Source organism: Pseudomonas sp. (assembly GCF_050739935.1).
Taxonomy (GTDB): Bacteria; Pseudomonadota; Gammaproteobacteria; order Pseudomonadales; family Pseudomonadaceae; genus Aquipseudomonas.
This window is the reverse complement of record NZ_JBOICF010000103.1, coordinates 1-57,671: the sequence shown is the minus strand read 5'-3', so window position 1 is coordinate 57,671 and position 57,671 is coordinate 1. Positions and strand designations below refer to the sequence as shown.

The 57,671-nt window shown below is 59.4% G+C and carries 47 protein-coding genes, 4 tRNA genes and 1 riboswitch (1 of these 52 running past the window's edge); of the genes, 33 read left to right on the top strand and 18 right to left on the bottom strand.

Going from position 1 to position 57,671, the window contains the following annotated elements:
- The 5 genes from astA to astE all read left to right on the top strand — a co-directional run.
- A protein-coding gene (astA, locus tag ACRER8_RS20795) for an arginine N-succinyltransferase (RefSeq protein WP_431748074.1) crosses the window boundary here: on the top strand, window positions 1–754 show its 3' portion. It extends 272 nt beyond the left edge of the window; 754 of the gene's 1,026 nt are visible here — the last part of the coding sequence; the start codon falls outside the window, past its left edge; it ends in the stop codon at window positions 752–754.
- Entirely contained in the window at window positions 751–2,220 is a 1,470-nt protein-coding gene (gene astD, locus ACRER8_RS20790; protein WP_431748073.1) for a succinylglutamate-semialdehyde dehydrogenase, read from the top strand. Before astA ends, astD begins: the two co-directional genes overlap by 4 nt.
- Window positions 2,221–2,347: 127 nt before the next feature.
- Window positions 2,348–3,694: an N-succinylarginine dihydrolase gene (gene astB / locus ACRER8_RS20785; protein WP_431748072.1), complete on the top strand. Its 1,347-nt coding sequence runs from the start codon at window positions 2,348–2,350 to the stop codon at window positions 3,692–3,694.
- A gap of 70 nt (window positions 3,695–3,764) precedes the next feature.
- The gene (locus ACRER8_RS20780; RefSeq protein ID WP_431748071.1) at window positions 3,765–4,049 is read left to right on the top strand and encodes a topoisomerase II; all 285 of its coding nucleotides are present in this window, start codon (window positions 3,765–3,767) and stop codon (window positions 4,047–4,049) included.
- 14 nt (window positions 4,050–4,063) lie between these two features.
- Entirely contained in the window at window positions 4,064–5,071 is a 1,008-nt protein-coding gene (astE, locus tag ACRER8_RS20775; RefSeq protein ID WP_431748070.1) for a succinylglutamate desuccinylase, read from the top strand.
- Between the two features lie 152 nt (window positions 5,072–5,223).
- Here astE and ACRER8_RS20770 read toward each other — a convergent pair whose 3' ends face one another.
- Window positions 5,224–5,718: a 6,7-dimethyl-8-ribityllumazine synthase gene (locus ACRER8_RS20770; protein WP_431748069.1), complete on the bottom strand. Its 495-nt coding sequence runs from the start codon at window positions 5,716–5,718 to the stop codon at window positions 5,224–5,226.
- 125 nt (window positions 5,719–5,843) lie between these two features.
- Window positions 5,844–5,988, bottom strand: a riboswitch (FMN riboswitch).
- Window positions 5,989–6,172: 184 nt separating this feature from the next.
- Here ACRER8_RS20770 and ltaE point away from each other — a divergent pair.
- From ltaE to ACRER8_RS20735, 7 genes are all read left to right on the top strand, one after another.
- Window positions 6,173–7,177, top strand: coding sequence for a low-specificity L-threonine aldolase (gene ltaE, locus ACRER8_RS20765; protein WP_431748068.1), 1,005 nt, complete (start codon window positions 6,173–6,175; stop codon window positions 7,175–7,177).
- A 143-nt stretch (window positions 7,178–7,320) separates the two neighbouring features.
- Window positions 7,321–9,945 carry an alanine--tRNA ligase gene (gene alaS / locus ACRER8_RS20760; protein WP_431748067.1) on the top strand — a complete coding sequence of 875 codons (2,625 nt, stop codon included), beginning with the start codon at window positions 7,321–7,323 and terminating at the stop codon, window positions 9,943–9,945.
- Between the two features lie 92 nt (window positions 9,946–10,037).
- Window positions 10,038–11,270, top strand: a complete 1,233-nt coding sequence (locus tag ACRER8_RS20755; RefSeq protein WP_431748066.1) for an aspartate kinase — start codon at window positions 10,038–10,040, stop codon at window positions 11,268–11,270.
- Window positions 11,271–11,451: 181 nt separating this feature from the next.
- Window positions 11,452–11,640: a carbon storage regulator CsrA gene (gene csrA / locus ACRER8_RS20750; RefSeq protein ID WP_020290522.1), complete on the top strand. Its 189-nt coding sequence runs from the start codon at window positions 11,452–11,454 to the stop codon at window positions 11,638–11,640.
- A gap of 62 nt (window positions 11,641–11,702) precedes the next feature.
- Window positions 11,703–11,793 (top strand) — tRNA-Ser (locus tag ACRER8_RS20745).
- Between the two features lie 107 nt (window positions 11,794–11,900).
- A tRNA-Arg gene (locus tag ACRER8_RS20740) sits at window positions 11,901–11,977 on the top strand.
- Between the two features lie 133 nt (window positions 11,978–12,110).
- Window positions 12,111–12,187: transfer RNA gene (locus ACRER8_RS20735), tRNA-Arg, on the top strand.
- A gap of 50 nt (window positions 12,188–12,237) precedes the next feature.
- Here ACRER8_RS20735 and ACRER8_RS20730 read toward each other — a convergent pair.
- The gene (locus ACRER8_RS20730) at window positions 12,238–12,741 is read right to left on the bottom strand and encodes a DUF4124 domain-containing protein (RefSeq protein ID WP_431748065.1); all 504 of its coding nucleotides are present in this window, start codon (window positions 12,739–12,741) and stop codon (window positions 12,238–12,240) included.
- 322 nt (window positions 12,742–13,063) lie between these two features.
- On the opposite strand from ACRER8_RS20730, the gene mgtE reads away from it, so the two are divergent.
- Complete coding sequence (gene mgtE, locus ACRER8_RS20725; RefSeq protein ID WP_431748064.1) at window positions 13,064–14,506, top strand: magnesium transporter; 1,443 nt, start codon at window positions 13,064–13,066, stop codon at window positions 14,504–14,506.
- Between the two features lie 145 nt (window positions 14,507–14,651).
- Here mgtE and ACRER8_RS20720 read toward each other — a convergent pair whose 3' ends face one another.
- The 3 genes from ACRER8_RS20720 to ACRER8_RS20710 all read right to left on the bottom strand — a co-directional run bounded on the left by ACRER8_RS20720 (window position 14,652) and on the right by ACRER8_RS20710 (window position 15,933).
- Complete coding sequence (locus ACRER8_RS20720; RefSeq protein ID WP_431748063.1) at window positions 14,652–14,978, bottom strand: Arc family DNA-binding protein; 327 nt, start codon at window positions 14,976–14,978, stop codon at window positions 14,652–14,654.
- A gap of 470 nt (window positions 14,979–15,448) precedes the next feature.
- Window positions 15,449–15,646 carry a PA3371 family protein gene (locus tag ACRER8_RS20715; protein ID WP_431748062.1) on the bottom strand — a complete coding sequence of 66 codons (198 nt, stop codon included), beginning with the start codon at window positions 15,644–15,646 and terminating at the stop codon, window positions 15,449–15,451.
- A 53-nt stretch (window positions 15,647–15,699) separates the two neighbouring features.
- Window positions 15,700–15,933 (bottom strand): hypothetical protein, encoded by a 234-nt coding sequence (locus tag ACRER8_RS20710; RefSeq protein WP_431748061.1) that lies wholly within the window; start codon window positions 15,931–15,933, stop codon window positions 15,700–15,702.
- Between the two features lie 310 nt (window positions 15,934–16,243).
- On the opposite strand from ACRER8_RS20710, the gene ACRER8_RS20705 reads away from it, so the two are divergent.
- The 3 genes from ACRER8_RS20705 (at window position 16,244) to ACRER8_RS20695 (ending at window position 18,286) form a co-directional block, all read left to right on the top strand.
- A tRNA-Arg gene (locus tag ACRER8_RS20705) sits at window positions 16,244–16,320 on the top strand.
- Window positions 16,321–16,477: 157 nt separating this feature from the next.
- Complete coding sequence (gene gcvA / locus ACRER8_RS20700; RefSeq protein WP_431748060.1) at window positions 16,478–17,383, top strand: transcriptional regulator GcvA; 906 nt, start codon at window positions 16,478–16,480, stop codon at window positions 17,381–17,383.
- Between the two features lie 75 nt (window positions 17,384–17,458).
- Window positions 17,459–18,286: an EamA family transporter gene (locus tag ACRER8_RS20695; RefSeq protein ID WP_431748059.1), complete on the top strand. Its 828-nt coding sequence runs from the start codon at window positions 17,459–17,461 to the stop codon at window positions 18,284–18,286.
- Between the two features lie 92 nt (window positions 18,287–18,378).
- On the opposite strand, the gene mqo is transcribed toward ACRER8_RS20695, so the two are convergent.
- The gene (mqo, locus tag ACRER8_RS20690) at window positions 18,379–20,016 is read right to left on the bottom strand and encodes a malate dehydrogenase (quinone) (protein WP_431748058.1); all 1,638 of its coding nucleotides are present in this window, start codon (window positions 20,014–20,016) and stop codon (window positions 18,379–18,381) included.
- A 609-nt stretch (window positions 20,017–20,625) separates the two neighbouring features.
- On the opposite strand from mqo, the gene ACRER8_RS20685 reads away from it, so the two are divergent.
- Both ACRER8_RS20685 and ACRER8_RS20680 read left to right on the top strand, forming a co-directional pair.
- Window positions 20,626–22,230, top strand: a complete 1,605-nt coding sequence (locus tag ACRER8_RS20685) for a response regulator (RefSeq protein WP_431748057.1) — start codon at window positions 20,626–20,628, stop codon at window positions 22,228–22,230.
- On the top strand, window positions 22,227–22,919 hold the full coding sequence (locus tag ACRER8_RS20680; RefSeq protein WP_431748056.1) for a sensor histidine kinase: 693 nt from the start codon (window positions 22,227–22,229) through the stop codon (window positions 22,917–22,919). Before ACRER8_RS20685 ends, ACRER8_RS20680 begins: the two co-directional genes overlap by 4 nt.
- Window positions 22,920–22,991: 72 nt before the next feature.
- Here ACRER8_RS20680 and ACRER8_RS20675 read toward each other — a convergent pair whose 3' ends face one another.
- The gene (locus tag ACRER8_RS20675; RefSeq protein ID WP_431748055.1) at window positions 22,992–23,714 is read right to left on the bottom strand and encodes a FadR/GntR family transcriptional regulator; all 723 of its coding nucleotides are present in this window, start codon (window positions 23,712–23,714) and stop codon (window positions 22,992–22,994) included.
- Window positions 23,715–23,993: 279 nt separating this feature from the next.
- A complete protein-coding gene (locus ACRER8_RS20670; protein ID WP_431748054.1) occupies window positions 23,994–25,736 on the bottom strand; it encodes an IlvD/Edd family dehydratase in 1,743 nt (580 codons plus the stop codon).
- Between the two features lie 232 nt (window positions 25,737–25,968).
- Here ACRER8_RS20670 and ACRER8_RS20665 point away from each other — a divergent pair, with 232 nt between their 5' ends.
- The 13 genes from ACRER8_RS20665 to ACRER8_RS20605 all read left to right on the top strand — a co-directional run bounded on the left by ACRER8_RS20665 (window position 25,969) and on the right by ACRER8_RS20605 (window position 36,908).
- Window positions 25,969–27,285, top strand: a complete 1,317-nt coding sequence (locus ACRER8_RS20665; RefSeq protein ID WP_431748053.1) for an MFS transporter — start codon at window positions 25,969–25,971, stop codon at window positions 27,283–27,285.
- 48 nt (window positions 27,286–27,333) lie between these two features.
- On the top strand, window positions 27,334–28,326 hold the full coding sequence (gene araD1, locus ACRER8_RS20660; protein WP_431748052.1) for an AraD1 family protein: 993 nt from the start codon (window positions 27,334–27,336) through the stop codon (window positions 28,324–28,326).
- Between the two features lie 161 nt (window positions 28,327–28,487).
- Window positions 28,488–30,068, top strand: coding sequence for an aldehyde dehydrogenase (NADP(+)) (locus ACRER8_RS20655; RefSeq protein ID WP_431748051.1), 1,581 nt, complete (start codon window positions 28,488–28,490; stop codon window positions 30,066–30,068).
- A gap of 192 nt (window positions 30,069–30,260) precedes the next feature.
- Window positions 30,261–31,586: an MFS transporter gene (locus ACRER8_RS20650; RefSeq protein ID WP_431748050.1), complete on the top strand. Its 1,326-nt coding sequence runs from the start codon at window positions 30,261–30,263 to the stop codon at window positions 31,584–31,586.
- Between the two features lie 155 nt (window positions 31,587–31,741).
- Entirely contained in the window at window positions 31,742–31,864 is a 123-nt protein-coding gene (locus ACRER8_RS20645; protein WP_431748049.1) for a hypothetical protein, read from the top strand.
- Between the two features lie 238 nt (window positions 31,865–32,102).
- Window positions 32,103–32,405, top strand: a complete 303-nt coding sequence (locus tag ACRER8_RS20640) for a DUF5629 family protein (RefSeq protein ID WP_431748048.1) — start codon at window positions 32,103–32,105, stop codon at window positions 32,403–32,405.
- A gap of 264 nt (window positions 32,406–32,669) precedes the next feature.
- Window positions 32,670–33,836: a lactonase family protein gene (locus ACRER8_RS20635; RefSeq protein WP_431748047.1), complete on the top strand. Its 1,167-nt coding sequence runs from the start codon at window positions 32,670–32,672 to the stop codon at window positions 33,834–33,836.
- A gap of 186 nt (window positions 33,837–34,022) precedes the next feature.
- Entirely contained in the window at window positions 34,023–34,205 is a 183-nt protein-coding gene (locus tag ACRER8_RS20630; protein ID WP_431748046.1) for a hypothetical protein, read from the top strand.
- Window positions 34,206–34,737: 532 nt separating this feature from the next.
- Window positions 34,738–34,929 (top strand): hypothetical protein, encoded by a 192-nt coding sequence (locus ACRER8_RS20625; RefSeq protein ID WP_431748045.1) that lies wholly within the window; start codon window positions 34,738–34,740, stop codon window positions 34,927–34,929.
- Window positions 34,926–35,156: a hypothetical protein gene (locus tag ACRER8_RS20620; protein ID WP_431748044.1), complete on the top strand. Its 231-nt coding sequence runs from the start codon at window positions 34,926–34,928 to the stop codon at window positions 35,154–35,156. The genes ACRER8_RS20625 and ACRER8_RS20620 overlap by 4 nt, the downstream gene beginning before the upstream one ends.
- A gap of 224 nt (window positions 35,157–35,380) precedes the next feature.
- Window positions 35,381–35,755, top strand: a complete 375-nt coding sequence (locus ACRER8_RS20615; RefSeq protein WP_431748043.1) for a hypothetical protein — start codon at window positions 35,381–35,383, stop codon at window positions 35,753–35,755.
- A 218-nt stretch (window positions 35,756–35,973) separates the two neighbouring features.
- A complete protein-coding gene (locus tag ACRER8_RS20610) occupies window positions 35,974–36,348 on the top strand; it encodes a hypothetical protein (RefSeq protein ID WP_431748042.1) in 375 nt (124 codons plus the stop codon).
- 185 nt (window positions 36,349–36,533) lie between these two features.
- Window positions 36,534–36,908: a hypothetical protein gene (locus ACRER8_RS20605; RefSeq protein ID WP_431748041.1), complete on the top strand. Its 375-nt coding sequence runs from the start codon at window positions 36,534–36,536 to the stop codon at window positions 36,906–36,908.
- A 39-nt stretch (window positions 36,909–36,947) separates the two neighbouring features.
- On the opposite strand, the gene ACRER8_RS20600 is transcribed toward ACRER8_RS20605, so the two are convergent.
- From ACRER8_RS20600 to ACRER8_RS20555, 10 genes are all read right to left on the bottom strand, one after another.
- Complete coding sequence (locus ACRER8_RS20600; RefSeq protein WP_431748040.1) at window positions 36,948–37,559, bottom strand: glutathione S-transferase; 612 nt, start codon at window positions 37,557–37,559, stop codon at window positions 36,948–36,950.
- Window positions 37,559–41,200, bottom strand: a complete 3,642-nt coding sequence (locus ACRER8_RS20595; protein WP_431748039.1) for an AAA family ATPase — start codon at window positions 41,198–41,200, stop codon at window positions 37,559–37,561. The genes ACRER8_RS20600 and ACRER8_RS20595 overlap by 1 nt, the downstream gene beginning before the upstream one ends.
- Window positions 41,197–42,438 (bottom strand): exonuclease SbcCD subunit D C-terminal domain-containing protein, encoded by a 1,242-nt coding sequence (locus ACRER8_RS20590; RefSeq protein ID WP_431748038.1) that lies wholly within the window; start codon window positions 42,436–42,438, stop codon window positions 41,197–41,199. Before ACRER8_RS20590 ends, ACRER8_RS20595 begins: the two co-directional genes overlap by 4 nt.
- A gap of 230 nt (window positions 42,439–42,668) precedes the next feature.
- Window positions 42,669–44,354, bottom strand: coding sequence for a BatD family protein (locus ACRER8_RS20585; protein ID WP_431748037.1), 1,686 nt, complete (start codon window positions 44,352–44,354; stop codon window positions 42,669–42,671).
- Complete coding sequence (locus ACRER8_RS20580; RefSeq protein WP_431748114.1) at window positions 44,351–46,069, bottom strand: VWA domain-containing protein; 1,719 nt, start codon at window positions 46,067–46,069, stop codon at window positions 44,351–44,353. Before ACRER8_RS20580 ends, ACRER8_RS20585 begins: the two co-directional genes overlap by 4 nt.
- Window positions 46,070–46,077: 8 nt before the next feature.
- Window positions 46,078–47,145: a vWA domain-containing protein gene (locus tag ACRER8_RS20575; RefSeq protein WP_431748036.1), complete on the bottom strand. Its 1,068-nt coding sequence runs from the start codon at window positions 47,143–47,145 to the stop codon at window positions 46,078–46,080.
- Window positions 47,138–47,632 (bottom strand): DUF4381 domain-containing protein, encoded by a 495-nt coding sequence (locus ACRER8_RS20570; protein WP_431748035.1) that lies wholly within the window; start codon window positions 47,630–47,632, stop codon window positions 47,138–47,140. The genes ACRER8_RS20575 and ACRER8_RS20570 overlap by 8 nt, the downstream gene beginning before the upstream one ends.
- The gene (locus tag ACRER8_RS20565) at window positions 47,629–48,573 is read right to left on the bottom strand and encodes a DUF58 domain-containing protein (protein ID WP_431748034.1); all 945 of its coding nucleotides are present in this window, start codon (window positions 48,571–48,573) and stop codon (window positions 47,629–47,631) included. The genes ACRER8_RS20570 and ACRER8_RS20565 overlap by 4 nt, the downstream gene beginning before the upstream one ends.
- 4 nt (window positions 48,574–48,577) lie before the next feature.
- Window positions 48,578–49,537, bottom strand: coding sequence for an AAA family ATPase (locus ACRER8_RS20560; protein ID WP_062390247.1), 960 nt, complete (start codon window positions 49,535–49,537; stop codon window positions 48,578–48,580).
- Between the two features lie 274 nt (window positions 49,538–49,811).
- Window positions 49,812–50,171 (bottom strand): hypothetical protein, encoded by a 360-nt coding sequence (locus ACRER8_RS20555; RefSeq protein WP_431748033.1) that lies wholly within the window; start codon window positions 50,169–50,171, stop codon window positions 49,812–49,814.
- A gap of 571 nt (window positions 50,172–50,742) precedes the next feature.
- Here ACRER8_RS20555 and ACRER8_RS20550 point away from each other — a divergent pair.
- On the top strand, window positions 50,743–55,599 hold the full coding sequence (locus ACRER8_RS20550; protein ID WP_431748032.1) for an NAD-glutamate dehydrogenase: 4,857 nt from the start codon (window positions 50,743–50,745) through the stop codon (window positions 55,597–55,599).
- Between the two features lie 255 nt (window positions 55,600–55,854).
- A partial coding sequence (locus ACRER8_RS20545; protein WP_431748031.1) for a DUF6531 domain-containing protein occupies window positions 55,855–57,671 on the top strand: 1,817 nt, incomplete at its 3' end.

Below are 57,671 nucleotides of genomic sequence, written 5' to 3'. Positions count from 1 at the left end.
GACGGTCAGCGCTTCTCAAGAGTTGAACATCTATCGCGAGATACCGACGCTGTTCCTGGCTAACGATCTGACCGGCAATTCGGAATTGTGCTCGCTGTTCCTGCACGCCGATTTCCGCAATGGGCTCAACGGTCGCCTGCTGTCTAAAGCCCGTATGCTGTTCATCGCCGAGTTTCCCGAGCTGTTCGGCAACAAGATTATTGCCGAAATGCGCGGCATGTCCGACGAACAGGGCCATTCGCCGTTCTGGGAAAGCCTTGGACGACACTTTTTCAAGATGGAATTCAGTCAGGCGGACTACCTGACCGGCGTTGGCAATCGCGCATTCATCGCCGAACTGATGCCGAAATTCCCGCTGTACAGCTGCTTCCTTTCAGAAGAAGCGCGCAACGTCATCGGTCGCGTGCACACCAGTACCGAGCCCGCGCTGACCATGCTCAAGGCCGAAGGCTTCAGCTATCAGGGCTACGTCGACATCTTCGATGCGGGGCCTGCCATCGAGTGCGAGACCGGCAAGATCCGCGCGGTGCGTGACAGTCAGGCACTGGTGCTGGCGATCGGCACGCCGGGCGATGATGCGACGCCTTTTCTTATCCACAATCGCAAGCGCGAAGACTGCCGCGTGACTGCCGCGCCTGCACGCTTTGCCGCTGGCACGCTGGTCGTCGATCCGAAAACCGCCAAGCGTCTGCGCCTGAATGCGGGCGATCAGGTTCGCGCGGTGCCTCTGTCTCCGGCTCGGGAGGGCATTTGATGAACACCTTATATATCGCAGGTGCATGGCAGGCCGGGCAGGGCGAAGCCTTTGAATCGCTGAACCCGGTTACGCAACAGGTGATCTGGAAAGGCCAGGGCGCTACCGCCGAACAGGTCGATGCAGCGGTCGGAGCAGCGCGTCAGGCTTTCCCGGCGTGGGCGACCCGCACGCTGGAACAGCGCATCACGGTTCTGGAAGCCTTCGCGGCCACGTTGAAAAGCCGGGCTGATGAAATCGCTCATTGCATCGGCGAGGAGACTGGCAAACCGCTGTGGGAATCGGCAACAGAAGTGACCAGCATGGTCAACAAGGTAACGATCTCGATTCAGAGCTATCGCGAGCGCACCGGCGAGAAGAGCGGCCCGCTGGGCGACGCCACCGCTGTGCTGCGCCACAAGCCCCATGGCGTGGTGGCGGTATTCGGCCCTTACAACTTTCCAGGGCATCTGCCTAATGGGCACATCGTCCCGGCGTTGCTGGCGGGCAATGCTGTGCTGTTCAAGCCCAGCGAACTGACGCCGAAGGTCGCAGAGCTGACGGTGCAGTGCTGGATCGATGCCGGTCTTCCCGCAGGTGTGCTGAATCTGCTGCAGGGCGCGCGGGAAACCGGTATTGCACTGGCGGCCAACGCGGGGATCGACGGTCTGTTCTTCACCGGTTCCAGCCGCACGGGCAATTCGCTGCATCAGCAGTTCGCCGGGCGTCCCGACAAGATTCTTGCGTTGGAAATGGGCGGCAATAATCCTTTGGTGGTGGATCAGGTCGCTGATGTCGATGCGGCGGTGTATACGGTGATTCAATCGGCCTTCATTTCGGCGGGCCAGCGCTGTACCTGTGCGCGTCGTCTGCTGGTGCCGCAAGGCGCATGGGGCGACGCCTTCATGGCACGGCTGGTTGAGGTGACGGCGACCATTCAGGTGGGTGCGTTCGATCAACAGCCAGCGCCGTTCATGGGCTCGGTGATTTCTCTTCACGCGGCTCAGGCACTGGTCGATGCCCAGGAACACTTGCTGGCCAACGGCGCTGTGTCACTGTTGGAAATGACGCAGCCTGACGCGCAGTCAGCATTGCTGACGCCAGGGATCCTGGATGTCAGCGATGTGACTGATCGCCCGGATGAGGAACTGTTCGGCCCGTTGCTGCAGGTCATTCGCTACGTTGATTTCGACGCTGCCATCCAGGAGGCCAATGCCACGCGGTACGGCTTGGCTGCTGGACTGCTTTCGGATTCCCTTGAGCGTTATCAGCAATTCTGGCTGCAAAGCCGTGCGGGTATCGTCAACTGGAACAAGCAACTGACCGGCGCTGCCAGTACCGCGCCGTTCGGCGGAGTCGGGGCGTCGGGTAACCATCGGGCGAGCGCCTATTATGCGGCGGACTACTGCGCGTATCCGGTGGCATCGCTGGAGAGCGGGACGCTGGTGCTGCCATCGAGCCTGACGCCTGGCATCACCCTGAGCTGAGTGGGCTGTATGAATGCGCAAACCGGAATTGGGACCCAACCTACAGGTTCCAGCCTCTACGCCGCAGTTGCGGTTCTGCGCACACCAACATTGATGTTTATAAAAATAGATCCACGGAGCGTCACCGATGAAATCCTGTGAAGTCAACTTTGACGGTCTAGTGGGGCCGACCCATAACTACGGTGGGCTGTCCTACGGCAACGTCGCATCGCAGAGCAACTGCCAGCAATCTTCCAATCCTCGGGAAGCGGCGCTGCAGGGTTTGGCGAAGATGAAGGCGTTGACCGAGCTGGGCTTCACCCAGGGTGTGCTTGCGCCACAGGAGCGCCCGGACGTTGCCGGTCTGCGCAAGTTGGGTTTTGGCGGCACCGACGCGCAGGTCATCGAGCGTGCGGCTAAACAATCCATGCCGCTGCTGGTGGCCAGTTGCTCGGCGTCGAGCATGTGGGTAGCGAACGCTGCCACAGTCAGCCCCAGCGCCGACACTGCCGACGGACGCGTACATTTCACTGCCGCCAACCTCAACTGCAAATACCACCGCAGCATCGAACACCCGACCACCAGCCGTGTGCTGGGCGCGATGTTCGCCGACCAGCAGCATTTCGCTCATCACGCCGCTTTGCCCGCCGTCGCCCAGTTCGGCGACGAGGGGGCGGCCAACCACACGCGTTTCTGCCGCAGCTATGGCGAGGCAGGGGTGGAGTTCTTCGTATTCGGTCGTGCCGCGTTCGATACCCGCTTCCCCGCGCCGCAGAAATACCCGGCGCGGCAGACCCTCGAAGCCTCGCAGGCCGTGGCGCGTCTGCACGGGCTGAGCGATGAAGGCGTCGTTTACGCGCAACAGAATCCGGCGGTGATCGATCAGGGTGTGTTCCACAACGACGTGATCGCAGTCGGCAATGGCGAGGTGCTCTTCTATCACGAAGACGCTTTCCTCAATACCGAACACATGCTCAGCGAACTGCACGACAAGCTCGGTCGTCGTGGCGGCCGTTTTCAGGCCATCTGCGTTCCGCGCACTGAAGTGGCGGTCGATGACGCCGTGCGTTCATACCTGTTCAATAGCCAGCTGCTGTCCCGTGCTGATGGCTCGATGTTGCTGATCGTGCCGGAAGAATGCCGCAGCAACGAGCGTGTTTGGAATTATCTGCAGCGCCTGATTGCCGATGAGAGCCCGATTCGCGAGGTCAAGGTCTTCGATCTCAAACAGAGCATGCAGAACGGTGGCGGCCCGGCGTGTCTGCGTTTGCGGGTGGCGCTGAATGAAACGGAACTGGCGGCGGTCAACCCAGGGGTTATCATGACAGCGCCGTTGTACGACACACTGATTCAGTGGGTGGACAAGCACTATCGCGATCGCCTGAGCGAAAATGACCTGGCCGACCCGCAGCTGTTGACCGAATGCCGTACGGCACTGGATGAGCTGACGCAGCACCTGAAGCTGGGCGCGGTCTATCCTTTCCAAATCATTTGATATCCCAGTGACATCGCCAGACGCTGATCGGCGTCTGGCGATGTCTGCTTTTATACAGAGAGAATTTGACATGACCGACGCGCTGCGTTTGATCCTTGAAGACACCGATGGCACTCAGCTGGAAACTTCCTGCACTCGTTTTGCCGTGATCTGGCAGGGCAAAGAAGTGTGGATTCAGCAAGACGGCCGCGGTCAATTGCTGATCGGTGTGGACGTCGAAGAAGACGATGCCGAGTACGCCAATCTGCTGCTGCGTCCGCTGGCGACCAACTTGGTCAGCCTGCAACTGGAAATGGAGCCGGCAGACGTCGGTGATGACGATGATCATGTCCATGGCCCGGACTGCAACCACTAAGCAGGAATCAGCCCATGCTCGCCCTCGGCAAACTGCTTGAACTGACCCTGGCGGGTCGCGAACCCGCCGAAAAGACTCAACTGACCGTCGAAGGCGTGCGTTTGCGCTGGCTGGCCGAGGGTGCGCTGGAAGTCCGACCGCCCGAGGCTCAGGACAACGGAACCGATCTGCTCCTGTCGGCGGGCATTCATGGCAATGAAACCGCGCCGATCGAGTTGCTCGACGAGCTGATTCACGCCATCGCCCGAAGTGAACTCAAGCCTCGCGCGCGTATTCTGTTTCTTTTCGGCAACCCTGCGGCCATGCGCCGCGGCGAGCGTTATGTCGAGCAGGACGTCAATCGGCTGTTCAATGGCCGTCATGAACAGAGCAGTGGGAATGAGGCGCTGCGCGCCTGCGAGCTTGAACGTCTGGCTGCGGCCTTCTTCAGCGTGGCCGACCGCTATCGGCTGCACTACGATCTGCACACCGCCATTCGTGGCTCGAAGATCGAACAGTTCGCGCTGTATCCGTGGAAAGAGGGTCGTCAGCATTCACTCCGCGAGTTGGTCCGCCTGCATGGCGCGGGGATGGAGGCAGTGCTGCTGCAGAACAAGCCCTCCATCGTGTTCAGCGCCTACACCTATGACAAGCTCGGGGCGGAGTCTTTCACCCTGGAACTGGGCAAGGCGCGCCCGTTTGGGCAGAACCAGCAGGTCAACCTTTCTCTGTTGAAGGCCTCGTTGGAGCAGTTGATCAGTGGGACCGAGGCGCCGGTGGGCGATCAGATTGACGGACTGAAGCTGTTCAGCGTTGCGCGGGAGGTCATCAAGCGCAGCGATGCGTTCCGCCTGCATTTGCCGGACGACATCGAGAACTTCACCGAGCTGGACAAAGGCTTTCTGTTGGCCGAAGACCAGTCCGATTCGCGCTGGGTCGTGGAGGAGGAGGGCGCGCGCATCATCTTCCCTAACCCGAAGGTCAAGAACGGCCTGCGCGCGGGGATTCTGATCGTGCCGACTACCGATGAGCAGTTGGGCTGACGGATTCTGAAACGGGTGTGATCGCCCTGTGGGAGCGAATTCATTCGCGATAGGCCCGTACATCCGACACATATCCGGCGGATGTACTAGCGCATCGCGAATGAATTCCCTCCCACAGTTGTTCTGTGCCCAGTTGTGGGAGTGGCGTTGAATCAACCCGCCGCTTTCTGCGACTCACCCAGCCGACGCACTGCACGCAGTTTGGCCAAGGTATCGGCGCAGGTCTTGGCCGCTTCCTGGCCCTTGTGCACGAAATGATCGAAGAAGAATTTCTGGTGCTCTTCACCGGCGTGGAAGTGATGCGGAGTCAGGACCACCGAGAACACCGGCACTTCGGTTTCCAGCTGAACCTGCATCAGCGCGCTGATCACCGACTGCGCGACGAACTCGTGACGATAGATCCCGCCATCCACTACCAGACCTGCAGCGACGACGCCGCCGTAGCGACAGGTGTTGGCCAGCAGTTTGGCGTGCAGCGGAATTTCAAACGCGCCGCCCACTTCGAAGAAGTCGATATCGCTCTCGGCATAACCGTGGTTCGCCATTTCGGCAACGAAGCCTTTGCGCGCCTGATCGACGATATCTTTGTGCCAGCAAGCTTGAATGAAAGCGATGCGCTCGTGAGCGTGAATAGCGGTAGGTTGCATGTGTTCTGACTCCTGTTTAATTAAAAAACAGGGCGTTTGGATCGAAGGGGATGCCGGGTACGGTCGATAGCAGAGTCGGCGACAAGCGCACGTGGCAATGCTTCGAGACGACCCTTTGGTGCCAATCCCGTTCTCTCTTCATCCGGACTATGACCGTCGGCCCTGGGATCTCACCAGGTCTGCTGACCTCGCTAAGCGAGCGCTCGCGGGCTAGACGCATTGCGCGCCATTACCGCCGGTGGGGAATCGCACCCCGCCCTGAGAACGTTGCCAACTGCATAATTCGTCGGCGTGCAGTTTGTAACACAGATTTTCAGAATGTGCATGGAGCCTTTTTGATGGTTTTCATCAGCTTTTCTTATAAGCGCATCTTGGAATTCCGGTCCGAAGCCTTGATTATCGTTGCTTGCGGCCTCAAAACTGAAGTCCGAACCACCTTTCAGGGAGTTCCATCGTGACGGTTATCGATCTGCGTAGCGACACAGTGACCCAACCCACCGCGGGTATGCGCGACGCCATGGCCCGCGCGCCTCTGGGCGACGACGTGTATGGCGAAGACCCGACGGTCAACAAGTTGGAGTCCTGGCTGGCGGAGCGCCTGGGGTTTGCCGCTGGGTTGTTCGTGCCGAGCGGCACCATGAGCAACCTGTTGGGCCTGATGGCGCATTGCGAGCGTGGGGATGAGTACATCGTGGGCCAGCAGGCCCACACCTACAAATATGAAGGCGGCGGCGCGGCAGTGCTGGGTTCGATCCAGCCGCAACCTCTGGATAACCAGGCCGATGGTTCGCTGGACCTGAATCAGGTCGTGGCTGCGATCAAGGCCGACGATTTCCATTTCGCCCGCACCCGTTTGCTGGCGCTGGAGAACACCATGCAGGGCAAAGTCCTGTCCCTGGACTATCTGGCGGCGGCGCGCAAACTGACTCGTGAAAAGGGGCTAGGTCTGCATCTGGACGGCGCGCGTCTCTACAACGCTGCCGTCAAGTTGGGCGTGGACGCCCGCGAGATTGCGCAGCATTTCGATTCGGTGTCGGTCTGCCTGTCCAAAGGCCTGGGCGCGCCCATCGGCTCGGTATTGTGCGGATCGAGCGAGTTCATTGCCAAGGCGCGGCGTTTGCGCAAGATGGTCGGCGGCGGCATGCGCCAGGCCGGATCGATTGCCGCGGCGGGATTGTATGCGCTGGAGCATCAGGTCGAACGTCTGGCCGACGATCACGCCAATGCCGCGTTTCTGGGCAAAGCGTTGCTTGAACTGGGCTTTGATGTCGAGCCGGTGCACACCAACATGGTCTACGTGCAGATTGGTGAGCGAGCCGAGCAGCTCAAGGCGTTCTGCGCCGAGCGAGGGATTGTTCTCAGTGCTTCGCCGCGTTTGCGCATGGTTACCCACCTGGACACGTCGGCCACGCAGATGGAGCAGGTGGTCGCGGCGTTTGCCGAATTCGGCATCCGCTAACCGACCGATAATCCAATTGGCTGCTTCTATCGTACAAAGTCACTGTACCGTGGAAGCAACGCCTATATAATGCGGCCCTTTGCCGTCGCTACGTCGAATGACGTTATGCATTTGCCTCAGGCCGCAGTTCCGTGGAAGAACCTATGAAAAGCGCAGAAATCCGTGAAGCCTTCCTTCGCTTCTTCGAAGAGCAGGGCCACACCCGAGTAGCCTCCAGCTCCCTGATTCCGGGCAACGACCCGACCCTGCTGTTCACCAACGCAGGCATGAACCAGTTCAAGGACTGCTTCCTGGGTCAGGAAAAGCGGGCCTATACCCGTGCCGTCAGCAGCCAGAAGTGCGTGCGCGCCGGTGGCAAGCACAACGACCTGGAAAACGTCGGCTATACCGCTCGTCACCACACCTTCTTCGAAATGCTGGGTAACTTCAGCTTCGGCGACTACTTCAAGCGCGATGCGATCACCTATGCCTGGACTTTCCTGACTTCCGAGAAGTGGCTGAACCTGCCCAAGGAAAAACTCTGGGTCACGGTCTACGCCTCGGACGACGAAGCCTATGACATCTGGACCAAGGAAGTCGGCGTGCCGGCCGAGCGCATGGTTCGGATCGGCGACAACAAAGGCGCGCCTTACGCGTCGGACAACTTCTGGACCATGGGCGATACCGGTCCGTGCGGCCCATGCACCGAAATTTTCTACGACCACGGTGCCGAGATCTGGGGTGGGCCGCCGGGCTCGCCGGAAGAAGACGGCGACCGTTACATCGAGATCTGGAACAACGTTTTCATGCAGTTCAACCGCACCGCCGATGGCGTGCTTCACCCTCTGCCTGCGCCGTCGGTCGACACCGGAATGGGCCTGGAGCGTGTCAGCGCCGTGCTGCAGCATGTGAACTCCAACTATGAAATCGACCTGTTCCAGAGCCTGCTGGCGGCCGCTGCCAAAGCCATCGGTTGCAGCAGCGATAATCAGGCTTCGCTGAAAGTCGTTGCCGACCACATCCGCTCCTGCGGTTTCCTGATCGCCGATGGCGTGCTGCCGTCCAATGAAGGCCGTGGCTACGTGCTGCGTCGCATCATTCGTCGTGCCTGCCGTCACGGCAACAAACTGGGCGCCAAGGGCAGCTTCTTCTACCAGATCGTCGCGGCCCTGGTCGCCGAGATGGGCGAAGCCTTCCCTGAACTGAAATCCCAGCAGGCGCATATCGAGCGCGTGCTGAAAGCCGAAGAAGAGCAGTTCGCCAAGACCCTGGAGCAGGGCCTGAAGATTCTCGAGCAGGATCTGGCCGAGCTCAAAGGCACCGTGGTTCCGGGCGATGTGGTGTTCAAACTGTATGACACCTACGGTTTCCCGATGGACCTGACCGGTGACATCGCCCGTGAGCGCAACCTGACTCTCGACGAGGCCGGTTTCGAGCGTGAGATGGATGCCCAGCGCGAGCGCGCGCGTTCGGCCAGTGCCTTCGGCATGGACTACAACAGTCTTGTAAAAGTCGATGTGGCAACCGAGTTCACCGGTTACAGCGCTACTGCAGGTGACGCCAAGGTCGTTGCCCTCTATAAGGAAGGCATTGCCGTCGAGCAGTTGAATGAAGGCGAAGATGGGGTGGTCATTCTCGACAAGACTCCGTTCTATGCCGAGTCCGGCGGTCAGATCGGCGACAGCGGCTACCTGACTTCAGGCGATGCGCGTTTCGACGTCAGCGACACCACCAAGACCGGCGGCGCGTTCCTGCACCACGGTATTCAGGTGTCAGGCAGCCTGAAAGTCGGCGCTACCGTCATTACAGAAGTCGCGGCAGAGGTGCGTCAGGCGACTTCCCTGAACCACTCGGCTACTCACCTGCTGCACGCAGCCCTGCGTCAGGTGCTGGGCGATCACGTTCAGCAGAAAGGCTCGCTGGTCGACAGTCAGCGCCTGCGTTTCGACTTCAGTCATTTCGAGGCGATCAAGCCTGAGCAGATCAAGGCGCTGGAAGATATCGTCAACGCCGAAGTGCGCAAGAACACTCCGGTCGAAACCGAAGAAACCGACATCGAAACCGCCAAGCGCAAGGGTGCCATGGCGTTGTTCGGTGAGAAATACGGCGATAGCGTTCGCGTGCTGAGCATGGGTGGTGATTTCTCGGTCGAGTTGTGCGGCGGTATCCACGCCAACCGTACCGGCGACATCGCGCTGTTCAAGATCATCAGCGAAGGTGGCGTAGCTGCCGGCGTGCGTCGTATCGAAGCTGTCACCGGCGCGGTTGCGCTGGCCTACCTGAACACTGCTGAAGAACAACTGAAGGAAGCCGCGAGCCTGATCAAGGGTAATCGCGACAACCTGCTGGACAAGCTGACGGCTGTCCTGGAGCGCAATCGCCTGTTGGAAAAACAGCTGGAACAACTGCAGGCCAAGGCGGCCAGCGCTGCGGGCGACGATCTGTCTGCCGCTGCGGTGGACATCAAGGGTGCCAAAGTCCTCGCTGCCCGTCTCGACGGTCAGGATGGCAAGGCGCTGTTGGCCCTGGTCGATCAGTTGAAGAACAAACTCGGTCGCGCAGTGATCCTGCTCGGTGGGGTGCATGAGGACAAGGTCGTACTGGTGGCGGGCGTCACCAAAGACCTGACTGGCCAACTCAAAGCCGGTGATTTGATGAAGCAAGCGGCTGCCGCCGTTGGTGGTAAAGGTGGCGGTCGTCCTGATATGGCGCAGGGCGGTGGCGTTGATGCCGCTGGCCTGGACGCAGCGCTGGCGCTGGCTGTCCCGTTCGCCGAACAGGGAATTTAAGTCGACCCATCGCAACCCGCTATGCAGCGGGTTGCGGCGCTACGCGGTTTGAATGTTAACGGGCGCCCTTCATGGGCTGAGGCGGCTTTGAGATGGCTTTAATCGTACAGAAATTTGGAGGCACCTCCGTGGGCTCGGTCGAGCGCATCGAGCAGGTGGCCGACAAAGTCAAAAAATTCCGCGAAGCGGGTGATGATCTGGTGGTGGTTCTGTCCGCCATGAGCGGCGAGACCAATCGCCTGATCGACCTGGCCAAACAGGTCAGCGATCAGCCGGTTCCTCGCGAACTGGACGTGATCGTCTCCACTGGCGAGCAGGTCACCATTGCCTTGCTGGCCATGGCACTGATCAAGCGCGGTGTACCGGCGGTGTCCTATACCGGCAATCAGGTTCGCATTCTGACTGACAGCGCGCACAACAAGGCGCGTATTCTGCAGATTGATGATCAGAAAATTCGCGCTGACCTGAAAGAAGGGCGTGTGGTGGTAGTCGCCGGGTTCCAGGGCGTCGATGAAAACGGCAACATCACCACGTTGGGTCGCGGAGGCTCCGACACCACCGGCGTTGCACTGGCGGCAGCGTTGAAAGCTGACGAATGCCAGATCTACACCGACGTCGATGGCGTCTACACCACCGATCCGCGCGTCGTGTCCCAGGCTCAGCGTCTGGACAAGATCACCTTCGAAGAAATGCTGGAAATGGCCAGCCTCGGTTCCAAGGTCCTGCAGATCCGTGCGGTCGAGTTCGCCGGCAAGTACAACGTCCCGCTGCGCGTACTGCACAGCTTCAAGGAGGGTCCAGGCACCCTCATTACCATTGACGAAGAGGAATCCATGGAACAGCCGATCATTTCTGGCATCGCCTTCAACCGCGACGAAGCCAAGCTGACGATCCGTGGGGTGCCAGACACTCCTGGCGTTGCGTTCAAGATTCTGGGCCCGATCAGCGGTGCGAATATCGAAGTGGACATGATCGTGCAGAACGTTTCGCACGATAACACCACCGACTTCACCTTTACCGTGCACCGCAACGACTACCAGTCCGCGCTGCAAGTGCTGGAAAACACCGCCAGGGAAATCGGTGCCCGTGAAGTCATTGGCGACACCAAGATTGCCAAGGTCTCCATCGTCGGCGTCGGCATGCGTTCGCACGCAGGCGTTGCCAGCCGCATGTTCGAAGCGCTGGCCAAGGAAAGCATCAATATCCAGATGATCTCCACTTCCGAAATCAAGGTCTCGGTGGTGATCGAAGAGAAGTACCTGGAGCTGGCCGTTCGCGCTCTTCATACGGCTTTCGAACTCGACACGCCGCGTCAGGGCGAGTAAGAGGTTTGCCAAGGGGCGCGGTTCATTCCGCGCCTTTTGTGTTTCTGATGGGCGCGAGAAAACTGCTTTTTTTTCTGCGCTAGTCAATACTCGGGTGTAGACCTGCTGCCGACTCTGGCTCGGGCCGATGCCTTTTGGTTGTGCAGACTGTTGTCCCTGAATTCAGGTTGAGGAGATAGGTATGCTGATTTTGACCCGTCGGTGCGCGGAGAGCCTCATTATCGGGGACGGTGAAATCACCGTGACCGTGCTCGGCGTGAAAGGTAATCAAGTACGAATTGGGGTCAATGCACCCAAGGAAGTCGCTGTTCACCGCGAAGAGATTTATCTGCGCATCAAGAAAGAGAAGGACCAGGAACCAAGCCATTAATTTTTATTGAATTTTTGGTTTGCAAACGGGGAAAAGGGTGGTTATTATACGCCCCGTGTTGCGGAGAGCTGGCCGAGTGGCCGAAGGCGCTCCCCTGCTAAGGGAGTACACCTCAAAAGGGTGTCGGGGGTTCGAATCCCCCGTTCTCCGCCATTATTTGCGTAGTACGTTGTAATCTGGCTTGATCGGTAAGTTGTTGAATTTACTAGAAAAAGTTCTTGACCAAAAGATTAGACGGCCTATAATGCGCGGCAACAAATGCACTCGTAGCTCAGCTGGATAGAGTACTCGGCTACGAACCGAGCGGTCACAGGTTCGAATCCTGTCGAGTGCACCATTTAAGCGTTGTTTGTAGCAATATGAACGACAGCTTTAAAAGAGCCTGGCTTCAACAGGTCTTCGGAAGTACCACTCACTTCCAGAAGTAAAATGCAGTGACCAGAGGTGATCTGGTTTATCAAGCGCCACCTGCACTCGTAGCTCAGCTGGATAGAGTACTCGGCTACGAACCGAGCGGTCACAGGTTCGAATCCTGTCGAGTGCACCATAAAACGAAAAGCCCGCATGCAAATGCGGGCTTTTTGCTTTTCTCCCGTTTCATTTCTGCGCCTTGCCCTTTGGACGCGAGCCTTTTACGCATCCATGCTCATCGAACTGCACCTGCCGGCTGCGACCCTTCTTTTCCTCATATACATAACGCAGTTCTCCATTGCGCCCAATGACTTTGTCCGGCCTGCCCAGCAGGCTTTCCACATCTCGTTTGGTCATGCCCGCTGGCGTCTGATGATTGATGATCGCCTTGCGACGTTGTTCGGCGCTCAATACGTTTCCACAGCCATCGTCTCGCTGGCCGACCACCACCAACTCGGTCCCAGATTGTCTTCTCAACGATTTGGGGGCTGGCACGGGCGTCGCAGAAACCGATCCGGTAAGGGAGCTATTCACGCTCTGCAGCTTGCGGGACTGTCCTGGTGGGCAACTCAGGGTCGTGAAGGTGATCCTGCCGCTCTCGTCTTCGCAACGATGCACCGATGCCGCCCCGACGGCAACGGGCAGGAAGAGCAGGGCAGCAATAACGGTTTTGCGAATGTCCAACGGCATGACGGCGTCCTCCTTGACGGGGTGTCAGGGCAGCCTAGCCAGATGTAATTTGTCGGGCGAGCGTGTTTTCTTCTCTGGATGTGACGTCGTAGCAATAATGACTCGGACAATGCTTAACATTGTGTTGCAAGCGCTTGTTCCACGTTGAATTTTTAACATAAAGCCTCGGCAAGCGGTGTATGATTGCGCCCGTCAGCCCCGCCGGGGCTTGTGGAATACCTCCATGGACTTACCCAGTAGCAACTTAGAACCAAGCTTTACCAATCAAGAATCGACTGATTGATCTTCCGGCGTGGTCCACTGCTGGGAGTGGAGTTCGCCTATGACCGAAATCGAAGTAAAAAAAACGCAGGAAAGCCTTCAGGATCGCCTCGCTCAAGTCGTCGACCTGCTGCAGCGTCAGCGTGTCGTCGAAGATCTGACTCATCGTCAGGAAGGCCAGCATCAGGATCGCGTTGAAAACCTGGTTCACCGGCAAAACCTTGTCGAGCTTCAGCGCAAGCTCGACGACCTGCACTCTGCCGACGTCGCCTATATTCTCGAAGCCCTTCCGGTAGAAGACCGTTTGACGGTCTGGCAGTTGGTCAAGGCCGAGCGCGATGGCGACATTCTTCTCGAAGTGTCCGACTCCGTACGTGAGACGCTGATCGCCGACATGGACGATCACGAGTTGCTGGCCGCCGCCAAGGAAATGGACGCGGACGAACTCGCTGACCTTGCGCCAGAGCTGCCGCGCGACGTTGTTCATGAGTTGATGGAAGCCCTCGACAGCCAGCAGCGCGAGCGCGTACGTTCGGCCTTGTCCTATGACGAGGATCAGGTGGGCGCGCTGATGGACTTCGAGATGGTCACCATTCGCGAAGACGTCAGTCTTGAAGTGGTTCTGCGTTACCTGCGTCGCCTCAAGGAGCTGCCGGGCCACACCGATAAACTGTTCGTGGTCGATTACGATGGTGTGCTAAAGGGCGTGCTGCCGATCAAGCGTCTGCTGGTCAATGACCCTGAAAAGCAGGTGTCGGAAGTCATGGCCAGCGACACGGTCAGCTTTCATCCTGATAGCGACGCTTATGAAGCCGCACAGGCTTTCGAGCGTTATGACCTTATTTCCTCACCGGTGGTGGACAAGAACGGCAAGCTGATCGGCCGCCTGACCATCGACGAAATGGTTGACCTGATTCGTGAAGAGAGCGAGACAGAAGTTCTCAACATGGCTGGTCTGCGTGAAGAGGAAGACATCTTCGCGTCGGTCTGGCGCTCATTGCGTAACCGTTGGTCATGGCTGGCGGTCAACCTGATCACTGCTTTCATCGCGTCGCGAGTGATCGGTCTGTTCGAAGGTTCGATCGAAAAGCTGGTAGCCCTCGCGGCACTGATGCCAATCGTGGCGGGTATCGGTGGGAACTCAGGCAACCAGACCATCACCATGATCGTTCGCGCCATGGCACTGGATCAGGTCAGCACCGGCAACACCTCGCGCTTGATGCGCAAGGAGCTGGGGGTTGCGCTGGTCAATGGTCTGGTCTGGGGCGGCGTAATCGGCATCGTTGCCTACCTGCTCTATCACAGCTGGTCGCTGGGCGTGGTCATGACTGCGGCGATGACGTTGAACCTGCTGCTCGCGGCGTTCATGGGCGTGTTGATCCCAATGACGCTCGCACGCCTTGGGCGAGATCCTGCGATGGGCTCTAGCGTGATGATCACTGCCATGACCGACAGCGGAGGATTCTTCATCTTCCTGGGGCTGGCGACAGTATTCCTGCTTTAACCTAATCGAACGACAAAACACCGCCTTGAATGGCGGTTTTTTGTTTTGGGCATCTTTTAACCGTTAATAGCGTTCGATCGTCAGTAGCACTCGCCCACAAAAAAACCAGCTCGAGGCTGGCTTTTTAGTCTTTGGCGTTCGGGACTTATTCGTCGTCGGCGGCCAGGCTGGTGTCGTGTGCAATAAGCGAAACCAGAGCATTCTGCTGGCGATGAGCGAGCTGGCGGAAGCGTTGCAGCAGCTCACGTTCGTGCAATGACAGCTCCGGGCTGTCCAGACGCAGGCTCGGCTCATCACCAAACGCGCCTTCCTGAATCAGGCTTTGTTCAAGACGCGCAATGATTTCAGAGTTCATGCTGCGATGGTGCTGCTTGGCGACTTCCGCAATGCGCTCGCGCATGCCTTCCGGAAGACGGACAACGAACTTGTCAGCTGTGCGACTGGAATAAGTGGCCTGTTTCATAGGGCTCATATATTTAACCGATTTAGTTCAAAGGGGAGGCGGTTCATGCATAAGGCCGCGAGATGTCATCCTCTGACTCTCATTTCGACGAAATGTTCAACCTGCCAGCATAAAGGCCCGTCATCATGCATCAATGCGTCGTAACCTTGGCGTCAAATCTGTGACAAATATTGAATGAGATAAAGGCGTTTAGCCAGCACCAATTATCCAAAATGCGTTCTGGTTAGCAAAGTTCCAGGATGCCGCCGTTCAGATCGACAATCTAAGCTGCGTCGGATCCAGCGCGGATACTACACGCGTAGATCTACGTAAACGCTCGCCATGATGGCTATCTGTCCTCAGCGTAGAAGCGTCTGGGAGAAATTACGAGAACACCGCCGAGAAAGAGACGAAGGGTCTCTCGGCGGGTTATCGGAGTGATGGATGGAATCGATATGAATTGCGCCATATTTAGGCAGGCGCTCGGGATTGGGCGATCTTTATGGCTTGGCTTGACGCAGGACCGGATCAAACTTGATGCGTCTACCGACAAACAGTGCGACTACAAACAGGCTGGCAAACAAGCCGGCGGCCGCTTTAGCGACAGTCCCAAGCGCGTCCATTGAAACGGGAAGCAATTGATCTGCTGCGATGGCCATAATGGCCAGAATCAGAAACGAAAGTGCTGCTTTTGACATGGCTGTTCTCGCGAGAAAAACGGATTGGCAAACCCTTGCAATCAGCGGCGGTATCAGAACACCCAGCGTTCGGAGCGGTCGACGGGGATCGCTTCATCGGTGTCGTTGGCCAGCATGGCATCTGAGCGGTGCGCCGGAGTCGCGACGAAGCGCGGAGCCTCCTTCATGAGGTAATGCGGTTGAGCCTGAACAGCAACGCTCTCGGGTTTGCTGCCACCGTCCTGGAAGTGAAAAGCCACCAGTGCGACCAATGCCGCAGCGTTCAAGAGGGAGAGAGTCAGGTTCATCTCGATTACCTTCGTTTGGAATTGATGTATGAAGGGGTATGCACGGAAGGGAATAATGCAGTCTGCATGCCAATCGATTTATTAAAAAATATCCTTACAAATCAATAAGTTAATTGTTTTAATGATCGGCACTTGGTTGCAGTTTGCAATGATGTCATTTTGCGGTATTGCAAATTGCATGATGGCGGAGCAGCCACAGTCAAACACCCGGCGGACTACACCTTAAAAAGACAATGACGACATGACAAAACAAGGGCTTGCCGTTAACATGCTCGCCGTCCCGCTGGCGCCATTCAAAGCGCTGGCAAATGTCTCAGTAGCTCAATTGGATAGAGCATCCCCCTCCTAAGGGGAAGGTTGCAGGTTCGAACCCCGCCTGGGACACCATATATTTCATCACCCGCACGTTCGCGTTCCCATGACACCGAGCGGCACCACAACCTCCCCGTAGCGTTCCCTTCAAGCCGTTTCTGTGAGGTTGCTCTATCATGAGCGTTCATTCATAAGAAGGCGGGTCGAGTACTGCTCGCCCAGAAGCGACGACATGAGAGATCTGCCGCCTACCGCCACCTTGCGCGCTTTCGAAGTCGCGACACGTCACGCGACGTTCACTTCTGCATCGGAAGAATTGCATGTCACTCAGAGTGCGGTGAGTCATCAGCTCAAGCATCTGGAGGACATCTGGGGCCTGCAATTATTCCAGCGCGGCAAGTCGTTGACCCTGACCCCTGCCGGTGCAGCCCTTGCGCCCATCGTGCGTGAGTTTTTCTCCAACCTGGAGGCAACGCTCGCCGATCTGAGAGAGCAGAAGGGAAGGGTACGGCTAAAGGTCAGTACGACCTACTCGTTCGCGCTCAAGTGGCTGCTCCCGAGATTGCCCAGCCTGGCCCAGCAGCATCCTGAGATACTGGTAGCGCTGGAAACTACCGATAAAGCCATCAATTTTTCGAATGGCGAAGCCGATGTCGCGATCCGCTTGGGCAACGGCAACTATCCAGCGCTCTACTCGGAATTCATGTTTCGGGAGCAGATTTTTCCGGTTGCGAGCCCCGATCTGTTGCATCGCTTCGGCAGGCCACGGGAACCTGCCGAACTGTTGCGCTACCCGATGCTTACCCGAGACGGCGCTGATCTGGTGCCGAAGTGGGAGGTATGGTTTCAACACATTGGACTGAGCATTTCCTCTCTTCAGGAAAGCGTCAGATTCGCGGACACCAACATGACGGTGGAGGCAGCGTTGCTGGGGCAGGGAATCGCGTTGGTGCGCAGCGGTCATGTGGAAAAGGAAATCAGCGAGGCAAGTCTGGTCAGGTTGTTCGATATCCCGTTCCCATCCCCAGTTGCCTATTATTTCGTCTGCCCGAAAGGTATCGAATCGCAGCCTCATGTGACTTGCTTTCGCAACTGGTTGATTCAGGAGGCGCTGCGAGCACAGACGGCTTATGGATGAAGTATGAGGATTTGCTCATGCTTCGATGAGTAGACTTCGCTTTAATTGAGCACTGTGCGCTGTCTAGTATGGCGCATGCCTTTTCACATCATCCTCTTGGTCCTTTTTGCCGCCTTGCTGCACGCTAGCTGGAATGCGCTGCTGCGCGGTGGTGCCGACCGACTCTGGTCCATGACCATCATGTGCGTAGCTGTCGCGATCGCCAGCGCAATAGCGGCCTTGTTTCTGGAGCCGCCCGCGAGAGCCAGCTGGTTTTGCGTCGTACTTTCGGCAGTCCTGCATGTGGGCTACAACCTGTTTCTGGTGCGTACCTATCAGGTCGGTGACCTTGGGCAAACCTATCCTGTTTCTCGTGGCTCTTCGCCTGTCCTGATCACCATTTTTGCCTCGATTTTTGCTGGGGAGAGTGTCGCCGCCAGCGCTCTGGCCGGGATTGTGCTGGTGTCGGGCGGGATCATTTCACTGGCCTTCAAAGGTCGCAGTCTGGCCACCCCCAGCCTGCCGTACGCCTTGGGAACCGGCTGCTTCATTGCCGCTTATAGCGTGACCGATGGCATTGGCGTGCGCGTGTCCGGCGCTCCGATGGCTTACACGGTATGGATGTGTGCGTTATGGGGCGTATTGATGCCACCGGTGTACATCGCTCTGCGCGACGCACGCAGCTTGTTGACCATCAGGCCCGGATTCATGACCGCTTTCATAGGTGGGCTGGTTTCGCTTCTGGCTTATGGAATCGTCATTTACGCCATGTCCAACGCGCCCATGGGCGCGGTGTCAGCCCTGCGCGAAACCAGCGTGCTGTTCGCGGCATTGATTGGCTATTTCTTCCTGGGTGAGTCGCTGACCGTTCGAAAAATCCTCGCCTGCGTAGTGATTGCCACTGGCACAGTCATCATCGGTTGACGGGTTGGCCGCAGAAGCGAAAAAGCCACGGGATTTGAGTCCCGTGGCTTCGTTTTCCCAGCGTCATCGATACCGATTAGTGGCAGCGATGATTACAGCGCCATGTCGTTTGCAGGCTTGCTGTCCACCGGTTTGCTCGGGGTGGTGCTGGTGCCGACGCTCTGGTCGATGACCGGCGGCTTGTCCAGTTGCAGGATTTCTGCGGTGTAATTCCATTCCTGCTGTACGGCTGCAGGGGAGTCGTTCAGCTTGGTGCCGTAGCTTGGAACGATCTGACGGATTTTCGCTTGCCACTCAGGCGTCGCGACCTTGTCCTTGAAGACCTTTTCCAGCACGTTGAGCATGATCGGTGCGGCCGTCGATGCGCCCGGCGAGGCGCCCAGCAGGCCGGCGATACTGCCGTCCTGAGAGGAAACGACTTCGGTCCCCAGTTTGAGCACGCCGCCTTTTTCCTCGTCACGCTTGATGATCTGCACGCGCTGACCGGCTTGCCACAGGCGCCAGTCTTCTTTTTTGGCGTGCGGGAAGTATTCCTGCAGCGCCTTGAAGCGGTCGTCGTCGGACAGCATCAACTGACCGGCCAGGTACTCGACCAGCGGGTACTGCTCGACACCGACCTTGGTCATCGGCCAGAAGTTGTGGGTGGTCATGCTGCTGAACAGGTCCAGGTAAGAACCCTGTTTCAGGAACTTGGTGGAGAAGGTCGCGAACGGACCAAACAGGATCACGCGCTTGCCGTCGAGGACGCGAGTGTCCAGGTGCGGAACCGACATGGGTGGTGCGCCAGTGGATGCGATGCCGTAAGCCTTGGCCATGTGCTGCATGGCGACGGTCGGGTTCTCGGTGACCAGGAACGAACCGCCGACCGGGAAGCCTGCGTATTCCTTGGCCTCGGGAATGCCTGATTTCTGCAGCAGTTTCAACGCGCCGCCACCGGCACCGATGAATAGGAACCTGGCGTCGGCACCGCTGGTGGTGCCGTCTTTCAGGTTCTTGTATTCGACGTGCCAGGAGCCGTCTTCATTGCGCGAGATGTCTTCGACTTCGCTGGAAAGCTTAAGGGTGAAGTTGTCCTGGGTCTGCAGGTGACCCACAAACTGCCGGGTGATTTCGCCGAAGTTGACGTCAGTGCCGATTGGCGTCCAGGTGGTGGCCAGCTTCTGGGCAGGATCACGACCTTCCATCATCAGCGGGACCCACTTGGCAATCTGCGCGTGGTCTTCGGAGAACTGCATCGGGCGGAACAGCGGGCTCGCCTGCAGCGCTTCGTAACGTTTCTTCAGGAACTTGATGTTGTCATCGCCCCACACAAAGCTCATGTGCGGCGTGGAGTTGATGAACGAGCGCGGGTTTTTCAGGACGTCGTTCTTTACCTGCCAGGACCAGAACTGACGAGAGATCTGGAACGCCTCGTTGATCTCGATGGCTTTGGAGATGTTGACCTTGCCGTCTTTGTCTTCCGGGGTGTAGTTCAACTCGGCGAGAGCGGAGTGACCGGTGCCGGCGTTGTTCCAGCCGTTGGAGCTTTCTTCGGCGACGCCGTCCAGGCGCTCGATCATCTCCATCGACCAGCTCGGCTCCAGCTCATTGAGCCAGATACCCAGGGTCGAACTCATGATGCCGCCGCCGATCAGCAGCACATCGACTTTCTTGCTTTCTGCGGCGTGGGCCTGCAGGAAGGTCGCCGAAATCGCCAGGCCCAGAAGAGCCTTGCTCGTTTTCTTGAACATTGAGTCATCCAATAGATAGAAAGTTATCCGCCTGCGGCCGTTTCGTCAGGCGCTGTCCCGCCGCGTCGCATGCCGGGTTCGGCGTACGTCGCACAGGTTCGCTCTCGAAAGACGAGGAGGAAGGATCAAGAGGCCAGTGAATCTGGAGGCCTCCCGTTCTATGTCCCTCGGTGCTGGCTTCTTATTCGATCATTGGATTCAGCAGCTTGAGTAAACATCAAACCCCGCAGGACTCGGTCATCAGGTCCAAGCGCTCTGCGAGAGGGCGGCCATTGTATCCGAAATGTTATTTACGACAAAACATGTGACGATTTAGTCAATACGCCAATGTGTCACAGGTGGCGAAGGGATGGCTTTGCACGCTTGGCAGGGCGTCTGTCCCTGGGGGCAGGTCGCTTTTTTTCCGTTGCCTTCACCTAAGCTTTAGACCGGTGCCGCCGATAACCCGAACGAGCGGCCTCTTGCCGCGTTGCAAGTCGTCAGCGCTTTTCGCAATAGCGCGCTGGCAGATTGATGTTGACTATTGGCCGCCTCAGAAAACGAGGCGGTGAAGTCGATCTTTTGTGTAATTGCCTCTGGGCTGATTTTCTCCCCGTAACAGGAATCTCGATGCTGGCGTGGAACCAAAAAAGCTTTCTGATCGTCGATGATTTCTCCGATTTTCGTAGCTCGGTCAGGTCGATGTTGCGCGAATTGGGCGCCAGGGAAGTGGACACCGCTGATACCGGCGAACAGGCAATCAAGGCCTGTTCGCAGAAGCGCTACGACTTCATCCTGCACGATTTCAATCTGGGCGATGGCAAGAAAAACGGTCAGCAGGTCCTTGAAGAATTGATGACCGACAGGCTGATCAGCCATGAAAGCGTGTTCGTCATGGTCACCGCTGAGAACAGCCAGGCCATGGTCATGAGCGCGCTGGAGTGGGAGCCTGACGCCTATCTGACCAAACCGTTCAACCGCGCAAGTCTGGCGCTGCGCCTGGAAAAGATCGTCCAGCGCAAGAGCTTGCTCAAGCCGATCCTGCAGGCGCTGGATCGCGGCAAGCCGGCGCAAGTGCTGGAGGCCTGTGTCAATCTGACCAAGCAGGACCCGCGCTTCGCGCCGTTGTGCCTGCGCTACAAGGCCGACGCGCTGCGCGACCTCAACCAGCACGAACCGCTGGAAGCCTTTCTCAAATCGATTCTCGCCGATCGCCCACAACCCTGGGCCTATGGGTCATTGGGCAAGCTGTTGTTCAAGCGCGGACGCAACGCCGAAGCGCAGACCGTCTACGAAGAAGCGATTCGCGCGTTCAATGCGATGCCGGTGTTGTTCGACGGGCTGGCCGACGTGCTGATCGCCAGTGGCGACAACCGCCGCGCGCAGAAAATGCTCGAAGAAGCGGTGCGGCTGTCGCCCTATGCGGTGCGTCGTCAGCGTCTGCTGGGCAAGCTGGCGCTGGACAACCAGGATTTCGATGGGGCTTCGAAAGCCTATCGTCAGGCCGTTTCCCAGGGGCAGTTTTCACGCTTCAAAGACCCCGAAACCAACCTGGGACTGGCGCAGGCGTTGATCAGTCGCGGCGGCGAGCGTGGCCTCGATGCCCGCACCCGAGTGGAGATCAACCAGACTTTGGGGGAAGTCGCCAAGGAGCACACCAACGACGCCGGCCTGCAGGTGCGGGCGCGGCTGATGAAGGCCACCAGCGTTGCCAGTTCCGATCCGGAAATGGCCGCCAAGCTGACCGAGCAGGCCATGGCGCGCCTCGAAGGCATGGAGCAGTTTCTCAGTGCCGACGCGGCGTTGGCGGTCGCAGCCCAGCTCAAGCAATTGGGCCAGGAGTCTGCCGGTGCCGGCATCCTGAAAAGCTGTGCGGAAATCTATGGCGACGATCCTGCGGTCATGCAGAACATCGCCAGGCAGACCGACGATCCGCAAATCCTCAGCGCCGGTAAGGCCGCCATCGATTTGAACATGCAAGGCATTCGCAGTTATCGCGCCGGCAAGTTGGGCGAGGCGCAGGATCTGTTCCGTCAGGCGCTGGCGCTGCAACCGAAGAACATCAGTATTGCATTGAACATGGCTCAGTCGCTGCTCCACCTGGGCGTACAGAACCTCGATACCGCCAGCCTGCAGGAGTGCCAGAACAGTCTGAAAATGGTGGGCAAGATGCCCGACACCGATCCACGTTACGACCGTTATCAGAAACTGCGAATCAGGGCGTTTGGCCAATGACAGATCAAGATTCGGGGCTGGATTTTTCCATGGTGATCGCCTCCACCGTGCACGATATGAAGAACTCGCTGGCCGCGCTGATCCAGGCTCACGGCCAGTGGGTCAAGCAGCTGCCCGAGGCCCAGCGAGGCACCGCGGAGCAGGGCGTGATCGACTACGAATTCGCGCATCTGAACGGCATGCTGGTGCAACTGCTGGGGCTGTACAAGCTGGGGGTGAATCAACTGCCGTTGCGCCCGGATTATCACGAGCTGGACGACTTCGTCGAGGCGCAACTGGCGTTCCATCAGGAAGTGCTGACCAGTCGCGGTATCGCTGCACGCTACGAGGTTGACGATTTCGGTCTGCCAGGATTCTTCGACCGCGAACTGATCGGCTCGGTGGTATCGAACGTGGTGATCAACGCCATTCGCTATGCACGCCATGAAATGTTGATCACGGCTGGGCAGGTCGGTGAGCAGTTGGTCATCAGCGTCAACGATGACGGGCCGGGATTCCCCGAGCGCATGATCGAGCACCAGACCGACTATGTGCTGGGCATCAATCAGAGCAGCGGCAGCACGGGCCTGGGCCTGTACTTCGCAGCGAACATCGCGCGCCAGCATCAGCGTCAGGGCGTATCGGGGCACATTGAGATTGCCAACGGCGGGGAGCTGGGGGGCGGCTTGTTTCGGATCTTTTTACCTTAGGTTCTGCAGTGGTTCAGTCGCCACGCCGCCCGTTCATAGCCACTTCTGTCGCCGTGCTGCTACAGAAGTCGGTTACAACTTCAGCCCTTGCCCCAGCACCACATTCAACGCATTGCGCGCATCGTCCAGCTGTACCAGCGTGGCATGGTGGGCGCCGAGGGCGTCGCGGTTTTCGATGGCGGTGAGGATCGCCCGGTGCCGGGGCAGGGCGAGTTCGTGCAGGTTTGGACGCTTGTTGGAATGTTTCAAGGCCTCGCGCAAGGCCAGCGACAGCATGTTGCACAGGTGCGCGAGCAGGTCGTTGTGAGTGGCGTCGGCGATGCGGCTGTGGAAATCCAGATCCGGTTGCAGCACATCCTCCACGGTCGGCGCCGCAGCCATCCGTTGATAGGCCTCACCAATGGCGGCGACTTCATCAGGCGTCGCGTGCTGAGCGGCCAATGCCGCGGCGGCCGGTTCGATGATGGTGCGCACGCTGGTCAGCAGCGCGAAGAATTCGTTTTGTGGTGAGCTTTGCATCATCCAGTGCAGCACGTCGGGATCGAGGATGTGCCATTCACGACGGGGCTTGACCACCGTGCCCACCCGAGGCCGCGAATACACCAGCCCCTTGGCCACCAACACCCGCGTGGCTTCACGCAACACCGGGCGACTGACCGCGTATTCTTCACACAGCAGGGCTTCGGCGGGGAGTTTGTCGTCAGGTTTGAAGCGGCCTGAAACGATCTGCATGCCGACGTCCTGGACGATGCGCGAGTGCATGCTTTTGCGGTCAGAGGGCTTACGGTAATCCATGGGTAGCGAGGCGATCCTGAGCGATGAATGCCGCGCATCATAGCATTGGCGGGGAACGGTGGGTGGGGGGCGAAAATGTCGGAGGATTTCAGGCCAGACACGGCAAGCTGGCCGGACACGAGGCCCTGTATCAGCCGGCTGCTGGCGATCCGCGGTGTGTCAAATGCAGGGGATTCGACTGACACTGCGCATCGCCTGCGAGCCGGCTCCTACAATGGATTGCACATGCTCGCCAAATCCCCGCATGCCGCACGCCCCTGTAGGAATAGCGAGCGTCTGTCAGTGCGAATGCCGCGGCACTTCCGACCCACGCATCCCCACCAGGAAGTCAAAGTCACACCCCTGATCGGCCTGCATCACGTGGTCGATGTACAGCTGACGATACCCCCCCACCAACAACTGTTGTGGAGCCTGCCAGTCCGCCAGGCGCGCGGCGAGTTCTGCTTCGGGGATATCCAGATGCAGCCGGCCGGTCGCGCAATCCAGCTCGATGTAATCGCCTTCCTGCACCACCGCCAACGGCCCGCCCGCGGCCGCCTCCGGTGCCACGTGCAAGACCACCGTGCCGTACGCCGTGCCGCTCATGCGCGCGTCCGAAATACGCACCATATCCGTTACGCCCTGCGCCAGCAGCTTGGCCGGCAGCCCCATGTTGCCGACCTCAGCCATGCCTGGATAACCCTTAGGCCCGCAGTTCTTCATCACCAGAATGCTGTTGGCGTCGACATCCAGATCCGGATCGTTGATCCGCGCCTTGTACATGTCGAAATTCTCGAACACCACCGCGCGACCGCGATGCTGCATCAGCGCAGGGGTCGCCGCCGATGGCTTGAGCACTGCACCCAGCGGCGCCAGGTTACCGCGCAAGACGCAAATCCCGCCATCGGCGCGGATTGGGTTATCCAATGCACGAATCACTTCGTCCTCACCATAGATCGGCGAGTTCTTCACGTTCTCGCGCAGGCTCTGGCCGTTGACCGTCAGCGCGTGTGGATTGGGCAGCAGATTGGCCTCATCCATGCGGCGCAGCACGGCCGGCAGGCCACCGGCGTAGTAGAACTCTTCCATCAGGAAACGCCCGGAAGGCTGCAGGTCGACGATGGTCGGCATGCCGCGACCGATGCGGGTCCAATCGTCCAGTTCCAGGTCCACCCCAATGCGACCGGCGATGGCCTTGAGGTGAATCACTGCGTTGGTCGAACCGCCGATGGCCGCATTCACGCGGATGGCGTTTTCGAAAGCTTCTTTAGTGAGGATCTTCGACAGCCGCAGGTCTTCGTTGACCATCTGCACCGCGCGCATGCCGGACATGTGCGCCAACACGTAACGACGCGAATCTACTGCCGGAATCGCCGCGTTGTGCGGCAGCGAGGTGCCCAGCGCTTCAGCCATGCAGGCCATGGTCGAGGCGGTGCCCATGGTGTTGCAGGTGCCTGCCGAGCGCGACATGCCGGCTTCGGCGGAGAGAAATTCGTCGAGACTGATCTGGCCTGCCTTATAAGACTCGTGCATCTGCCAGACGATGGTGCCGGCGCCGATGTCCTTGCCTTTGTGCTTGCCGTTGAGCATCGGGCCGCCGGTGACGACGATGGCCGGCACGTCACAGCTGGCCGCGCCCATCAGCAGGGCGGGGGTGGTCTTGTCACAACCCGTCAGCAGCACCACGCCGTCGATCGGGTTGCCGCGGATCGCTTCTTCCACGTCCATGCTCGCCAGGTTGCGGGTCAACATGGCGGTAGGGCGCAGGTTCGATTCGCCGTTGGAAAAGACCGGAAATTCAACCGGAAAACCACCGGCCTCGATGACGCCACGCTTGACGTGTTCGGCGATGGTGCGGAAGTGCGCGTTGCAAGGAGTGAGTTCGGACCATGTATTGCAAATGCCGATGATAGGCTTGCCCTGAAACTGATGGTCGGCGATGCCTTGGTTCTTCATCCAGCTACGGTACATAAAGCCGTTCTTGTCGGCAGTACCGAACCATTGGGCCGAACGCAGGACAGGTTTCTTATTGGAATCAGACATAATCAGCACTCTTATTGTAAGACTTTATTTGTAAGACTAAAGGCTAGGCGTTCCGACTAAAATAGGCCGAAAATCGTCTGAGTGGAAGTGTTGTAACGTTAAATAGTAATACTATATAGTCTCATCCAATCGAGGGACGACCCTGCCAGCCGCATACCGCAATCCGGCGCACACGTAGGCAGAGGCGATCCCCGCAGACTTCCATAACAAAAACAACGTGGAGACCCCCTTCATGAGCCAGGAACTCAGGCTTATTCGTCGTATCACCCTGAAACTCATTCCCTTTTTGATCCTGTTGTACCTGATCGCGTATGTGGACCGTTCCGCCGTGGGCTTCGCCAAACTGCACATGGGCGCGGACGTCGGCATTGGCGATGCGGCCTATGGTTTGGGCGCGGGTCTGTTCTTCATCGGTTATTTCCTGCTGGAAATCCCCAGCAACCTGATGCTTGAACGCTTCGGCGCACGGCGCTGGTTCGCGCGGATCATGATCACTTGGGGCGCGATCACCATGGGCATGGCGTTCGTTCAGGGTCCGACCAGCTTCTACGTGATGCGGTTTCTGCTCGGCGCGGCCGAAGCGGGCTTCTTTCCAGGCGTGCTGTACTACATCACGCAATGGTTCCCGGTGCGCCATCGCGGCAAGATCCTCGGGCTTTTCATCCTTTCGCAACCCATCGCCATGATGATCACCGGCCCGATTTCCGGTGGCCTGCTGGGCATGGAAGGCGTGGCGGGTCTGCACGGCTGGCAGTGGCTGTTCCTGTGCATCGGCGCGCCGGCGATCCTGCTGACCTGGCCGGTGCTGCGCTGGTTGCCGGATGGCCCGAAAGACGTGAAATGGATGGACCCGGTCGAGAAGGACTGGCTGTCCGGCGAGCTGAAAAGGGATCTGGAAGAATACGGCCAGACCCGTCACGGCAATCCGTTGCACGCCCTGAAAGACAAGCGCGTTCTGCTGCTGGCGCTGTTCTATTTGCCGGTGACCCTGAGCATCTACGGCCTGGGGCTGTGGCTGCCAACGCTGATCAAGCAATTTGGTGGCAGCGATCTGGTTACCGGTTTCGTGTCTGCCGTGCCATACATCTTCGGCATCGTCGGCCTGTTGATTATCCCGCGCAGTTCCGACCGCTTGAACGACCGCTACGGTCATCTGGCCTTCCTTTATGTGATAGGCGCGATTGGCCTGTTTTTCAGCGCGTTCCTTAGCGTGCCGGTGCTGCAACTGGCGGCGCTATGCCTGGTGGCGTTCTCGCTGTTTTCCTGCACGGCGGTGTTCTGGACCCTGCCGGGACGTTTCTTCGCAGGCGCCAGTGCGGCGGCCGGGATTGCCTTGATCAACTCGGTCGGCAACCTGGGCGGCTACATCGGGCCGTTCGTGATCGGCTGGCTCAAAGAGCTGACCGGCAACCTCGCCAGCGGTCTGTATTTCCTCTCGGGCGTGATGATTTGCGGATTGATCCTGACCGGCGCCGTGTACCGCGTGCTGGAACGCAACCATGTGTTGCCGGAGTCCAAATTCGCGGCCAGCGCCCGCAGTTCTCATTAATGACGCTCCTACAGGGACTGCGTACACATTCTGCAAAGGAGAAACTTCATGCATTTGGTTCAATTCGAATTGGGTAACGGCCAGCGTCGTGTCGGGCTGGTGGACGGGGCATTGGTGCGCGAAGTGCAGGGCGCGACCAGTACCCGTGAACTGGCGTTGGCGGCCATCGACAAAAAAATCTCCCTCGCCGAACAGGTCGACAGCCTGGGCCTGGGCGATGCCCATGATTATTCACAGCTGCGCGCCGACCTGATGATCCTGCCGCCGCTGGACCACCCGGACCCGGCTCACCTGCTGGTCAGCGGTACAGGCCTTACTCACCTGGGCAGCGCTTCGGCTCGCGACAAGATGCACCAGCACGGCAACGATGAGTCAGCCATGACCGACACCATGCGCATCTTCAAGTGGGGCATCGAAGGCGGTAAGCCCGCAGCGGGTCAGGCCGGCGTTCAGCCTGAGTGGTTTTACAAGGGCGACGGCAGCATCGTCATTCGTCCCGGCGCCGCCTTTGCCCAGCCGCCGTTCTCCGAAGACGCCGGTGAAGAACCCGAGCTGAGCGGCCTGTACGTGATCGGCCACGACGGCAAACCCTATCGCCTGGGTTTCGCCATCGGCAACGAGTTCTCCGACCACATCATGGAGCGCAAGAACTACTTGTACCTGGCTCACTCCAAACTGCGCGCCTGCTCGTTCGGTCCGGAATTGCGCGTCGGCGATCTGCCGCAGCACCTGTCTGGTACCAGCCGCATATTGCGTGACGGCCAGGTGCTGTGGGAGAAGGAGTTCCTCAGCGGCGAGGCCAACATGTGCCACAGCCTGGAAAACCTCGAATACCACCACTTCAAATACAGCCAGTTCCTGCGTCCCGGCGATGTGCACGTGCATTTCTTCGGCACCGCGACCCTGTCCTTCGCCGACGGCATCAAGACCCAGCCGGGCGATCATTTCGAGATCAGCCAGAGCGAGTTCGGCGCGCCATTGGTCAACGGCATCGTCCCGACAGAAGCGGTGTTTCAGCCAGGTGGGATCGAGCAGCTCTAAAAAACGACGCATTCTCGCTTCAGCCCTAAGGGCGTAGGAGCCGGCTTGCTGGCGAAGGCGTTCGTCCAGACATCGACAGTGACGACCGGGCGCATTCACCAGCAAGCCGGCTCCTACGGTACGCGGGTTGTCTGACAAACCGCTTTTACAGGACCCCATCAATGCCCCAGATCCTCGGCCACAACTATATCGGCGGCGCACGCAGCGCCGCTGGCTCCACCATCGTCTACAGTGTCGACGCCAGCACCGGTGAAAAGCTGCCGTACGATTTCCATCAGGCAACCGTCGAGGAGGTCGATACCGCCGCCAAAGCCGCAGCTTCGGCCTATCCCGCCTATCGCTCGCTGAGTGCGGAAAAACGCGCGCAGTTTCTCGACGCCATCGCCGACGAACTCGATGCACTGAACGACGACTTCATTGCCACCGTCTGCCGCGAAACCGCACTGCCTACCGGGCGGATTCAAGGCGAGCGCGGTCGGGTCAGCGGGCAGATGCGCCTGTTCGCCAAGGTTCTGCGTCGCGGGGATTTCTATGGCGCGCGCATCGACCTGGCGCTGCCCGATCGCAAGCCTGCACCGCGTCCTGACCTGCGGCAGTACCGCATCGGGCTTGGCCCGGTTGCAGTGTTCGGCGCCAGCAATTTCCCCCTGGCGTTTTCCACTGCCGGCGGCGACACCGCCTCGGCACTGGCGGCGGGCTGCCCCGTGGTGTTCAAGGCCCACAGCGGCCACATGGCAACTGCCGAACTGGTGGCCGACGCCTTGCTGCGCGCGGCTGACAAAACCGGTATGCCCAATGGCGTGTTCAACATGATCTACGGCGGGGGCGTCGGCGAGTGGCTGGTCAAGCACCCGGCGATTCAGGCGGTCGGCTTCACCGGCTCGCTCAAGGGCGGTCGCGCGTTGTGCGACATGGCGGCCGCGCGCCCGCAACCGATCCCGGTTTTCGCCGAGATGTCGAGCATCAACCCGGTGATCATCCTGCCCCAGGCATTGGGCATGCGCAGCGAGCGCATCGCCTCGGAACTGGCAGCGTCCATCGTCCAGGGCTGCGGGCAATTCTGCACCAATCCCGGATTGATCATCGGCCTGCGTTCCCCGGCTTTCACTGAATTTCAAAAGCGTCTGGCGGCACAGATCAACGATCAGCCGCCCCAGACCATGCTCAACATCGGCACCCTGAGCAGCTACAGCCGAGGGGTGAAAGCATTGCACGCTCACGCCGGAATCGAACATCTGGCGGGCAACGAGCAACAGGGCGATCAGGCCCGTCCGCAGCTATTCAAGGCCGATGTCAGTCTGTTGCTCGATGGCGATGAATTGCTGCAGGAAGAAGTCTTCGGGCCGACCTCGATCCTGGTCGAAGTCGCCGATCAGGCGCAGCTTTCCGAGGCCTTGTTCGGCCTGCATGGTCAACTGACCGCGACGCTCCTGGTCGATGGCGATGACATGCAGCACTTTAGCGAACTGACCGGGCTGCTGGAACAGAAGGTCGGCCGCATCCTTATCAATGGTTACCCGACCGGTGTGGAAGTGGTGGACGCAATGGTTCACGGCGGGCCCTATCCGGCCACTTCAGATGCGCGGGGTACGTCGGTCGGTACCCTGGCCATTGACCGCTATTTGCGTCCGGTGTGTTTCCAGAACTACCCCGACGACGCGTTGCCCGACGCCCTGAAAAACGCCAACCCGCTGGGGATTCAGCGGTTGGTGGATGGAATGAATACCACCGCAGCGGTGTAACGGATTCCAACCTGTGGGAGCAAATCATTCGCAAAAAATGGTTCGGGCGGGACATATGCGTCGTCTGTACCGATGTCTCGTCGGAATGCCGCCCAGAATGAATTCGCTCCCACAGGTGGAGCGCTGTCTGACAATTCTCATCTGTTCCACGCATCACCCGACACCCACATAAAAACAAACGAGGTGCGCCCCATGACCGCCAATGCCGTCCCGCTCGAACAGCTCGACACCGATGCGCTGGAAGACAGTATCTACCGCAAGGTCAGCTGGCGCATCGTGCCGCTGTTCATTTGCTGCTTCCTGTTCGCCTACCTCGACCGGGTCAACATCAGCTTCGCCAAGCTGCAGATGGCCAGCGACCTGGGCTTCAGTGAGACGGTCTATGGCCTGGGGGCCAGCCTGTTTTTCGTCGGCTACTTTCTGTTCGAAGTCCCCAGCAACGTGCTTCTGCACAAGATCGGCGCGCGAATCTGGATCGCGCGAATCATGGTGTCTTGGGGCATCGCCTCGGCCTGCATGATGTTCGTGCAGACCGAGTTTTGGTTCTATACGCTGCGTTTTCTGATAGGTGTGATGGAAGCCGGCTTCGTCCCTGGCGTGCTGTATTTCTTCACCCAGTGGTACCCAAGCTCACGACGTGCGCGGGTCAACTCCTACTTCAAAAGCTCCATTCCTCTGTGCGGTATCGTCGGCGGTCCGATTGCCGGCTTGATCCTCGGCCACTTCGACGGGGTCATGGGCCTGGCCGGCTGGCGCTGGCTGTTTCTGCTCGAAGGCATCCCTTCGGTGTTGTTGGGCGGTGTGGTTTTCTGGCTGGTCAAGGACCGCATTGAAGACGCGACCTGGCTAAGCGCTGAGGAAAAACAGGTGGTCCTGGCGCGCATGGCTAAAGAGGTCAAACCCGCGACGCCGCAGAAGGTCAAGGACATCTGGAAACACCCGACCACCTACGTGATGTCCGCGATCTACCTGTGTCTGGTCATGGCGCTGACCGGCCTGTTGTTCTGGATGCCGCAACTGATCAAGAGCGCGGGCGTGGCCGACACCCTTAACATTGGCCTGCTCACCGTGATTCCGTACGTAGGCGCGGTGATCGGCAACCTGTTGATCGGCGCCAGTTCCGATCGCCACAGCGAACGTCGCTGGCACATGGCAGCCTGCGCAACACTGACAGCAGCGGGGTATCTGGTCTGCGCCTTGTTCCCCGGCCAACTGCTGCCACTGATGATCGGCATGACCATGATCATGACCGGCATCATCGCCTGGATGCCGATCTTCTGGACCATCCCGCCACGTTTCCTCAGCGGCATCGCCGCGGCGGCGGGGATCGCCTTGATCAACTCGCTGGGCCAGCTCGGCGGGGTCATCGCCCCGTTCATGGTCGGTCGCATCAAGGATCTGACCGGCACCGCGACACCGGCGTTGTTCGCCCTGTTCGCGGTGAGCGTACTGGCGATCGCGCTGATCCTGTGGGGCATTCCGGCGCGTTATTACGCCAAGGATGCGGCGCAGGACTGATCTGCCGGACCTGAACGTGATGATCCTCTCGGCGCCTACTGAAGCCTGTGGGAGCGAATTCATTCGCGAAAAACCTTTCAGGCAACAGAGATGTATTGCCTGCGCCAACGTCTTGCCGGAATGCCACCCAGAAGAATTCGCTCCCACAGAACATTTTGTGCAACCCTTCATCCTCACCGGCGTTGTTCGCCCTGTTCGCGGTGAGCGTACTGGCGATCGCGCTGATCCTGTGGGGCATTCCGGCGCGTTATTACGCCAAGGGTGCGGCGCAGGACTGATCTGCCGAACCTGAACGTGATGATCCTCTCGGCGCTTGCTGAAGCCTGTGGGAGCGAATTCATTCGCGAAAAACCTTTCAGGCAACAGAGATGTATTGCCTGCGCCAACGTCTTGCCGGAATGCCACCCAGAAGAATTCGCTCCCACAGAACATTTGTGCAGCCCTTCATCCTCCGCTTCATCCCGGGCTGCGCCTTTTGGCCTATCATTCGCGCTTTAAACCGATGCGAACTCTGTCATGACCACCACGCCCGAAACCTTACGCTCCTCCCTGCAAAACGCGCTCACCTCCCACAGCATGCTTGAGGTCGACGGCCTGCACGCGTTCGAATTCACCCTGGGCGAGATGCTGCAAATCGAAAGCATGGACGGTCGCGAGCGTAAGGTCTGGCGCTTCACTCTGGCGCAGGTCGACTCTGCCGAGTTCGACAGCGAACTGCAAAGTTGGGTCATCAACGACGGCAACGCCGATCACCGGATCGTCGTGCTCAGCGCGTTTGCGGCCAGCGATGAAGACGACGAAGACGACGAGCACGCCTGACGCCAAGGCAACCGCTGACTCAACGGCCGATGAATAGCCTGTGGGAGTGAGCTTGCTCACGAATCCGGCGGTGTACCCGCCGCATCTATGGCGCCAAACGTCACTCTTCGTGAGCGAGCTCACTCCCACAGACATGCAGTCCAACGACATTGCGCAGCGACGCGCATCATCAATCGCCCAGGCAACTACTCCCCGCAAAGCGCTGTCATAGACCTGATTCTCGCGTAAACAGCGTGCCAACAACTCCAAAAAGAGATCACCCAAATGACTCCCAGACTCTTGCCCTGGCTGGTCCTCGCCAGCAGCCTTACCGCCCTTTCCGTTCAGGCCAAATCCATGACTGATTACGACGTACTGGTAGGTGCCTATACCGCTGGCGCCAGCGAAGGCATTTACCGTTATGGCTTCAACACCCAGACCGGCCAGCTCGAAGCCAAGCCGCGTCAGGTGATCAAAAGCGAAAACCCCTCCTGGCTGACCCTCTCCAAAGACCAGCGCCATCTGTACGCGGTCAACGAAAACGGCCCGGGGCAGACTGACGTCGTCGGCAAGGTCAGCAGCTTTGCCATTGATCCCAAGACCCACGCAGTGTCATTCATCAACCAGATCGACAGCAAAGGCGAGGAGCCGACCCACTCGAACCTGAGCCTGGATGGACGTTTCCTGTTCGTCGCCAACTACGCCGTGCACCCCGACCCAGGCGGCGCACTGGCCGTGGTGCCGGTCGGCAAAGACGGCAAGCTTTCTCCCGTCGTACAGACCGCCACCCACGAAGCCAGCAAGGTCAACCCGGAACGCCAGGCCTCATCCCACGTCCACTCCGCCGTGCCGACCCCCGATGGCAAATACCTGATCGCCATGGACTTGGGGGCCGACAAAATGTTCGTCTTCAACTATGACGGTAAGAAAACCCAACCCCTGCAGCCCGCCAAAACTCCATTTGTGGAGCTACCACCAGGCAGCGGCCCGCGTCACTTGTTGTTTAGCAAGGATGGCAAACACGCCTGGCTGACTCTGGAAATGGGCGGTCAAGTCGCCGCGTTCGACTACCACGACGGCGTCTTCAAGCGTACGCAGCTGGTAGACCTGGCCAATAAAGAGGGTCAGCAATACCGCGCTGGTGGCGGCCTGCATACTTCGCCGGACGGCAAATTCCTCTACGTCGCCAATCGCGGCGATGCCAACGAGCTTTTGGTGTTCAGCATCAATTCCTCCAACGGTCAGCTGAAGGAAATCCAGCGTCGCTCGGTCGAAGGCAAGGAGCCACGAGAGTTCAACTTCGACCCCAGCGGCCATTTCGTGCTGATCGCCAACCAGAAAAGCAACCAGATCGTCACTGTCCGTGTAGATCCGAAAACCGGTGTTCTGGGTGATACGGTGCAAAAAGTCGACTTCGATTCGCCATCGGATTTCCGTTTTCTTGGCTTGTGAAGCCTGACAAGTGACACATTGACGCAGGCTGCAGCCCTTGACTTCAAAGGGCTGCAGCCATGTATTAATTGAATTGATAAGGGCTAGTGGCAGAAAAGATTTTTTCTGAAAGCTCCTCGGGCGTAACTTTCATTCCACGGCCACGACGGTCAAGACTTGAAACGAAACAACACCGGGGTACGCATCATGAACTTCAATATCTTCTCCATCATCGCCGCGTCTGCCATCTCCGCCACCGTTGCATTGCCAGCCAGTGCCAGTGTCGAAGCCACAGATAAGAAAATCAGCTCGACCCAGAGCTACACCCCTAAATACCTGCAACAAAGCGCCAACTTCTACGCCGCTCTGGATCACAAGACCCAGCAATGAATAGAACTTTTGACGTAAATCCATTCCCCGTTAACGAAGCTTGCGCTTAACGAGTTATCGATACCGGGGAATGGATTTGTAAGCACCATGTTTAGCGATGTCACTGCTGCGAATTTGAAAGAACGCTTTCGCGCGCAACTTCGCCGATAACAGGTTGATACGACCCACTGACCACTGTGTGTCAGGCCATGTATCAAATGTAGGCGAGCTTGCTCGCGAAAGCGTTGAATTTCCTCCCCTTGATCCCCGTCTGCTGAATAAGCGATGGGGATTTTTTTATGTTTAAGGTTTCACATCACTTGGTAGGAGCGCACTTGCCCGCGATAACGGTGTATCTGAACTGCATTGTTAACTGACCCGACCCCTTCGCGGGAAATCGCACTGCTACATGGCACATCGCAAACTATCAGACTGATTAAATCGCTAAATCATTAACGAACTTGATCTTCTGAATCGCTGCACATCGTTTTTCAATAGTTATCTCGCCGGGCATTCTGAGCGCCAGAAAGAAACATCCACGGAGCTTACTGTCATGGCAGCTGCCATTCTTCATTCACTCAAACAAGGCGCTTATACCGCCATCGCGTTGTATGTCGTGTTCATCGCAGTGGTCACTGTCGTCAGCCTGAACCCTCAATTGAACGCGCCGTCTTCGGCGTCCGCGCAAGCGTCGGTCGTGGCACTGGATCGTGCTGTCGATCGGGCGAAGGTGCGTGCGTCGTGAGAGGGGTGAATTTTTGGGTGATCGTGTTTTTTGCCGTGATCAACAACGGCTGCTCATTGCTGGGGTTTGGCGAGGGATCGGTCGGTGGGGTGGCGCGGAGTATGGAGTTCAAGACCGAAGTCGCGCAGGACATCGAATTGCTTCGGGCACAGAAGCTCAACGCGGGCAATCCGCCGCCGAAGCATGGCGAGCTTTTTTCGACGATTTTCGAGTGGAAAACGGTATGACGGCACAGGCCTCTGTAACCGTCCAGCTTGCGGGCGCTGACGTCTGAACGATCGACGTAGGGGATTTCCGAAAATGTTGTAGTCAGGCTTTTTTCAACAACTTGTTTGATGACATCACCAAACGCTGAAATTACTGTCCGGCTTCCATTGGCCCGGAAAGGTGACCGCGCAGCGGCAATCCTTTCACAGCAGGGAACTCGGCGTCACAACCCTATGCACTGTCCATGGACGGTAGCTTCATTCTGGAGCTGAGCATCAATTTGGGGACCGTTGTTTTTTTGGTCGATGTGGTGGTGTTTTTATGGGTCGGTTTCTTCAAGCTGGAGCAGATCGAAGACGCGCTTGGAAACAGCAAACTCAACATCGACGCTAAACGGCTGGGAAGCAATCTCGGCTTGCTGGGCCGCCAATACAGGCTGTCGACGACGGTAAGCGCGTTACTTTTCACAAACATGTACGTACGAAAGGGCTTGGTTGATCTCGATGATGTGAAGAACATGCCAACCCGCCTGAAGCGTTGGATCTTGATTCCCTTTGTAACCGGTGGGGCATTACTTTCGTTCGTGTTTGTTCTGATGCTTGTCGCTGGAAAGATATAGCGAAGGCGATCTCAAGCACGCTCCCGCCGGTAAGTCGTGCTGCAAACAGTTGGCGGGATAGGGCTTGCATGGTATGGGGGAAGTGTTGGAGCGGCGGCCGGCCAATCCATCTGCACAGGGCTTGGAGCGGCATCCGGCGGGGTAGCGAGCGTAGGAAAGTGGAAAGGTGGGATCGATGATTGGAGAAGACGCAACAACTCTTATGTATGAAGCCGCCCATGGACGTTAAATGTGTTCTGGATTGGAGCGTTGTGCTGGGCTTTTTTCTCATCCTGACTAATGCGGCGGTGCTTTTGTGGGTAGCTTTCTTCAGGCTCGAGCAAATTGAACATGCGCTTGGAAAGAGCAAACTCAATATCGACGCTAAACGAATGGGGAGCAATATCGGCTTGTTGGGTCGCCAGTACAGGCTGTCCACGGCAATAGGTGCATTGTTTTTCACAAACATGTATGCGCAGAAGGGCCTTGTTGACCCTGATGATGTGAGAAACATGCCACCCCATCTCAAACGCTGGATTTTGATTCCTACTGTGACTGGTGCGGTCTTGCTCCTGCTGTCGCTTCTTTGGGTACTTATGACTGGAAAAATATAGTGAGGGGGATCTCAAGGACCCCCCGTTAAGAGGGCCGACCATCTGCGTCGGGCTTGGAGTCGCGACCGGTGGGGCAGTATTAGCGGGTTGCGTTTTAATCGCTGGGGCAGTCACAGCGTGGGGAGGAGGGAAATTGGGATCAATGATTGGAGAAAGCTCGACCACTCTGATGTATGAGAAAGTCCATGGACATTGAACTCATTCTGAATTGGAGCATGGCGCTCTGTTTTCTTCTCACCTTGATTGATGCGGCGGTACTTTTGTGGGTAGCCCTCTTCAGGCTTGAGCAAATTGAAAACGCGTTAGCGAACTGTAAGATTATTATCGACTCTCGGCGGCAGCGAACAAACTTAGGTTTACAGGGGCGCCAATACAGGTTGTCGACGGTAACAGGTGCGTTGCTATTCCCAAACATCTATGCGCGCAAGGGCCTTGTCGATCTCAATGATGTGAGAAACATGCCAACCCATATGAAACGCTGGGCCGTAATCCCCAATGTGGCGGGTGCGGTGTTGCTCCTGCTGTTGTTTGTTTTGGCTCTTATGGCTGGAAAAATATAGCGAAGGCGATCTCAAGAACGCCCCGCCGGCAAGTCGCTGCTACGGAGCTTTGTGTTTTGCCATCGCATGTTTGAACAGCTCTGAATCCAGAAACCGCGTCAACCACGCCTGCAATTTTGGATAAGGGCTCTGCCAGAACCAATCCGGGTCGACGAAGCAGAACTGGCGCACGAAAGGCGCCAGGGCGATGTCGGCCAGGGTCAGGTGATCAGTGATCAAAAAATCGCGCTCACTCAGCAGCGCCTCGAGCTTGCGTAGAAATACCTCGCCACGGGCCCGATATTCCTGCTGAGTGAACTCGGGATAGCGCACTGCATATTTGTAGCGATCCAGATCGGTTTTGAACCTGTTGTCGTTTTCCGCGATCAGTTCGGCGACCTGCCGCTGCGCATCAGGGTCAGCAGCCATGGCCCAATCATCCGGGTCATTGAGCGCCAGCGCCCAGCGCATGATGTCCAGGCTTTGTTCCAGCACTTGATCGTCCAGCACCAGAACCGGCACTGTGCCTTTTGGTGAACGTTCGAGCATTTCGGGCGGTTTGGCCTTGAGGCTGACTTCCACCGTTTCGACCTGCGCGCCGGAATAGGCGACTGCCATGCGCGCGCGCATGGCGTAGGGGCAGCGGCGGAAGGAGTAGAGCAGGGCGGGCATCAGCTGACCTCCAGGGTACTGAGGCCATTGCCCTGACGACGCACCTGAATCTGCACCGGAATCCGCTCGTGCATTTCCTGCACGTGGGAAATCACCCCGACCTTGCGCCCTTGAGCCTGCAAGCCGTCCAGCGCATCCATCGCCAGTTGCAGCGACTCGGGGTCGAGGCTGCCGAAGCCTTCGTCGATGAACAGCGATTCGATCTTCAGCGTGCTCGAAGCTATGGACGCCAGCCCGAGCGCCAGCGCCAGCGATACCAGGAACGTTTCGCCGCCGGACAACGAATGCACCGAGCGCAGTTCATCGCCCATTTCCGTATCCATCACCAGCAGGCCGAGCATGCTGCCGCCGCGCTTGAGGCGATAGCGGCGCACCAACTGCTTGAGCTGCGCGTTGGCGTGATGCACCAGCAGGTCAAGGTTATAGGCCTGAGCGATCTTGCGGAATTTGTCGCCTTCGGCCGATCCGATAAGGGCCGCCAATCGCCCCCAGCGCAAATATTCGCCATGGGCCGCCTTGATGCGTTCCTGCAACTCGCTATTGGCACTGCGTCGGCGTTCGTCTTCGCTGATCTGTGCCCGCAGGTCCGCGCATAGCTGATCGTGGGTCGCCCACTGTGCCTGCGCTTGGCTCAACGCCGAGGTCAATTGCTCGGCATCGCTGATATCGCTGTGTTGCGCCTGATGTTGTTGCAGCTGCGTCGCGCGTTCCTGCATCAGCACTCTGGCCTGCTCCAGGGCTTTTTCGCTTTGTTGCAGGCGCTGACGCAACTGGCTGACGCTCTCATCGCTCAGGCCCAGCAGTGCGTCGAGGGCGTCGTCGTCCAGTTCGCTGTGCTGGTTGCGCCATTCGTTGATCTGTCGATCAAGATCAGCCACTTCCTGTTCCAGCGCCTGCAGACGTTGACGCTCGCCGTCGAGCTCGGTGGCCAGTTTGATCAGTTCACTGCGTGCCTGCTGCAAGGCCTCGTAAATCGTCGCCTGAGCCTGCCGCGCCTGCTCGACGGCCTGCTCCAGGTGTTGCTGCCAACGCTCGGCGCTTGCATGCTCGCCGAGGATTTCCCGCAAACGCTCCTGCACGGTGTGCTGTTGTTGCTGGCTGGTTTCCAGACGTTGTCGCAGCTGTTGATGCTGTTGCTGACGGCCCTGCTGGGCGATCTGCTCGCGCTCGATTTTCAGTGCGCGCTCGCTGTGCTCCTGCTGTTCTTCTTTCAACTGATCGAGCTGTTCGATGCGTCTGGCAATGTCGTTGTCCAGTTGCATGAAGCTTTCGGTGGCCGATTCGCGCCACATTGCCAGGCTTTCGGCGGGCAGCAGCGGTTCGAATTCCTGCAACTCGGTCTCGAACGCCTGATTGTCCAGCGAGATGTTGCGCTGTTGATCGTCGAGCAGCTTCATCGCCTGCTGGCTGGCCTCGCGGGCGTCCTGCACCTGTTGCTGTAGGGATTCGGCGTCCCGTTGCACTTTCAGCAGACGCGTCTGGCGTTGCTCGCTGTTGAGGATTTCCTGTGCCAGTCGGTGCAGCCGCTCGCTGAGCCAGTCGCCGCGCAGGTGCTCGGGCTGCTCCAGCAAGCGTGGGTACAGACTATGGCCTTCGAGATCCGGGGTTAGCTTTTGCAGCTGCTCGCCAAGTTGGTCTTGCTGCGGCTTGGACTGCTTGAGCTGGTTGTTCAGTTCGGCGACTTCGCTACGCAGTTCGGCAAGCGTCTCGCGCAGTTGATTGACTTTCAGACGCGCAGCGGTTTCTTCGCTGTCATCGTGGCCGCCGAGCGCTTCGAGCAAGGCTTGGGACTGGTGATACGGATGTTCCTCGCTGCCGCAGACCGGACACGGCTGCTGATCCACCAGTTGCCCGCGCAGTTGCTCGACGCTGGCGCTACGGGCCAGACGCTGGCGTTGCAGCAACTCGACCGTGACCTTCAGCGCCTGCTCGGCCGCTTCGTGTTCGCCCTTGAGTTGCAGCCCCTTGGCGATACTCTGCGAGCGGCGTTCAGTGGCCTGTTGCTGCTGCGTCTGCACTTCATGCAAGCGACCAGCGAGGTCCTGATGCCGCTGCCACAGGCGCTCCAGCGAATCGCTGGCGCTGTGCTGCTGGCGGTTGTCCTGCAACAGCTGGCCGAGGCGTTCGATTTCCTGACTGACGACATCGGCCTTGACGTCCGCATCGTCGTAGAGCGCCTGCAAGGTGCTGCGCCGTTCGCTGAGAGATTGTTCAGCGCGGGTCGCACGCTGTTCCAGCATCGGCAATTCTTCGCGACCCTTGTTCAGCCGCGAGCTGACCAGCACGATCTGTTGCAGGCGAGGGCGATAGGCCGTCCACGATTGGCTCAGCGAATCCAGCCCCGCGCTGTTCTGCAGTTGTCCGGCGATCGATTGCAGGCGCGTTTCAACCTGACGCTGCTGCTCGGCCAGTTGATCGAGCGCAGCTTGTCCTTCGTTGCTGGCCTGGTCGGCGCTGCGCGCCTGTTCGCCGATCTGCTGAAGTTCGGTGTTCAGATGATTGAGCTGGATCTGTTGCTCGAAAGCCTCGTTCAACCCAGGCCTGGCGTTTTGCTGATTTTCCTGGGCCTGCTGCAGGCTGTTTTGTGCAGCCGCGAGCTGGCTTTCCAGGTCCGTCAACGTCGTCTGGGTGTGTGCCTGTTGCTGAGCCTGTTGCTGAATGCGTGCAGCCAGAGGCGTCAGCTGCGCGTTGAGCTTCTTGCGCTGGGCAAACAGATGCCGTTGCGGCGCCAGGCGTTCCAGCTGACCCAGTTGCTGGCGTTCAGCGCCTTGTTGGTCCCAGGTCTGCTGCGCGCCGCCGAGCTGTTCACTGGCCGCCAGATGTCTGTCTCGCAGACGACTCAACTCACTGAACCACTGTTGCTTCAACTCCAGCTGACGCAGTTGCGCCTGTGCCAGCTTCAGTTGCTGCTGTGCGTCGTCGAAGCGCTGTTGCAGCTCGGCGCGCTGCTCGGGCTCAAGCGGCGTCAGGTTGCCGGCCTGGGCATTGAGGGTTTTCAGCGCGTCTTCGGCTTCCCTGCTCTTGCTGTAGGCGCGACGGCCCAGCTGGCTGTAAATCGCCGTGTCGGTGAGCTTCTCCAGCAATTCGCTGCGCTCTTTATCGTCGGCCTTGAGGAACGCGCTGAACTCGCTTTGCGCCAACATCACAGCGCGGGTGAATTGTTCGAAATTGAGGCCCAGTCGCGCTTCGAGCAGGGATTTGTATTCGGCTTTGTTTTGGGTGCTGAGAATCTGTTCGCTGTCCAGATCGGTCAGGGTCTGGCGGCTGGCCTGCAACTTTTTCGTCGCATTGTCGCGCGCGCGGTTGGTTTCCCAGCGAGCACGGTAGCGGCGCTTGTCGATGCCGACGAAATCCACTTCGGCATAACCGCTACCGGTGCCGCGACGCAGCAGGTTGCGCGGGTCGTTGGTGCTGATGTCGCCGTCGATCTCCGGCACTCTGGATTGGCCGATATTGTTCAGCCTCGGGATCGCGCCGAACAGCGCAAGGCACAAGGCATCAAGCAGCGTGCTCTTGCCCGCGCCGGTGGGGCCGGTGATCGCGAACAGCCCGGCACTGGCCAGGGGTTCTGCGGTGAAATCCAGCTCGAAGGGACCTGCCAGCGAAGCGAGGTTTTTCAGGCGAATGGCGAGAATCTTCATGGCTGTTCACCTTCCAGTTGCACGTCCTGAAGCAGGCTGGCGAAGTCTTGCAACGTCTGCTCGTCGACCTCGGTGCCATAGTTGTCACGCCAGGCGCGGCTGAACAGTTCCTGCGGGCTGAGTTGGTCGAGTTCGATCAGATCGCGATCATCCTCGTCATCCCGCGCCCCTTTGCCAGCGTATTCGGCGGCAATCCGTATCAGGCGCACGGCCTTGTTTTCCAGGGCAGCTTCGATCTGATTGCGCAGGTCCGGCTGCGGTTCGTCCAGGCGTACGCGGACCTCGAGCCAGGGTTGGCGGTCGACATCGGCCAGCAGGTCAATGTCCGGCAGGTCCTTGAGTTGCAGTAACAACTCGACCAGTGGCGCCGGGCCAACGCGGTGCAGGTTGACGGCGCGGGGAATCAGCAGCGGTTTGACGCTGACCAGCTTGTCACCCTCGCACTCGATTTCGAGGATCTGATGCTGGTAGCCGATTTCCGAAAAGGACAGGGGAATCGGCGAGCCGCTGTAGCGGATTCGTTCCTCGCCATTGACCTTTTGCGGCTTGTGCAGGTGGCCGAGGGCGACATATGTGATCGTCTCGCCGAACAGGCTGGCCGGCAGCGCCTCGGCATTGCCGATGATCAGGCTGCGCTCGGAGTCTTCGGAGACCGAGCCGCCGGCCATGTGCGCGTGGCTGATGGCAATCAGCGCCTGGCCTTTCTTGCGCTTCTGATTAGCTGCGGCGATGAGCATTTCGTGAACCTGACCGATACCGCGCAGGTAGTTGTCACCCAGCGTCGGGCCGGTGACTTCGGCGGGGCGCAGAAAAGGCAGCGCCAGGCACCAGCCGAGCACCTTACCTTTGGCGTTGGTCAGCGGCAGCATCAGGCGTTCGACGTCGAGCACGCCGTCGTCCAGCCACAACACCCGGCCCAGCGCATGGGTACGCAGCCGCCGCATCAGGGGTGCGGGCAGTTCGATGCGCGAGCCGGAATCGTGGTTGCCGGCGATCATCACGATGGTCAGTTGCGGGCTTAGGTCGTGGGCGCTGACGATGAAGTCGTACAGTTGTTCCTGGGCTTTGACTGGCGGGTTGACGGTGTCGAAGATGTCACCCGCGATCAACAGTACATCAGGCTTGCGCTCGGCCAGACGGGCCAGCAGCCATCTGAGAAAGCTCTCGTGTTCGAAGTCCCGCTCCTGGCCATGGAGATTCTGGCCCAGGTGCCAGTCGGAGGTGTGGAACAGACGCATTGGGATACCTTGGTTCTGAATAGGTGTATGGCCGAAATGGTGGGCATGCCGCGAATCCCTGTGGGAGCGAATTCATTCGCGAAAGAATGTGGCAAGCGACAACGTTGCGTCGACAGTACGGACCTCTCGCGAATGAATTCGCTCCCACAGGGGTCATTGAGCCATGTCTCAACGAGCACTCACAAATAGTCGCCGTGCTGCTACAGGACGATGGCGTGAACTATCGGCGCTCACTTTGGATAAAGCGGCGGCAGGCTGTCTGCGCCATTCGGGTCTACGGGTGTTTCAACGGCGGGCAGTGCCTTGACTGCCTTCCATAAATCTTCTCCCAGCCACAATTTTTCGGTCTCGCTGTACAGCGCGCCGTTCAGGCCATCAAGGGCATCGGACAACGTCACGAAGCGGGCAGCCATGTCGGCCAGGGTTTCCGGTTGCTGCCGGGCCCAGGCATCCAGTGCCTGACGGGTCGCGTGCGGATCGTTGGCAAGACTTGCGCGTTTGAGGTCGTCAAGCACGGTGCGCGGACTCGGGCCGGCCTGCGCCACGCGTGTCAGGGCCGGTTGCCAGCGGGCGCGCCACCACAGACCGAAGCCCAGCAGTGTGGTGAAACTCAACAGCACGGTACTGAGCTGCCACGGCCAAACGGGCGGACCGGCTACCGTCAGGCCTGTGTTGTCGCTCACGGGCATGTCCACGGACAACGCCGGATTGATACTGACCTGCAAGGTCCGGGCGGGCAGGGAGCTGTGTTCCAGATGATCTTCCAGGGTGTTCCACCACACCACATCCACAGCGGGAATCTCGATGGCGCCTGGACGATTGGGCACCAGTGCTTCACGTTCCTCGCGGCTGCCCACCAGACCGCGTTCGTTAGCCTGATTGCTCAGCTGCGGCTGGTCGGGATAGCGCCGCAGCGCACTGACTTCAGTGGCCGGCAGTGGCGGCAGTTGGGCGCTGGACAGGCCCTCGGCCTCGATCACCAAGGTGCGGGTCAAAGAGTCGCCGATCTGGGTGTGGGTCGGGTCCGGGCTCCAGTTCTCGCTCAGGCCGATGCCGCGCGCGGGCAACCACGGCATGTTGGCCGGGTAATTGGCCGGTTGTGGCTTGACTTTGAGTGGCAGAGGATCGGACATCACGCGCATCAGCTTGCCCGGTTTCGGGCTGGTGGCCACGGCGGGTTGACTGGTAGCCGCGGCCTGGCTGACTTCCGGGACGTCCTGCACCATCGTTGCGCTGAATTCCTGCGCCGGGATGGTCATGTCGCCGCTTTGCTGCGGAAAAAGCGCATAACGCATCTCGATCACGCCATGACGAATACCGTTGATCTGCTTCTCATAGGTGCGGGTGTCGCCAAGCTTTTCGATACGCGCGTCCGGCACTTGCAGCGGCGTCAGGTTGCTGTCATCGAACAGCGACACCGAATGATAGATGCGCACGGTCAGCACCGCCTGGGCCTGCACATAGACCGTGTCCTGATCCAGGCTCGCTTCCATGAACACCGGCGCGAGTTTCTGTTCCTGAGACTGCGCCGAAGGCTCTACTTCCACCACCTGCAGGGCAATCGGCTGGCTGATCAGCTCGCCCAGTTTCAGCGGCGGAATCTCGATCGAGCCACTATGGCGCGGCATCAGGGTAATCAGCCAGCGGGTGGTAGCGTGAACGTTGCCCTCCAGCGTGGTCAGGCTGTTCAGCTGACGGGTGTCGCGGACTTCGAAATCGGCATCCAGGGCGCTCATGTCGGGTTTGCCGAACAGCGTTGCGTCGTCGGATTCCAGGGTCAACTCGACGGTTTCTCCAGTGTTCACGCGAGTGCGGTCGACGCTGGCCTGCAACGTCGCAGCGGGCGAGTCGGCCTGCGCCACCAGGACGAACAGGCACAACAGCCACGCAATTACCACAGTGTGCACACGACTCATCGGGCTTTTTCCTGATGCTGCTGTTGTTCGTACCAGAATTTGCGTCGCAGCAGCTCGCCGGGCTCGTCCGGGATCTGACGCAACCATTGCTCGAGCGCCTGGCGCTGTTCGCCGTTGATCTGACTGTCGGCGGGACGGCTAGGGGCGCGGGTGGGTTCATCTTCATCCGGTGATGGACCGTTGCCGTTGCTGGCTCCGGACATCGATTGCGAGCTGTTGGTGTCGTTTTCCTCGTCGCCGTGGGACGACGCCTGCTGGCTCGACTGTTGTTGCCCGGCACTACCATCTCGGGGTTTGTCCGCGCCGTTGTCGCTTTCGGTCTTGCCTTCACTGGCGTCTTCGGCTGCGGCCTGTCTGTTCTGCTCCTGCATTTCCTCGATCAGCGCCTTGTTCGCGGCGGCTGCGGGGAAGTCGGGTTGACGTTCCAGCGCTTGCTCATAAGCATCGATGGCAGCTTCCAGTTCACCGCTTCTGGCCAGCGCGTTAGCGCGATTGTAGTGGTCGGCAGCGCTGTTGCCCTGGGCGAAGCGCTGAGCGGCACCCGCATAATCGCCTGCTTCATACAGCGCAATGCCTTGCCACTGGATGTCCTCGAAACGCTGGGCCGCTTCAGCGGGGCGATGGCGCTGAAGCAAGTGCTGGCCCTGTTGATCGGGACGCTGGAAGAGATCCCTGAATTCGAACGCGTAACTGTGTTGCGGCACCAGCATCAGCAGCGGCAGGCACAACAGCCAGCCGCGACGACTGGCACAGGCGGCCAGCAACAGCAGTGGCAACAGCAGCCAGTAACCCTGATCGGCCCAGCTGTCGAGCTGCACAGTCTGGCCTTGACTGCGAAGCTCTCGCGGGCTATCCAGCAGACCCAGTTCGTTGAGGTCGTCATCGGTCAGGCGCAATTGACTGTAATGCCCGCGCAGATCTTCTGCGAAATCGTTGAGGCTGGCACTGTCCAGACGCGGCAGCAGAATGCCGCCCTGAGCATCCTTGAGGAAGCCGCCTTTTTCCTGTGCCACCGGTGCGCCCTCAGCCGTACCGACCCCGAGCATCAACAGCTGCGGAGGATGGCCACTCATGGCCTGACGAATTCCCTGGCGTTCAGCGTCGCTCAGCGAAGAGCCGATCCACAGCAGACGTCCCAGCCCCAGGTCACCTTGCTTGAGAAGGTCGAGGGCCTTGCGCACAGCCAGGTCGGCGCGTTGGCCGCTTTCGGGCATGATCGAGGGGCTGATCGCATCCAGCAGATTCTTGCTGGTTCCCAGGTCGTCGGACAAAGGCACCAGCGTATGCGCGCTGCCTGCATAGACGATGATCGCTGTCTGCGAATCGCCCCGCGCCTGCAACAGGTCCAGCAACTTGCGCCGTGCCTGCTCCAGACGTGACGGCGGGCTGTCGGCAGCGAGCATCTCCGGAGTCAGTTCGAGCAGCACCACCAGCGGGTCCGCGGGTTTTTGGCTGGTTTGTTCGACTCTTTGCCAGCTTGGGCCGAGCAAAGCCAGTAACGCCAGCAGCCATCCGAACCCCAGGGCGATCCAGGGCAGTTTGCTTTCCCGACCGCTGCCGCCGCTAAGCAACACGGAGTGGAAGGCGCCCGGCAGAATCATTTGCCAGCGGCCGACCCGTTTCTGTCGGTTCCACAGTCGCCAGATCAACCAGCCGAGCACCGGCACAATCAGCAGCCACCAGGGGCGCAACCAGTGAGGCCACAGGGCGAATATCGATGCGCTCATCGGCGCCCCCGCAAACGCTTGAAACGCTGACGCCAGTGCGGTCCGTGGTGCAGCGCCGGCTGGCGAGCGAGGAAGCGATACAGCGGGTTGTGCGGCCAGCGCTCATGAACCACCAGCAGAACGCTCAGCAGCAACGCCAGCGCCAGCGGCCAGTGGTAGAGCGCCAGGGCGGGGCGCGCCCGGGTCGGCTGCTGCGTGACCGGTTCGAGGGTGTCGAGGGTTTTGCCGATCTTTTCCAGCTGCGCGCCGTCACGGGCACGGAAGTATTGGCCGCCGGTAATGTCCGCGATTTCGCGCAGCGCAGGCTCGTCCAGATCCAGGCTCGGGTTAAGGCCCAGAATGCTGGTCGCGCCCTTGTCAGGGTCAGCGCCGATGCCGATCGGATAGATTTTCACGCCTTCGCCTGCAGCCAGTCGCGCGGCGGTGGCGGGGTCGATCTGGCCGGCGTTGTTGGCGCCATCGGTCACCAGAATCAGCACGCGGCTCTGCGCCGGACGCAGGCGCAGACGCTTGAGCGCAAGGCCAATGGCGTCGCCGATGGCGGTGTTTTTACCGGCAATGCCGATTCGCGCTTCATCCAGCCAGACGCGCACGGTCTTGCGGTCGAATGTCAATGGCGCCTGCATGTAGGCCTGACTGCCGAAGAGGATTAGCCCGACCCGGTCGCCTTTGCGATGCTCGAGAAAGTCGCCGAGCAGTTGTTTGACCAGCGTCAATCGGCTCACTTCATCGTTCTGCCAAACCATGTCCGGATAATCCATCGATCCGGATACGTCCACCGCCACCAGCAGATCGCGCCCACTGGCTGCCACCGGCAAGGGGTCGCCGAGCCATTGCGGGCGCGCCGCGGCCATCAGCAGCAACAACCATATAGTTACGAAGGGCAACTGCCGGCGCCAGCCCGGCAAGTGGGCACGGGCTCGACGACCGGCCAGACCTTCCAGTTCGTTGAGAAAACTGACCTTGAGCGCGGCTTCGCCACTGTCGGCCACCGGCAGTAGAAAGCGCAGCAGCCATGGCAGCGGCAGCAGTGCGAAGACCCACGGCCAGGCGAGCTCAAACATGTTTGCGAATCCAGGTTTCGACCGACTGCGTCAGACCATTGATGGCCTTGTCGTCGAGTTTGCATTCGGGCTTGTAGGCGCCTTCGACAAGAATCATCCAGCGCGTGAGGCCGGCCGCCGGGCAACGGTTGTCGAGAAACGCCAGCCATTTGCGGCCGTTGAGGGTGTGGCTCTGACTGTAGGGATAGTCGTTGCGGCACAGACGCTTGAGCAGGCCGTTGATCTGCTGCAGCCAGGCACCGGCCGGGGCGCCGTCATAGGGTTTGGGCATCTGCGCCAGTTCGACCAGTGCCGACTGACGCAGCGGGTCCAGCGGCTGCTCGGTTGCCTGGTCCGGCGCGCGTTTGGGCAGCAGCACGCGCGCGCGCCACAGGCCGTAACCCAGCAACGGCAGCAGTGCCAGCAGCAGCCACCAGCCGGGCGCGAGCGGCCAGAAGCTTATCGGCGCGGGCAGGATCATCGGCTGCAGCTGGTCCAGCGTGCTCATTTGTGTTTCACCGGTTGCTGCGCGTTCAGGTAGTCGCGCAGTTGCTCGACCATTTGCTGTTGAGTGCTCAGCGGAATCATCAACACTCGCAGCTTCTTGGCCAGCAATTCCCAGCGCGCCTGACGCGCCTCGCCCTGTGCGCGGTAGGTCTGGCGCAGGTCGGGGTTCAGGGTGTCCAGTTCAAGCTGCGCGCCGCGATCGGCGAACCTGAGCAATCCGGCAGCAGGCAGTGCGTGATCCAGCGGATCGGACAGCGGCAGCAGCAACAGGTCGCAATGGCGTGAGAGCAGGGCCAGTTGTTGCTCGGCGGAATCGGAAAGGGTGCGCTCATCGCAGAGAATGAATACCAGGCTGCCCGGCCGCAGGACTTCCCGGGCACGGCGCAGGGCCACCCCGAAGGTGTCGCGATCGGACACGGCTTCGGTGTGCAGCGACTGATTGACCCGCACCAGCCGGTTGAGCAGTTGCAACAGGCTTTGCTTGCTGCGTCGTGGCTTGATTTCGTAGTGCTCGTTGTCACCGAACACCAGCCCGCCCACCCGGTCGTTGTGGCCCAGCGCCGCCCAGCCGATCAAGGCCGCGGCCTGGGCCGCCAGCACTGACTTGAACATCACCCCCGAGCCGAAAAACAGACGACGGCTTTGTTCGACCATGATGAAAATCGGTCGCTCGCGCTCTTCATGAAACAGTTTTGTATGCGGTTCCTGGGTTCGCGCCGTCACGCGCCAGTCGATGGTGCGCACGTCGTCGCCAGCCTGATACACCCGCACCTGGTCGAAATCCACGCCGCGACCGCGCAGCTTGGAGTGATGCAGGCCAATCAGCGGGCTGCGGCGACCGGGAGAAGAAAACAGCTGCACTTCCCGCACGCGATGACGCATCTCGATCAGCTCGGCAAGGCTGATACGGATGCCCGGTTGGGAAATCAGATAGGGTTGCATGAGGTCAGGCGACGGCAACGACGTCGAGAATGCGCTGGATCACGCGGTCCTGATCGATGCCCGCGGCCTCGGCTTCGAACGACAATATGATGCGATGGCGCAGCACGTCGAAGACCATTGCCTGAATGTCTTCGGGGCTGACGAAATCACGACCGGCCAACCACGCATGGGCGCGGGCGCAGCGGTCCAGAGAAATCGAACCTCGGGGGCTGGCGCCATAACCGATCCATTCGGCCAGCTCGGCATCGAATTTGGCCGGAGTACGGGTAGCCATCACCAATTGCACCAGGTATTCCTCCACGGCGTCGGCCATGTACAGACCGAGGATTTCCTTGCGTGCGGCAAAAATGGCCTGTTGGGTGACGCGGCGTTCGGGTTTGGTTTCGCCATTCAATGCTTCGCCACGGGCCTGCTGCAGAATCTTGCGTTCGACGTTGGCATCCGGGAAGCCGATTTTCACGTGCATCAGGAAGCGATCGAGCTGGGCCTCGGGCAGGGGATAGGTGCCTTCCTGCTCGATCGGGTTCTGCGTCGCCATCACCAGAAACAGCGGCGACAGATCATAGGTGCTGCGACCCACGCTGACCTGACGTTCGGCCATGGCCTCCAGCAGCGCCGATTGCACCTTGGCTGGCGCACGGTTGATTTCGTCCGCCAGCACCAGGTTGTGGAAGATCGGACCCTGCTGGAACACGAAACTGCCGGTTTCGGGCCGATAGATTTCGGTGCCGGTGATGTCGGCGGGCAAAAGGTCAGGGGTGAACTGGATGCGATGGAACTGCGCTTCGATGCCTTCGGCCAGCTCCTTGATCGCCTTGGTCTTGGCCAGTCCCGGCGCGCCTTCGACCAGCATGTGGCCGTCGGCGAGCAGCGCGATCAACAGCCGCTCGACCAGTTTCTCCTGCCCGAGAATCTGTGTTGAGAGAAAGGTTCGCAGCGCGATCAACGCTTCACGATGTTCCATCGATGACGGTTCCTGGCAGGATAGGCGCAGCGCCAAGACGGCACTGAAGCTGGGGGCGTTACTTTAATGCATCAGAGGGGGCGGCGACTAACCGGGCAGGGGGTTTTTTCAGCGTTTGGCGATGTTTGCCGGGTGAAAACGAGAATTGTCTGACAGGTTGTGGTTTTTTCCACAGTTACATGGGCACAGCTGTAACAGTCCGGCTCGCCGGCGGCAGCGATTTCACGAACGCCACCGCCTGCAAGCCGCGCTGCTACAGAGGAGGACGGCGCGGTCAACTGATTTCGCTGACGTACGTTCCCACATCTCTGAGAATGATTCGCAATGTGGCGTCCAACTCTGGTAGTTCATTGCCCTGTGTGCTGTGGCGGATTTCGTAGGTGATGTCGCCACCAAACGGCTTTGCGTCGGCGGCATCTATCTCCACCAGCAGCCGCGTGGCGCTGAAGGTCACCTTCAAATTGGCGTCGACGTGAATGGTGTCGTCGCGGAAGGTGATGTCGACTTCGTCCTCATCCGGGAAGCGCGTCAGCAGAAACAGGTCGCCATCGTTGGCATGGCAGCACACAAGCGCCATGTCATCTTCTTCCTCGTCGCAGGGGTTGTAGATGAAGCTGTCGGTGGTCATGTGCATGGCGCAATTCCTTGGTGGCGTGGCTCGGGGCAGGGTGGGATTTTGCCAGGCTTGGGGAAATTTTGCCTGCCTGACGAGTTGCCATACGCAGATCAAACTGAGGGAGCGAATTCATTCGCGAGAGGCCGGTACAGCCCCCACATCTCCATCGCCTGATGTATTTTCGCGGATGAATTCCCTCCCCCAGAAATTCCTTCTTCCACTCACGCGTTCCTGCGCGCTATTCAAACGCCATCCCCCCTTCTGAAACATTCGCCTACAAGCCGATGTCCGAATATGTCGCAGCATCGCAAGCAGGCTCATGGTCGCTGTCGTTAAGCTGCGCAGCAGATGAACGGATATGAAGCCGAGCCTGCCTGGGCAGACGTTTCACCGATCTTCATTCGGGTCAATCGAATGTGACGACGCACACACGACGAGCGTTACTACTGGGACATGTGTCGACGCACAGCGCCCTGTCACGTTTTGCTGACTATCATCGAACAGACGCGAAACGTGACACACACATGCAGCACGACCCCGAAACACGCATCTCTCCTATATAAAAGCCAAGCCAAGCGGAGTACCACAGATGGCGTTCTTCACCGCAGCCAGCAAGTCCGACTTCCAGCACCAACTGCGAGCGGCACTGGCCCAGCACATCAGCGAACAGGCACTGCCACAAGTGGCGCTGTTCGCCGATCAATTCTTCGGCATCATTTCCCTCGATGAACTGACCCAGCGCAGGCTTTCCGATCTTGCCGGTTGCACGCTGTCGGCCTGGCGCCTGCTCGAGCGTTTCGAGCACCGCGCACCGCAAGTGCGGGTCTACAACCCTGATTACGAACGTCATGGCTGGCAATCCACGCATACCGCCGTTGAAGTGTTGCACCACGACCTGCCGTTCCTGGTTGACTCGGTCCGTACCGAACTGAACCGCCGTGGCTACAGCATCCACACGCTGCAAACCACCGTGTTGAGCGTGCGCCGCGATGAAAAAGGCCAACTGGTCGAGTTGCTGCCCAAAGGCGCCAGCGGCGACGGTGTGCTGCAGGAATCGCTGATGTACCTGGAAATCGACCGCTGCGCCAACGCCGCGGAGCTGAACGTCCTGGCGCGTGAGCTGGAGCAGGTGCTGGGGGAGGTGCGCGTCGCGGTTGAAGATTTCGAACCGATGAAGGCCAAGCTGCATGAGCTGCTGGCAGGTGTCGACGCCATCGAATACAACGTCGATCCGGACGAAAAAACCGAGGTCAAGGTATTTCTCGAGTGGCTGGTGGACAACCATTTCACCTTCCTCGGCTATGAAGAATTCACCGTCGATGGCGGCGCTGACGGCGGCCAGTTGAACTACGATCAGTCGTCTTTCCTCGGTCTGACCAAGCTGCTGCGTGCCGGGCTTTCCGCCGAAGACCTGCACATCGAAGGCTATGCGGTGAATTATCTGCACGAGCCGACCCTGCTGTCGTTCGCCAAGGCCGCGCACCCGAGCCGCGTGCACCGTCCTGCGTACCCGGACTACGTGTCGATCCGCCAGATCGACGCCGATGGCAAGGTCATCAAGGAATGCCGCTTCATGGGCCTGTACACCTCGTCGGTGTATGGCGAAAGCGTGCGCAACATCCCTTACATCCGCCGCAAGGTGGCCGAAGTCGAGCGCCGTTCCGGTTTCGACGCCAAGGCGCACCTGGGCAAAGAGCTGGCGCAAGTCGTTGAAGTGCTGCCGCGCGACGACCTGTTCCAGACCCCGGTGGACGAACTGTTCACCACCGTCATGTCAATCGTGCAGATCCAGGAGCGCAACAAGATTCGCGTGTTCTTGCGCAAGGATCCATACGGACGTTTCTGCTACTGCCTGGCCTACGTACCGCGCGATATCTATTCCACCGAGGTCCGTCAGAAGATCCAGCAGGTGCTGATGGAGCGCCTGAAAGCCAGCGACTGCGAGTTCTGGACCTTCTTCTCCGAATCGGTTCTGGCCCGTGTGCAGCTGATCCTGCGCGTGGACCCGAAAGTCACCCTCGACATCGACCCGCAGCAACTGGAAAACGAAGTCATTCAGGCTTGCCGTTCGTGGAAAGACGACTACGCCAGCCTGGTCGTCGAAAGTTTCGGCGAAGCCCAGGGCACCAATGTGCTGGCCGACTTCCCGAAAGGCTTCCCGGCAGGTTACCGCGAGCGTTTCGCCGCGCACTCGGCCGTGGTCGACATGCAGCATGTGCTGAGTCTGTCCGAAGCCAATCCGCTGGTCATGAGCTTCTATCAGCCGCTTTCCGGCGACAAGGCGCAGCTGCACTGCAAGCTGTATCACGCCGATACGCCACTGGCGCTGTCCGACGTGCTGCCGATCCTGGAAAACCTCGGTCTGCGGGTGCTGGGCGAATTCCCATACCGACTGCGTCACACCAATGGCCGCGAGTTCTGGATTCACGATTTCGCCTTCACCTATGGCGAGGATCTGAAACTTGACCTGCAGCAGCTCAACGATACGCTGCAGGACGCCTTCGTCCATATCGTGCGCGGCGAGGCCGAGAACGATGCGTTCAACCGTCTGGTGCTGACCGCCGGTCTGCCTTGGCGAGACGTAGCGCTGTTGCGTGCCTATGCCCGTTACCTGAAACAGATCCGTCTGGGCTTCGACCTGGGCTACATCGCCAGTACCCTAAACAACCACGCCGATATCGCCCGAGAACTGACCCGTCTGTTCAAAACCCGTTTCTATCTGGCGCGCAAGCTGTCCGGCGGTGACCTGGACGACATGCAACAGCGTCTGGAACAGGCGATTCTTTCGGCCCTGGACGACGTTCAGGTGCTCAACGAAGACCGCATCCTGCGTCGCTACCTTGATCTGATCAAGGCGACCATGCGCACCAACTTCTACCAGACCGACGCTAACGGCCAGAGCAAGAGCTACTTCAGCTTCAAGTTCAACCCGCGTCTGATCCCTGAGCTGCCCAAGCCGGTGCCGAAGTTCGAAATCTTCGTCTACTCGCCACGGGTCGAGGGTGTTCACCTGCGCTTTGGCAACGTCGCTCGCGGCGGCCTGCGCTGGTCCGATCGTGAAGAAGATTACCGTACCGAGGTGCTGGGCTTGGTAAAAGCCCAGCAAGTGAAGAACTCGGTCATCGTGCCTGTGGGTGCGAAGGGCGGCTTCCTGCCTCGTCGCCTGCCAACCGCCGGTACCCGCGACGAGATCCAGGCCGAAGCCATCGCCTGCTACCGCATTTTCATTTCCGGTTTGCTGGACATCACCGACAACCTGAAAGAAGGCGCGTTGGTGCCGCCGGCCAACGTCGTGCGGCACGACGACGATGACCCGTATCTGGTAGTAGCCGCGGACAAGGGCACTGCGACCTTCTCCGACATCGCCAACGGCATCGCCATCGACTACGGCTTCTGGCTGGGCGACGCATTCGCCTCCGGTGGTTCGGCCGGTTACGATCACAAGAAAATGGGCATCACCGCCAAGGGCGCGTGGGTTGGGGTACAGCGCCACTTCCGCGAGCGTGGCATCAACGTTCAGCAGGACAGCATCAGCGTGATCGGTGTCGGCGACATGGCCGGTGACGTGTTCGGTAACGGCCTGTTGATGTCCGAGAAGCTGCAACTGGTGGCCGCTTTCAACCACCTGCACATCTTCATCGACCCGAATCCGGACCCGGCCACCAGCTTCGCCGAGCGTCAACGTCTGTTCGATCTGCCGCGTTCGGCCTGGACCGACTACGACACCAGCATCATGTCTGAAGGCGGCGGTATCTTCCCGCGCAGCGCGAAAAGCATCAGCATCTCCCCGCAAATGAAAGAGCGCTTCGACATCAGCGCCGACAGATTGACCCCGACCGAATTGATGCACGCACTGCTCAAGGCGCCTGTGGATCTGTTGTGGAACGGCGGTATCGGCACATACGTCAAGGCCAGTTCCGAAAGCCATGCCGATGTCGGCGACAAAGCCAACGACGCCTTGCGCGTCAACGGCAACCAGTTGCGCTGCAAGGTGGTGGGCGAGGGCGGCAACCTGGGCATGACCCAACTGGGCCGCGTCGAATACGGCCTGCTGGGCGGCGCAACCAACACCGACTTCATCGATAACGCCGGTGGTGTCGACTGTTCCGACCACGAAGTGAACATCAAGATCCTGCTCAACGAAGTGGTGCAGGCCGGCGACATGACCGAGAAGCAGCGCAATCTGTTGCTCGAAAGCATGACCGACGAAGTGGGCAATCTGGTACTCGGCAACAACTACAAGCAGACCCAGGCGCTTTCGCTGGCGGCCCGTCGTGCTTACGAGCGCATTGCCGAATACAAGCGTCTGATGAGCGATCTGGAATCGCGCGGCAAGCTGGACCGGGCCATCGAATTCCTGCCAGCCGAGGATCAGATCGCCGAGCGTGTTGCCGAGAAGAAGGGTCTGACCCGAGCCGAACTGTCGGTGCTGATCTCCTATAGCAAAATCGACCTGAAGGAAGCGCTGCTGGAATCCCGCGTGCCGGACGACGATTACCTGGCCCGCGACATGGAAACCGCATTCCCGCCTTCACTGGGCGCGAAGTTCTCGGAATCCATGCGTCGCCACCGCCTCAAACGCGAAATCGTCAGCACTCAGATCGCCAACGATCTGGTCAATCACATGGGCATCACCTTCGTGCAGCGCCTCAAGGAGTCGACCGGCATGAGCGCGGCCAACGTGGCCGGTGCGTATGTGATCGTGCGTGACATCTTCCATCTGCCACACTGGTTCCGTCAGATTGAGGCGCTGGACTACAAGGTTCCAGCCGAAATTCAGCTTGCGCTGATGGATGAACTACTGCGTCTGGGCCGTCGTGCCACGCGCTGGTTCCTGCGCAGCCGCCGTAACGAACTGGACGCGGCGCGTGACGTTGCGCACTTCGGTCCGCACATCGCTGCACTGGGCCTTAAGCTGGACGAGCTGCTGGAAGGCCCGACCCGCGACGTCTGGCAGGCGCGTTATCAGGAGTATGTCGAGGCTGGCGTGCCTGAGTTGCTGGCTCGGATGGTGGCGGGTACGACGCACCTGTACACGCTGTTGCCGATCATCGAAGCGTCGGACGTTACCGGTCAGAATGCGGCTGATGTGGCGAAGGTGTATTTCGCGGTAGGCAGTTCGCTGGATGTCACCTGGTATTTGCAACAGATCAGTGCGTTGCCGGTGGAGAACAACTGGCAGGCCCTGGCCCGCGAGGCGTTCCGCGATGATATCGACTGGCAGCAACGGGCGATCACTGTTTCTGTATTGCAGATGGCCAATGGTCCTGCGGATGTGGAAGAGCGTTTGAACCTGTGGCTGGAGCAACACCAGCCGATGGTTGAGCGCTGGCGCGCGATGCTGGTCGAGCTGCGTGCGGCGAGTGGTAATGACTACGCGATGTATGCCGTCGCCAACCGCGAACTGCTGGACCTGGCCATGAGCGGGCAGACTGCCGTGGTTTGAGGTTTGGTTGAGTGGTAACGCAAGCCCCGCATTGAGAGATGCGGGGCTTTTTTGTATTCAACGAGCCGATTGAGTCTGACAAGTCGTCGTTTCTTGCTGCTCGTGAGTGGATTCGTTCGCTTGGATAGGACGTATAGGCACTGTCTTGTAGTCCCTTTCTGAAAACCTTGCAGTCCTTCCTTTTTGTGTTTCAGCGCTCAGACAGCAGCGTTTTTAACCCCTAGATTTCGCGTTTTTCTCAGCGCGGATCACGGAATGTCTGACGCCCTTTGGGCTGCCCGTCAGGGCGATGCCCTTGCCCATAGCTCTGTGATGGCCGATGTGTTTGGTGGTGCACTGGAGGTGGTCGCCACTGTGGCCGTCGGTGCCTTGGCTACGACGGCGATCATTGCTGCTGCGGGTGTGACCGTCGCCACCGCCGGGCTTGGCGCCTGTGTGCTGGGTGCAGTCGTTGGGGCGGCCGTTACCATTGGCATGCAGGTCACGGGTACTGACAGCAAGCTGAGCGATTTCTGCCAGAGCCTGGGCAACGACCTTTTCCCGCCGACTGTCTGTGCGCATATCACCAGCGGCTCGCCCAACGTCTTCATCAATGGCTTGCCTGCAGCGCGTGCTGCTGGCGCTATTTCGGACGCGCCCTCTGAGTTCCCTGCTGACTCAGCCCCCGAAGACACCTTCCTCGACATGGCGAAGGGCTTCTTCTCGGAGCTGTGGCGACCTACCGTCGCGACACCGGATCCGGGCGCGTCGCCGCTGCCCAATGATCGGATCACCTGCAATAAACATCCCGGCATGCCAGGCCAGTATCTGGCCGAAGGTTCGAGCACGGTGTTCATCAACGGCCAGCCTGCCGTGCGCAGCGGTGATCGCAGTACCTGCGATGCCACGGTGGTTTCATCCGGGTTGATTTCACCGAACGTGCGCATCGGTGGCGGCAAGGCGGTTGTTCGGACCATTCGCAGTGGCAAGACGCCGGGCGTCGGGTTGGCCGTTTCGGCGTTGATGATGCTGCGCGGTGGCCCCGCAAAGTTCGTGAGCAATTTGCCGTGCATGCTGCTTGGCGGGGTGAGTGCTTCTGTCGTCGGGGCGGCAGCGGGAGCGCTGGGGCGAGCGGTGTCCGCGTCGCCGAATCCGGTGCATGCAGCCACCGGCGCCAAGGTGCTCGGTGGGGCTGAAGAGCTGGATTTTGTGCTGCCAGGCGTGTTGCCGATTGAGTGGCAGCGGTTTTACAGCAGTCGGGATGAGCGGCGAGATGGGCTGTTTGGTGCGGGTTGGAGTGTCCCGCTTGAAGTGTGTGTCGAGGTCGAGGTGCGCACAGAGGGTGGCGACCGGCTGATCTATGTCGACGAGCAGGCGCGGCGAATCGATATGGGCGCGATTGCGCTGGGTAGCGCGGTGTTCAGTCCGGGCGAGGGGTTGGCAGTCAAGCGGCATGTGGATGGACGGATGTTGGTCGAGAGCGAGGATGGGCTTTGTCGGCTGTTTGAGCCGAGTCTGGTTGATCCAACTCGATTACGTCTAAGCCAGCTCGGCGACCGCAACGACAACCGGATTCATCTGCTGTACGACGCCGAGGGGCGCCTTTCTCGACTGCACGACACCCTCGATGTGGTGCGCGTGAAGTTGGTGTATTCGGCGCGATGGCCGGCTCGGGTGGAACGCATCCACCGCATGTTCGATGACGAATCGTCCGCAGTGTTGGCGAGTTATGCCTATGACACCTGCGGCGATCTGAGCGAAGTGCGCGATGCGCTGGGCAAGGTTCAGCGACGCTTCACGTACGACGTTGGCCGGCGAATGGTCGAGCACCAGCTTCCCACGGGGCTGCGTTGTTTCTATGAATGGGCGCTGATCGACGAACGCGAATGGCGCGTGATCCATCACTGGACCGATGAAGGTGACGAGTACCGGTTTGCCTATGACTTGAGCGCGGGCAATACGGTCATTACCGACGGCCTGAACCGCCGCAGCACGCGACGCTGGAACAGCCAGCAGCAGATCACCGAATACACCGACAACCTCGATCAGACGTGGCAGTTTTTCTGGAACGATGAACGTCAGTTGCTCGGCGC

Excerpts from the sequence above, each read along its gene's own strand:
- astB (WP_431748072.1), top strand. The coding sequence starts at position 2,348 with ATGAAATCCTGTGAAGTCAACTTTGACGGTCTAGTGGGGCCGACCCAT.
- ACRER8_RS20780 (WP_431748071.1), top strand. The coding sequence starts at position 3,765 with ATGACCGACGCGCTGCGTTTGATCCTTGAAGACACCGATGGCACTCAG.
- astE (WP_431748070.1), top strand. The coding sequence starts at position 4,064 with ATGCTCGCCCTCGGCAAACTGCTTGAACTGACCCTGGCGGGTCGCGAA.
- ACRER8_RS20770 (WP_431748069.1), bottom strand. The coding sequence starts at position 5,718 with ATGCAACCTACCGCTATTCACGCTCACGAGCGCATCGCTTTCATTCAA.
- alaS (WP_431748067.1), top strand. The coding sequence starts at position 7,321 with ATGAAAAGCGCAGAAATCCGTGAAGCCTTCCTTCGCTTCTTCGAAGAG.
- ACRER8_RS20755 (WP_431748066.1), top strand. The coding sequence starts at position 10,038 with ATGGCTTTAATCGTACAGAAATTTGGAGGCACCTCCGTGGGCTCGGTC.
- csrA (WP_020290522.1), top strand. The coding sequence starts at position 11,452 with ATGCTGATTTTGACCCGTCGGTGCGCGGAGAGCCTCATTATCGGGGAC.
- ACRER8_RS20730 (WP_431748065.1), bottom strand. The coding sequence starts at position 12,741 with ATGCCGTTGGACATTCGCAAAACCGTTATTGCTGCCCTGCTCTTCCTG.
- mgtE (WP_431748064.1), top strand. The coding sequence starts at position 13,064 with ATGACCGAAATCGAAGTAAAAAAAACGCAGGAAAGCCTTCAGGATCGC.
- ACRER8_RS20720 (WP_431748063.1), bottom strand. The coding sequence starts at position 14,978 with ATGAGCCCTATGAAACAGGCCACTTATTCCAGTCGCACAGCTGACAAG.
- ACRER8_RS20715 (WP_431748062.1), bottom strand. The coding sequence starts at position 15,646 with ATGTCAAAAGCAGCACTTTCGTTTCTGATTCTGGCCATTATGGCCATC.
- ACRER8_RS20710 (WP_431748061.1), bottom strand. The coding sequence starts at position 15,933 with ATGAACCTGACTCTCTCCCTCTTGAACGCTGCGGCATTGGTCGCACTG.
- gcvA (WP_431748060.1), top strand. The coding sequence starts at position 16,478 with ATGAGAGATCTGCCGCCTACCGCCACCTTGCGCGCTTTCGAAGTCGCG.
- ACRER8_RS20695 (WP_431748059.1), top strand. The coding sequence starts at position 17,459 with ATGCCTTTTCACATCATCCTCTTGGTCCTTTTTGCCGCCTTGCTGCAC.
- mqo (WP_431748058.1), bottom strand. The coding sequence starts at position 20,016 with ATGTTCAAGAAAACGAGCAAGGCTCTTCTGGGCCTGGCGATTTCGGCG.
- ACRER8_RS20685 (WP_431748057.1), top strand. The coding sequence starts at position 20,626 with ATGCTGGCGTGGAACCAAAAAAGCTTTCTGATCGTCGATGATTTCTCC.
- ACRER8_RS20680 (WP_431748056.1), top strand. The coding sequence starts at position 22,227 with ATGACAGATCAAGATTCGGGGCTGGATTTTTCCATGGTGATCGCCTCC.
- ACRER8_RS20675 (WP_431748055.1), bottom strand. The coding sequence starts at position 23,714 with ATGGATTACCGTAAGCCCTCTGACCGCAAAAGCATGCACTCGCGCATC.
- ACRER8_RS20670 (WP_431748054.1), bottom strand. The coding sequence starts at position 25,736 with ATGTCTGATTCCAATAAGAAACCTGTCCTGCGTTCGGCCCAATGGTTC.
- ACRER8_RS20665 (WP_431748053.1), top strand. The coding sequence starts at position 25,969 with ATGAGCCAGGAACTCAGGCTTATTCGTCGTATCACCCTGAAACTCATT.
- araD1 (WP_431748052.1), top strand. The coding sequence starts at position 27,334 with ATGCATTTGGTTCAATTCGAATTGGGTAACGGCCAGCGTCGTGTCGGG.
- ACRER8_RS20655 (WP_431748051.1), top strand. The coding sequence starts at position 28,488 with ATGCCCCAGATCCTCGGCCACAACTATATCGGCGGCGCACGCAGCGCC.
- ACRER8_RS20650 (WP_431748050.1), top strand. The coding sequence starts at position 30,261 with ATGACCGCCAATGCCGTCCCGCTCGAACAGCTCGACACCGATGCGCTG.
- ACRER8_RS20640 (WP_431748048.1), top strand. The coding sequence starts at position 32,103 with ATGACCACCACGCCCGAAACCTTACGCTCCTCCCTGCAAAACGCGCTC.
- ACRER8_RS20635 (WP_431748047.1), top strand. The coding sequence starts at position 32,670 with ATGACTCCCAGACTCTTGCCCTGGCTGGTCCTCGCCAGCAGCCTTACC.
- ACRER8_RS20630 (WP_431748046.1), top strand. The coding sequence starts at position 34,023 with ATGAACTTCAATATCTTCTCCATCATCGCCGCGTCTGCCATCTCCGCC.
- ACRER8_RS20625 (WP_431748045.1), top strand. The coding sequence starts at position 34,738 with ATGGCAGCTGCCATTCTTCATTCACTCAAACAAGGCGCTTATACCGCC.
- ACRER8_RS20615 (WP_431748043.1), top strand. The coding sequence starts at position 35,381 with ATGGACGGTAGCTTCATTCTGGAGCTGAGCATCAATTTGGGGACCGTT.
- ACRER8_RS20610 (WP_431748042.1), top strand. The coding sequence starts at position 35,974 with ATGGACGTTAAATGTGTTCTGGATTGGAGCGTTGTGCTGGGCTTTTTT.
- ACRER8_RS20605 (WP_431748041.1), top strand. The coding sequence starts at position 36,534 with ATGGACATTGAACTCATTCTGAATTGGAGCATGGCGCTCTGTTTTCTT.
- ACRER8_RS20600 (WP_431748040.1), bottom strand. The coding sequence starts at position 37,559 with ATGCCCGCCCTGCTCTACTCCTTCCGCCGCTGCCCCTACGCCATGCGC.
- ACRER8_RS20595 (WP_431748039.1), bottom strand. The coding sequence starts at position 41,200 with ATGAAGATTCTCGCCATTCGCCTGAAAAACCTCGCTTCGCTGGCAGGT.
- ACRER8_RS20590 (WP_431748038.1), bottom strand. The coding sequence starts at position 42,438 with ATGCGTCTGTTCCACACCTCCGACTGGCACCTGGGCCAGAATCTCCAT.
- ACRER8_RS20585 (WP_431748037.1), bottom strand. The coding sequence starts at position 44,354 with ATGAGTCGTGTGCACACTGTGGTAATTGCGTGGCTGTTGTGCCTGTTC.
- ACRER8_RS20575 (WP_431748036.1), bottom strand. The coding sequence starts at position 47,145 with ATGTTTGAGCTCGCCTGGCCGTGGGTCTTCGCACTGCTGCCGCTGCCA.
- ACRER8_RS20570 (WP_431748035.1), bottom strand. The coding sequence starts at position 47,632 with ATGAGCACGCTGGACCAGCTGCAGCCGATGATCCTGCCCGCGCCGATA.
- ACRER8_RS20565 (WP_431748034.1), bottom strand. The coding sequence starts at position 48,573 with ATGCAACCCTATCTGATTTCCCAACCGGGCATCCGTATCAGCCTTGCC.
- ACRER8_RS20560 (WP_062390247.1), bottom strand. The coding sequence starts at position 49,537 with ATGGAACATCGTGAAGCGTTGATCGCGCTGCGAACCTTTCTCTCAACA.
- ACRER8_RS20555 (WP_431748033.1), bottom strand. The coding sequence starts at position 50,171 with ATGCACATGACCACCGACAGCTTCATCTACAACCCCTGCGACGAGGAA.
- ACRER8_RS20550 (WP_431748032.1), top strand. The coding sequence starts at position 50,743 with ATGGCGTTCTTCACCGCAGCCAGCAAGTCCGACTTCCAGCACCAACTG.